The following is a 56,033-nucleotide window of genomic DNA, read 5'->3' as shown; positions in this document are numbered from 1 at the left end:
TCGCCGGGCCACAACACCGCGCCCCGCGCGAACGCGCCGGCACCGGACTCGGCCCGGGGCAGCGCCCGATAGTCCTGTGGGCCGGCGACGGTGACCACGCTCATCCGGGTCTCGATCTCCCGGATCGTCGGCTCGAACAGGTGGTGGTAGAGCGGGTTGGGCAGCAGTCCGGACGGCGGGTAGTTGGAGGTGCAGACCAGGACCACTCCCCGGGTGTGCAGTTCCCGCAGCAGCCGGGTGACCAGCATCGCGTCGCCCGGGTCGTGCACGTGGAACTCGTCGAAGCAGACCAGGTCGACGTCGCCCACGAGTTCGGACACCGCCGCGTCCACAGCGCTGTGCTCGTGGCCGTGGTTGTCCCGGTGCCGCCGGACCGCCTCGTGCAACTGCCGGAAGAAGGCGTGGAAGTGCACCCGGGTCCGCCGGTCGGCGGGGCCGGCGACGGCGGCGAAGAAGGTGTCGAGCAGCCAGGTCTTGCCCCGCCCGACCGGCCCCCACAGGTACAACCCCGGCGGCGTCCGGCGGTGGAACAGCCCGTGCGCCCGGCCCCGGCCCAGCGCCAGGCCGAGTTCGGCCAGGCGGTCGGCGGCCTGCCGCTGGGCCGGATCGAGGATGTACCCGCGCGCCCGGGCGGCCTCGTCGAAACGGCTCCGGATCGTCTCGACCGTCGTTCGCATGATCGAGATCCTAGGGCCGGCACCAAATGTCGCCTCAGTCCACCGGCGAATCGTCGGATCGGACCGGAACGGCGTGGTACTCGACTTCGACATAGAACTGCCCGTTGGGCCTCTTCAGCCGCCGCACGGTGCGGTGTCCGGCGGCGCCCAACTCACGCAGCGCCTTCTGCACCCGGTACGGCCCCTCGGGCATCACGTCGGCCACGTCCTTGCCGGTGAACTTGATCCCCTCCGGCACGGCCAACATGCACGCAAGCACCCGACGGGCAAGCGGGCTGAGTCCACTGTCCGCGTCGTCGGACACGGCGCCCCACCCCCATGGCTCAGTCGACGATCGAAGCGGTGTCGAGAACGAAGCCGAAGGGATCCGGCATCGCATCGTCGTCGGTTTCCACACCATGTGTGTGCACGGCTTCAACGGACATCACACCCGTTCCTCCTCTCCCCGAGGCAACTCCTTCAGCCTAGTTTCGGGGTCGGGGGCACAGTAGACCTTCTCGGGCCATTCACCCGTTCGGGCAGATGTGCTCTCGTCTAGGGTCGCGGTATGCGTGTACAGCTGCGTCAGATCGTCGTGGATGCCCGGGAGCCGCGGGTTTTGGTCCGGTTCTGGGCCGGGTTGCTCGGTGGGGAAGCGGTGGATCGGGAGCGGGGTTGGTCGCATGTCGAGCCGGCCGGCTCGGCGCGGATGGCGTTCCAGCCGGTGCCGGAGGACAAGGCCGGGAAGAACCGGTTGCATCTGGACCTGACGGTGGCCGACATCGACGCGGCCGTGGCGCTCGCGGTCTCGCTCGGGGCCACACCGGTGGGCGAGACGGTCACCGACGAGCAGGGGTCGTTCCGGGTCATGCGCGATCCCGAGGGCAACGAGTTCTGCTTCGTCGACTGAGGTGGGGCGGCGCACGTGAAAAGGCGACGGATCGGCTCGGACCGGGAGGCGGCGGGACACAGTCGCCGCTCCGGGTGAGCCGATCCGTCGCCGGTCGGGGTCGGGTCCGCTCAGGCGGCGGTCACCACGGCCTCGCGGGCCAGTACCCGCTCGTCCATCTTCGGGCCGCCCTTGCGCGCGAAGATCACCAGGCGCATGAAGGCGAACCGGCCGATGCCCGCCAGGCCGGAGGCGGACAGGTACACCGACTGCTCGAGCAGCACCCCGGCGTGCGGCCGGATCGTGTGCAGCAGCAGCATCGCGGCGGTGGTGAACAGGTAGCAGACCAGCACGGTCAGCGCCGCCTTGACGTGGTCGCTCCTTCCGGGCTTGTCCTGCCCGAAGGTGAAGCGGCTGTGCAACTCGGTGGCGATCAGGGTGGAGCCCACGGTCACCAGCGCGTTGGCGGCGGCGAACGGCAGGTGGCCCGAGAGCAGGACCAGCGTCGCGCTGCTCGCGAGGCCGACCCCGCCGCCGAAGACGACGAAGCGCACGAAGGAGGCGATCACTCCGGGGGTCCGGGTGGGGGCGGCGGCGGTGCTCGTGGTGTCCATGTCGAAGAGCATCCGCCGCACCGCCGGCAGCCCTCGCACAATCCGCTGACCGCCCCTGTCGGCGGCTGTCAGCCGGTGCCGGCGGCCGGTTTCGGGGCTCGCAGGCCGGTCTACCACGGGGGCGTTTCGGCCGGCGCCGAAGCGTGGCGCGGCTAGTGTGCCGGGTCTCGGGTCGTTCGCCGGCGGGCCCGGTCCGGTCCGTGGGCCGAGGGTCGCCGGTCGCAAGCGGAGGTGGCGTGGGATGGGTGGCGGGACGCGGGTTCACGTGACTCCGACGGGCGCGCGGGCCGTGGCCGCGCGGTTTCGGGAGGTCAACGGGGAGCACCCGATGACGCCGGCCGACGACGCGTACGTGAATCGGCAGTTCGTCGAGCTGACCGAGTTGTGCGCGGCGACCGGGCGGGATCCGGAACGGGTGCGCCGACTCGTGCTGGACCGGTGCCTGCCGCTGCCCTCCTACCTGCGCTCGGACGGGGCCGAGATGGTGCCGGCCGACCTGTTCGCGCTCGCCGACGCGGCCGGCGGCCCGGACCGGCTCCGGGCCTGGTTCGTCGAGCACTGGGCCGATCCGGTCGAGGGCGAGGAGGAGTGGGCCGGCTACCTCAGCGGGCAGTACGTCTGCCTGCGCTCCGTCTCCCCCACCACGATCCGGCGCAAGAGCGAACTGATGGCAACGATCGACGCCGCCCTGGCCGCTCCCGCACCGGACGATCCGGCCTGGCGCGCCGCACTCCACCGGTCGATCGACGACCTGGACGCCCTGGAGCCGGACTTCACCGCCTACGACCGCCTCCGCTTCGGCGGCCCGGTCTCCCGCGACACCCACATCACCGCACCCCGCGCCCGCCACCCCCGCACCCCCTGATCGGGGCATACACCCAGCGGCCTCAAGGCCCCGGCCGCACCGCCCGCAGCGCGTCGACCAGTCCGTGTCCGTGGAACGAGTCGATCTCCCCCGACGCGGTACACGACCCCGCACACGGCAGCCGAGTCGCGGTGGCGGCCAGCCGGGCCGCGATCGTGTCCGGGCCCCACTCCGGGTGCTCGGACACGATCAGCGCGGCCACCCCGCTCACCGCGGGCGCCGCCATCGAGGTGCCCTCCTTCCGGGCCCACCCGCCGTCGCGCGCGGTGGACAACACGCCCTCGCCGCCGGCCGCGCCGTTCCCGCCGGGCCCGGCCAGATCCACCACGCCCAGGCCGGTGTTGGAGTAGCCGGCCCGCCGACCGTCCGCGCCGACCGCCGCGACCGTGACCACGCCCGGGAGTTCGGCGGGCGCCATCCGACACGCGTCGGTCACCGGGCGCGGCGGGACCGGCCGGCTCGCCGCGTCGTTCGGGCTGTACGGGTCCACCGTCTTGTGCGCGAGGTCGTAGTCGTCGTTGCCCGCCGCAGCGATCGACAACACGCCACGCTCGGCCGCGTACGCCGCCGCCCGACGGATGCCCTCGTACGCCACCGCCTGGTCCTCGTCGTCCGGACACATCAGCCACCACGGGTCGTTGTAGTAGCTGTGGTTGGCGATCCGCAGCCCCCGCACGGCGTGCTCGGCCAGCCACACGAACCCGCATACGCTCGCCTCGGCGTGGAACATCGTGTCCGCGTCGCCGACCCGCACCGCCGCGATCCGCACCCTCGGCGCCACCCCGACCACGCCGGAGCCGTTGCGCGCCGCCGCGATCGTGCCCGCCACGTGCGTCCCGTGGTCGGAGCGCGGTGCCCGCCACGCCGCACCCTCCCGGATCGGCCGGCCCGTCGAACAGTCCACCGACAACTCCGCGTCGAAGTTCGGCGCCAGGTCGGGATGCCGCTCGTCCACCCCGGAGTCGACCACCGCGACCGCCACATCGGGGCTGCCCTCGGTGATCCGCTGCGCCTCGTACGCGTGCACCATGGCCAGGTTCCACTGCGCGGCCTCCGCCGGATCCTCGACCGCGCCGCCACCGCGCGCGGCCGGCCCACCGTGCGCCGCGATCGGCGCCGTCCGGGTGGCCCCCACCCGCGCCACGCCCGGCCGCTCGCGCACCGCCGCCGCGAAGCCCGGCCCGCCGTGCGCGACGACCACCCCGATCCGCCCGTACGCCCCGACCACCGTGCCGCCCGCCCGCCGCACCGCCGACTCCACGAGCACCGTCCCGGCCGGCCCCGGCTCGCGGGTCAGCACCAGGTAGGAGTAGGTCTCCGCGGGTGCCTCGACCGACCTCCTCGGCGCCGCCGACACCGCCCGCGTGGGCACCGTCCCGAGCAGCACGACGCCGGCCGCCGACACCATCGCGATCGCCACACGCATCCTCATGACGGCCCACATGCACATGTACCGCCCGAACCAACCCGGCATTCACCCGGACGAGTTGCCCACCCGCCGGCACCGAACCGGCACCGAACGCCGACGGGCGCCGCGCGAGCCGGTCCCCCGGCCCACCCGACGCCCGCCGGCGCGGCGCCCCGTCTCACGTGGTGATGTCGCGCTCGTTCAGTCGAGCCCACGCCGCCGCGCCGAAGACCGCCGCATACGCCGCCTGCATCCCGAGGTTGCGCAGGATCTCGCCGGTCGGGATCGGATTGCGCAGCAGGTCCCCGAAGCTCATCCACGCGTCGGTGAACAACCACGGGTGCAGACCCGACAGCTGCGGGATCCCGGTCAGGATCGCGGTCACGATCACCACGCCGACCGTGGTCGCCATCGCCGCCACCGGCACCGTGGTCAGCGTCGACACGAACAGCCCGATCGCGGCCAGGCCGACCAACGAGGCGGCCACGCACAGCGCGATCAACACCGCCCGCCACGACGCCTCGACCATCGAGATCGAATCCCCGGTCAGCAGCGGCACATCGCCCATCGGGAACAGCGCCGCGCCGACCGCCAGCGCGGACAGCGCGATGGTGAGCGTCGCGGCCAGACAGAACGTCAGCACGCCGGCGAACTTCACCAGGAGCAGCCGGGTCCGCCCGGCCGGCGCGACCAGCAGGTAGCGCAGCGTCCCGCCGTGCGCCTCCCCCGCGATCGAGTCGCCCGCGACCACGCCGACGGTCATCGGCAGGAAGAACGGCAACGCGGCGGCCAGCGATGCGAAGACCAGGAACAGCCCGTTGCCGGTGACCTGGTTCACGAAGTCCATCGTCCCGCCGTCGCCGCCGCCGCGCGAGGAACCCCCGTCGTGGAAGTAGCGCAACGCGACCCCGAGCAGCACCGGAACCAGGGCCAGGAAGCCCAGCATCGCGGCCGTCCGCGGCCGCAGGAACACCAACCGCAGTTCGCTGCGCATCAGTCCGCGCAGCCGCGGCAGCCGTTCGGCACCGAACGACCCGGTATCCGCCGTCGAGTGCCCGAACGCGGGCGACAGGACACCCGTCTTGGGCAGTGCGTCAGTCGGTGACATCGAAGCCTTCCCCGGTCAGGGCGACGAACGCGTCCTCCAGGGACGGCCGCGCGAGGGTGAACGATCGGACCCGGATGTCGGCGCGCACCAGCGCCGCGCAGATCTCGTCCGGCTCCAGCGTGGGCGGGTCGGCCTCCACCCCGTCGTCGGTGGTGACCACGTCGGTCGCGCCGAGCCGCCGCAACACCACGACCGCCGCCTCCGCGTCGGGAGTCGTGACGAGCAGGCGGGCCCGGGTGCCGGCGCGCAACGATTCGACGGTGCCCTGGGTGATCAGCCGCCCGTGGCTCATCACCGCGACGTCCGTGCACACCTGCTCGATCTCGTCCAGCAGATGCGAGGACAGGAACACCGTGGTGCCGTCCGCGGCCAACCCGCGGATCAGCGTGCGGATCTCGCGCATCCCCTGCGGGTCAAGGCCGTTGGTCGGCTCGTCCAGGACCAGCAGGTCGCGCGGGCGCAGCAGCGCGGAGGCGATGCCGAGCCGCTGCTTCATGCCGAGCGAGTACGCCCGCGCCTTGCGGCCGGCCACCGCGGTCAGGCCGACCTTCGCCAACGCCGCGTCCACTCGGGCGTCGCGGGTCCGGGGGTCGGACGTGGGGTCGGCGGCGTCCAGCCGGTCCAGGTTCTGCCGACCGGTCAGGAAGCCGTAGTGGGCCGGGCCCTCGATCAGCGCGCCGACCCGGGGCAGGACCTGCCCGACGGCCGCCGGCATGGGGCCGTCGAGCAGGGTGACGGTGCCGCCGGTGGGCCGGATCAGCCCGAGCAACATCCGGATGGTGGTGGTCTTGCCGGATCCGTTGGGCCCGAGGAACCCGAAGACGGAGCCGGCCGGAACGGTCAGGTCGAGGCCGTCCACGGCGAGCCGGTCCCGGCCGTAGCGCTTGGACAGCCCCTCGGTACGGATCGCCGCGGTTCCGACCGCCGTGGACGCGGTCATCGCTGTGCCGCGATCCGCTGGAGCGTGTCCGCGTCGACCGCGCCGGCGAAGACCCGGCCCGAGTCGGTGGTCAACACGTTCAGCAACCGGGTGTTGATCAGCGTCCCACCCGGCACCGGCTTGCCCAGCTTGCCGAGCAACCCGGTGACATCCTTGCCGTCCTTGCCGTCCTTGCCGTCCTGGCCCTTGGCCCCGGCGGGCAGTTCGACCACGGTGGTCCACCCCTCACCCAGCAGACCGGGGGCGGGCCGCTCGCCGTTCGGCGCCGGCGGTGCGGTGGGCTTCCCGGGCGCCGCCTCGTGCGCGGGGGCCTCGGTGACCCGGGCGCCGGCCGGCGGCTTGAAGTCGAACGTCCCGGCGGCCGGCCTGTCGTAGGAGACCTCCTCGAAACCGATGTCGACGGCCGGCTTGCCGCCCTTGACGGTGTCCACGGTGACCCGCAGCGGCACCCCGGTCCTCGCGTCCACGAACACCGTCGCGGCGGCGATCAGGCTGCCCTGCGCCTTGGGCGCGAAGCGCAGCTTGTACACATCGTGCCCGGCAACCCGGGCGGTGCCGTCGACCCGGACGTCGGTGCTCGGGCCGACCAGGTCGAGCAGTTGGCGGGCCGCGTCCTGCGGGGTGGTCGGCACCAGCGACGCCACATCGGGGCGCGTCGCGTCGATCGTGGCGTGCGTCACGGCGTGCGCGCGGCTGTCGTAGGTCCACACGTCGCGGCCGTTGTGCACGACGTTGTACTCGGACAGATCGGCCATGATGCCGATCCGCTGCCGGTCCGGGCCGTCCAGGGCCACCTGGAGCTTGTTGGTGCCCGAGAGCAGCGCCTGCGGGCCGCCGCCGCCCTTCCCCGGGAGGGTCGGCAGGCCCAGGTCGGTGTCGATGCGGACGGTGCCGGTCAGCGCGTCGGCCCGCGCCGCGGCGACCTTGGCGACGAGTTGTTCGGCGGTGACGTCGGGCAGTCCCGGTCGCCCGTCGTCGGCGAACGCGGCCGGTCCGATGGTGACCGCGCCGACGGCGGCGGCGGCGATCGCGGCCGGCACGGCGAAGCGCCACGGCACGGATCGGCGGGTGGTGCTGGTCATGACAGGTGCCCCCTGATGCGAGTGTCCAGTGCGACACATCAAGAGGACCATCGGAGTCACCCACCCGGCGTCGCCCGTACGTCACCGGAAAACGTCACCCTCGGGGTGCCCCGCACCCGAAAGCCTGGGACTTCAAGCTGACCCACGGGAACCCGCACTACTCCCGGGGGAGCAGTCGAGGAGTAATCCGCAGCGATACACCGAACTAGGCGCTGCGCTCCACCACAAGCTCGCACAACGACGACAGGGCCCGCTTCGCGCTGCAATCCGGCAGCGGCGCCAAGACCTCCCGAGCCGCCTCGGCATAACGCCGAGTGTCCTCACGGGCCTTCGCGAGCGCCGGGTGCGCGCGCAGCAGCGCCAGTGCCTCCGCGTGCTCGTCGTCGTCCGTGATCGGGCCGTCGAGCAGTTCGAGCAGGTGCCGGTCGGCCGCCGGGGACGAGCCGGCCACCCCCGCACGCAGGTGCAACACCGGCAGCGTCGGCACCCCTTCGCGCAGATCGGTGCCCGGGGTCTTGCCCGACTCGGTCGCCTCGCTGGCGATGTCGAGCACGTCGTCGGCCAGTTGGAAGGCCACGCCGAAACGCTCGCCGTAGCGGGTCAGGATGTCCACCACGTGCTCGTCGGCGCCCGCGAACATCGCGCCGAACTGCCCCGAGGCGGCGATCAGCGAGCCGGTCTTGTCCGCCATCACCGACAGGTAGTGCTCGACCGGGTCGTCGCCCATCGCCGGGCCGACCGTCTCGCGGATCTGGCCGGTCACCAGTCGGGCGAACGCGCGGGCCTGGATCCGCACCGCCTCGTTGCCCAGGTCGGCGACGATCTCCGAGGCCCGGGCGAACAGGAAGTCGCCGGTCAGGATCGCCACCGAGTTGTCCCACCGGGAGTTCGCGCTGGGCGCCCCGCGCCGCAGCGGGGCCTCGTCCATCACGTCGTCGTGGTACAGCGTGGCCAGGTGCGTCAGTTCGCACACCACCGCCGCCGGCACCACGCCCGGGGCCTGCCAGTCGCCGAATTGGGCGGCGAGCAGCACCAGCAGGGGCCGGAACCGCTTGCCGCCCGCCTCGACGAGGTGTCGCGAGGTCTGCGTCAGGTAGGGGAACTCGCTCTTGGTGGCCGCCAAGAGCTCCTGCTCCACGGCGGCCATCCCCGCCCTGATGTCGGCGTCGAGAGTTTCGTCCGTGACGCTCAGCCCGAAGGGCCCCACGATCGCCATGACGGTTCTCTCCTGTCGATCACGCAGAGTCTCTGCGTCGTGCTCAATGGACGAACAAGGCTGCCTTGTCCGCGAGGTCCAGTACCGGCTGCGGGAGGATGCCAAGGACCACGGTAACGGCTACCCCGAGCGCGATGGCAGCGGTGGTCATCACGCTCGGTACGACGACCGTCGGACCGTCCGCCTTGGGCTCCGAGAAGAACATCAGCACGATGACCCGCACGTAGAAGAACGCGGCGATCGCGCTGCACAGCACACCGACCACCACGAGGCTGCCCGCACCGCCGCGCGCCGCCGCCTGGAAGACCGCGAACTTTCCGGCGAAACCGCTGGTCAGCGGGATTCCGGCAAAGGCCAGCAGGAACAGTGCGAACACTCCTGCGACCAGCGGGGAACGCCTGCCCAGACCCGCCCAGTGGGACAGATGGGTCGCCTCGCCGCGGGCGTCCCGTACCAGGGTGACCACCGCGAACGCACCCAGAGTGACGAATCCGTAGGCCACAAGGTAGAACATCGTGGACGACACGCCCGCGTCGTTCATCGCGATCATTCCGGTCAGAATGAAACCCGCGTGGGCGATCGACGAGTAGGCGAGCAGCCGCTTCACGTCGGTCTGGGTGATCGCGATGACCGCGCCCGCGACCATGGTCGCGATCGCGACGCCGATCATCACCGGCCGCCAGTCCCAGCGCATGCCCGGCAGCGCGACGTAGAAGAAGCGCATCATCGCGCCGAACGCGGCCACCTTGGTGGCCGCCGCCATGAACCCGGTGATCGGGGTCGGCGCGCCCTGGTACACATCCGGCGTCCAGGAGTGGAACGGCACCGCGCCGACCTTGAACAGCAGGCCGACCGCCACCATCGCGAGCCCGATCAGCAACAGCGCGTCGTTGTCCATCGCGCCGGCCGAGGCCACCCCGATCTTGTCCAGCGAGACGCTGCCCGAGTAGCCGTAGAGCATGGCCACGCCGAACAGGAAGAACGCCGAGGAGAACGCGCCGAGCAGGAAGTACTTGAGCGCGGCCTCCTGGGAGAGCAGCCGGTTGCGCCGGGCCAGCCCGCACAGCAGGTAGAGCGGCAGGGACAGGATCTCCAGCGCGACGAACATCATCAGCAGGTCGTTCGCCGCCGGGAAGAGCAGCATGCCCACCAGCGAGAACATGGCCAGCGGGTAGACCTCGGTCTGCGTCCACCCGGCCGCCGCGGCGTCCTTCTCCTGCTGCGAGCCGGGCGCGGCCGCCGCCTGCGGGGCGAACGCGTCGCCGCCGGCCGGTTCCAGTTTGCGCTCGCCGATCAGCAACACCGAGGCGATGCCGATCAGGAGTAGCGTGCCCTGGAGGAACAGCGAGGGGCCGTCGACGGCGATCGCGCCCATCGCGGTGATGCTGCCCCGGTGGTCGTCGGGCAGGTCCCGGGCCAGCCACACGATCGCGCCGAACGCGGCGATCATGCCGACCAGGGCCACGGTGAGCTGGGCGCGGTAGCGGGCCGGTCGGGGCAGGAACGCCTCGATCAGCACGCCGACCACGGCCACGCCCGCGATGATCAGGACCGGCGAGAGCTTGCCGTACTCGATGGTGGGCGCGTCCACCTTCGTCACGGCGAGCGTTGCCGTTGCGGCGGTGCTCATGCTCACTTGGAGCCTCCAGTGGTGTGCGCCTCGGTGCCCGCGGCCTGTTCGATGGGCTTGGTGGGCGCCGGGTCCTTCTGCTCCACCCGGCTGAGCGTGTGGTCCACGGCCGGATTCACCGCGTCGAGCACCGGCTTCGGGTAGACGCCGAGCACGAGCAGGAACGCGATCAGCGGTACCACGACCGCCAGTTCGCGCGGCACCAGGTCGCGAAGCTTCTCGTTCCCGGGCCGGACCGGACCGGTCATCGTGCGTTGGTACAGGACGAGCACGTACAGGGCGGCGAGCACGATGCCGGTGGTGGCGAAGATCGCGGCCACCTTGTACTTCGTGAACGCGCCCACCAACACCAGGAACTCGCTGACGAACGGGGCGAGTCCCGGCATGGAAAGGGTCGCGAGTCCGGCCACCAGGAACGTACCCGCGAGGATGGGGGCGACCTTTTGCACGCCGCCGAAGTCGGCGATCGTCTTGCTGCCGCGGCGCGAGATCAGGAAGCCCGCGATCAGCAGCAGGGCCGCGGTGGAGAAGCCGTGGTTGACCATGTACAGCGTCGCGCCCGACTGACCCTGGCTGGTCATCACGAAGATGCCCAGGATGATGAAGCCGAAGTGCGAGATGGACGTGTACGCGATCAGCCGCTTGATGTCGGTCTGGCCGACCGCGAGCAGCGCGCCGTAGATGATCCCGATCACCGCGAGGGTGATCACCACCGGGGCGAAGTACTTCGACGCGTTCGGGAAGATCTCCAGGCAGAACCGGAGCATCGCGAACGTGCCGACCTTGTCCACCATCGCGGTGACCAGGACCGCGACACCGGGGGTGGCCTCGGTCATGGTGTCCGGCAGCCAGGTGTGGAACGGCCACAGCGGGGCCTTGATCGCGAACGCGAACATGAAGCCCAGGAACAGCGCCTTCTCCGCGGTCGGATCGATGTCCAGCTGACCGGTGGCGACCGCCTGCGAGATCTTCACGAAGTCGAAGGTGCCGTGCCCGTCGACGCCGATGCCCTGGTTGGCGGTGGCCACGTACAGGCCCACCACCGCGGCCAGCATGACCAGGCCGCCGAGCAGGTTGTACAGCAGGAACTTGACCGCCGCGTAGGAGCGTTGCGCGCCGCCGAAGCCGCCGATCAGGAAGTACATCGGGATCAGCATGGCTTCGAAGAAGACGTAGAACATGAACACGTCGGTGGCCGCGAAGGACACCACGACCATCGCCTCGACCAGCAGCATCAACGCGAAGAACGCGTGCGTGCTGCGCGGCGCGGGCCGGCCCGTGCCCGCCGAGCCGTCGGCGCCCACCGGCGCCTCGTCCGCGTCGTGCCACGAGGCCAGGATCAGCAGCGGCATCAGCACCGCGGTGAGCAGGATCAGCACCAGGCCGATCCCGTCCACGCCCAGCGACCAGCGCACCCCGAACGAGGAGATCCAGCTGTAGCTCTCGGTGATCTGGAAACGTCCGCCGTCGTTGTCGAACTTGGTCGCCACCACCACGGCGACGGCCAGCGTGAGCAGGCTGAACAGCAGCGCCACGTTCTTGGCGAGCCTGCGTTTGCCGGCCGGTACGGCGGCGACGCACAGGCCGCCGACGAACGGCAGCGCCGCGAGCGTCGTCAGCCAGGGAAAGTGGCCGTTCATCGAAGTCCCTCCGCCTGGACGCCTACCGTGTGGGCGATCCGAATTCGGGTCGGCATCGTCGTCATCACGCCATCCGAGCCATCAGCGTGCAGGCCACGACCAGCAGCGTGCCGCCGAACATGGACAGCGCGTACGTGCGGACGAACCCGGTCTGTACCCGGCGCACCCGCGCCGAGGTGCCGCCGACGAAGGCCGCGAGGCCGCCGACGAATCCGTCCACGCCCTTGTTGTCGAACCACACGAGCAGGCGGGTCAGATACTGCCCGGGCCGCATGACCAGGCCCTCGTTGATCGCGTCCTGGTACAGGTCGCGGCGGGCCGCCACGGTGACCGGGCTCGCCGCCGGCGCCACCGAGGGCACCTCGCGGCGGGCGTACTGGAGGTAGGCGACCGCCGTGCCGAGGGCGACCATCGCGATCGCCATGCCGGTCACCGCCCACTCGCTCATCGGCAGGTCGCCGTGCGAGAACCCGGTGACGGGGGTCAGCCACTTCACGAACGAGTCGTTCAGCGCGAACAGGCCGCCGGCGAACACCGATCCGAAGGCGAGCAGGATCATCGGACCGGTCATCGAGACCGGCGACTCGTGCGGGTGCGGCTCGTGCCAGTCGGCCGGCGCGCCCGCGGGCGCCTCCTTCCAGCGTTCCTTGCCGAAGAAGGTCATCAGCATCACGCGCGTCATGTAGTACGCGGTGAGCCCGGCCGCCAGCAGGGTGACCGCGCCCAGGATCCAGCCGGAGGTGCCGCCCTTGGCGAACGCCGCCTCGATGATCTTGTCCTTGGAGAAGAACCCGGACAGCAGCGGGAATCCGATGATCGCCAGATAGCCCAGGCCGAAGGTGACGAAGGTGATCGGCATGTACTTGCGCAGGCCGCCGTAGCGGCGCATGTCCACCTCGTCGTTCATGCCGTGCATGACCGAGCCCGCGCCGAGGAACAGCCCGGCCTTGAAGAAGCCGTGCGTGACCAGGTGCATGATCGCGAACGCGTAGCCGATCGGTCCCAGACCGGCGGCCAGGATCATGTAGCCGATCTGGCTCATCGTGGAGGCGGCCAGCGCCTTCTTGATGTCGTCCTTGGCGCAACCCACGATCGCCCCGAACAGCACGGTGATCGCGCCGACGATGGTGACCGCGAGCTGGGCGTCGGGCGAGGCGTTGAAGATCTCCGCCGAGCGGGTGATCAGGTACACGCCGGCGGTGACCATGGTCGCCGCGTGGATCAGCGCGGAGACCGGGGTCGGACCCTCCATCGCGTCGCCGAGCCAGGCCTGGAGCGGGAATTGCGCCGACTTGCCGCAGGCGGCGAGCAGCAGCATCAGGCCGATCGCGGTCATCGTGCCGTCGCTCGCGGTCGCGCTGCCGCCGAGCACGTCCGCGAAGGAGAAGGTGCCGAACGTGGTGAACATCAGGAAGATCGCCACGGCCAGACCGAAGTCGCCGACGCGGTTCATGATGAACGCCTTCTTGGCGGCGGTCGCGGCGCTCGGCTTGTGCTGCCAGAACCCGATCAGCAGGTAGGAGGCAAGCCCGACGCCCTCCCAACCGACGTACAGCAGCAGGTAGTTGTTCGCCAGCACCAGCAGCAGCATCGCCGCGACGAACAGGTTCAGGTAGGCGAAGAAGCGCCGACGGTTCTCGTCGTGCGCCATGTAGCCGATCGAGTAGATGTGGATCAGCGAGCCCACACCGGTGATCAGCAGCACGAACACCATGGACAACTGGTCCAGGTGCAGACCGATGTCGGCCTGGAACTCGTTGACCGGCGCCCAGGTCCACAGGTGCTGGTCCACCGAGCGGCCGGTGCCGGACTTGTCGAGCATGGTCACGAACATCACTACGCCGACCACGAACGACCCGAGGGCGAGCGCGGTGGCGAGGATGTGTCCGAAGGGGTTGGTCCGCTTGCCGCCGACCAGCAGCAACACCGCGCCGAGCAACGGCAGTCCGACGACCAGCCACAGCGCCGAGAAGGCGCCGGAGGCGGCCGTGGAGTGCAGCCCGCCGCCGCCCTCGTTGGCGAGCAGGGCGCCGGAGGCCAGGGAGGAGGTTTCGATCACCGGTTCCGACCTACCACTTCATGAGGCTGGCGTCGTCGACCGAGGCCGAACGGCGGCTGCGGAAGATGGCGATGATGATGGACAGTCCGACCACGACCTCGCAGGCGGCGACGACCATCGTGAAGAACGCGATGATCTGGCCGTCGAGGTTGTCGTGCATGCGGCCGAATGTCACGAACGCGAGGTTGCAGGCGTTCAGCATCAGTTCGACGCACATGAACACGACGATCGCGTTGCGCCGGAGCAGCACCCCGGCCGCGCCGATGGTGAACAACAGCGCGGACAGATACAGGTAGTTCACCGGGTTCACGAGCGACCCTCCTTCGAACCGGCGCCGGCGCCGACCTCGTCGCCCGAGCCCGGGTCGGGGTCCTCGTGCTCCTGGCGGGCGGTGGGCACCGGCGCGGACGCGGGTGCGTCCGACTCGTCCGGCCATGCCTCATCGTCATCGTCGGCGCCCGCGCTCTCCAACGCGGCCACGCTGTGCACCGCCTCGGCGCTGACGTCGCGGATCTGACCGCGCGCCCGCAGTGTGCCGTTGATCGACAACTCCGAGACGCTGCCGTCGGGGAGCAGCGCGGGTACGTCCACCGCGTTGTGCCGGGCGTACACCCCGGGCGTGGGCAGCGGGGCGACCTGCTTGTTGTCCCGCACCCGCTCCTCGGACAACTCGCGCTGCGTCTTGCGCGGCACCAGGCGCTCGCGGTGCGCGAGCACCATCGCGCCGACCGCCGCGGTGATCAGCAGCGCGCTGGTCATCTCGAAGGCCCAGATGTACTTGGTGAAGATCTGGTGTGCCAGGCCCTGCACGTTGCCCTGGGAGACCGCGCGCAGCGCCTCGTCGTCGGTCTCCGCCGGGTATACCGGGCGGCTGCCCGCCGACTTGGTCGCCAGCGCGGTGAAGTGGGTGATCGAGGCGTTGGCGATGGCCGCCGTCAGCAGGATGCCGAAGCCCAGGCCGAGCCCGGCGGCGGCGATCCGCTGACCCTTGAGGGTCTCCTTGAGCGAGTCCACCGAGGAGACGCCGACCAGCATCAGCACGAACAGGAACAACATCATGATCGCGCCGGTGTAGACCACGATCTGCACGATGCCCAGGAACACCGCGCCCTGGGCCAGGTAGAAGATCGCCAGGCACATCATCGTGGTGACCAGCGCGAGCGCGCTGTGCACCGCCTTCTTCATGAAGACGGTCGCCAGAGCGCCGATCAGCGCGACGGCCGCGAGCACCCAGAACTGCAGCGCCTCGCCGGTGGAGGTCTTGGTGACCTCGGCCGCGAAGTCCATTCCGGGGCTCATCGGCCCGCCTCCGTCCCCTGCGCGCCCGCCTCGGCCGGCTCCCCGGGCCGCCCCTGGGTCACCGTGCCGGGTGCGGCTCCGGTGATCTTGCCCAGGTAGTAGTCGGTGTCGGTGGTGCCCGGGTACATCTCGTGCGGCGCGGGAACCATGCCCTCGTACAGCGGCGCGAGCAGCTGTTCCTTGGTGAAGATCAGGCTCGCCCGGCTGGTGTCGGCCAGCTCGAACTCGTTGGTCATGGTGAGCGCCCGGGTCGGGCAGGCCTCGATGCACAGACCGCAGAAGATGCAGCGCAGGTAGTTGATCTGGTAGTTGCGGCCGTACCGCTCACCGGGCGAGAAACGTTCCTCGTCGGTGTTGTCGGCACCCTCCACGAAGATCGCGTCGGCGGGACACGCCCACGCGCACAGTTCGCAGCCGATGCACTTCTCCAGGCCGTCGGCATACCGGTTGAGCTGGTGCCGGCCGTGGAATCGCGGTGCGGTGACCTTCTTCTCGTACGGGTAGTACTCGGTGTTCGCCTTCTTGAACATCGTCGCGAAGGTGACACCGAACCCCGCGACCGGTCCGAGGAACTTGGGCACGGGTCTATGCCTCTCCTTCAGTGCGGTCGGCCGGGAGCTCCGCCGCCGGCGCGCCGACCGGCTCCGGTCTGCGCACGTTGCGGCGCGGCACCGGCGGGAGTTGCTGGCCCGGCATGGGCGGTACGGGGAACCCGCCCGCCATCGGGTCGAACGTTTCGGGGCCGGCGGCCTTCGCAGCGGCCTCCTCGGCCTCCGCGTCCTTGTTCGGGGTGACCGCGTCCCACAGGATCGACAGCAGGAGCAGCGCGACCACGCCGCCCGCGACCCACAACACGATCCGGGACTGCTCGTAGCCCTCGTTCTTGAGCGCGCGCACGGTGGCGACCAGCATCAGCCACACCAGCGAGAGCGGGATCAGCACCTTCCAGCCGATCTTCATGAACTGGTCGTAGCGGAACCGGGGCAGCGTGCCGCGCAGCCAGATGAAGACGAAAATGAACGCCTGGACCTTGAGGAAGTACCACAGGAACGGCCACCAGCCGGAGTTGGCGCCGTCCCACACCGCGGTGATCGGCCAGGGGGCCAGGTAGCCGCCGAGGAACAGGGTGGTCGCCAGCGAGCTGACCACGACCATGTTCACGTACTCGGCGAGGAAGAACAGCGCGAACTTCAGCGACGAGTATTCGGTGTGGAAGCCGCCGACCAGCTCGCCCTCGGCCTCGGGCAGGTCGAACGGTGCCCGGTTGGTCTCGCCGATCATCGCGACCACGTAGATGATGAACGAGACCGGCAGCAAAATCGCGTACCAGGTGTCCTGCTGCGCGGCGACGATCTCCGAGGTGGACATCGAGCCGGAGTAGAGGAACACCGCCGCGAAGGACAGGCCCATCGCGATCTCGTAGGAGATCATCTGGGCCGAGCTGCGCAGCCCGCCGAGCAGCGGGTAGGTCGAGCCGGAGGACCAGCCCGCGAGCACGATGCCGTAGATGCCCACGGACGCGACCGCGAGGATGTAGAGGACCGCGACCGGCAGGTCGGTCAGTTGCAGGTGCGTGCGGTGCCCGAAGATGGAGACCTCGGGGCCGAAGGGGATCACCGCGAACGCCATGAACGCCGGGACCATCGCCACGATCGGGGCGATGATGTAGACGGCCTTGTCGGCGCCCTTGACGGTGATGTCCTCCTTGAGCGCGAGCTTCACGCCGTCCGCGAGGGACTGGAGCAGGCCCTGCGGGCCGGTGTACTTGGGCCCGATGCGCATCTGCATCCAGGCCACGACCTTGCGTTCCCACCAGATCGCGAACAGCGTCATGACGACGCAGAACGCGAAGATGAGCACCGCCTTGAGCAGGATCAGCCACCAGACGTCGGTACCGAACCCGACCGCGGCGAGCTGCATGCCGCTGTCCGTCACCGCTCCTCCTCATGAACGTGTGCGGTCCGACCGTTGAGGCCGGTGTTGTCGGGCGGGCCCTGCGCGGACGCGAGGTCGAGCACCGCCGGGCGGATCCGGACCACCTCGCCGGGGGCGACCCGCAGTGCGCGACGCACCGGGGAGCCGGGCGAGTTCGCGGGCAGGAACACCACGCGCTCGGTCATGTCGGTGATGCGCAGCGGCAACGTGACCTCCCCGTGCAACGAGGTCACGGTGACGCCGCCGCCGTCCTCGGCGCCGATCTCGGCGGCCGTGGACGCGCAGAGCCGGACCACCGGCGCGCGCCGGGTGCCCGCCAGATGGGGTTCGCCGTCCTGGCCGCGCCCCTCGTCCAGGAGCAGGCGCCAGGAGGCGAGTACGGCCTCGCCCGCGCCGGGGCGCGGGAGTTCGCGGGCGCGGCCCTCGGGGGCCGGGCCGCGCTCGCCGGTCCACCGGCCGAGGCGGCGCAGCTCGCGCCGGGCGGCGGTGAGCGAGGGCAGCTCGATCGGGGTGCCCTCGCACTGTTCGGCCATCGCCTCGGCGATCGCGTCCAGCACCCGCAGGTCGGACATGACCGCGGCCAGGTCGCCGCCGAGTTGGTCCTTCTTCAGGACGGTGGCGAACGGGCGTTCGCGGCCCTCCCAGTCGACGAAGGTGCCGGGCTTCTCGGCGGCGGCGGCGACGGGGAAGACCACGTCGGCGCGTTCGGTGACCGCGCTGTGCCGCAGTTCGAGGCTGACCACGAAGCGGGCCGCGTCCAGGGCGGCCAGCGCGGCGGTCGGGTCGGGCAGGTCGTCCACCTCGACGCCGCCGACCACGAGGGCGGCCAAGCGCTGTTCGCGGACGGCGGTCAGGATCGCGGTGGTGTCCAGACCGTAGCCGGCGGGCAGGGCGGCGACCCCCCAGACGGCGGCCACCTCGGCGCGGGCCTCGGGGTGCTCGACCGGCCGGCCGCCCGGCAGCAGGTTGTACAGCGCGCCCGCGTCCGCCGCGCCGCGCTCGCCCGCGCGCCGGGGCACCCAGGCGAGTCGGGCGCCGGTGCGCGCGGCCAGCGCGCTCGCCGCGGCGAGGGCGCCCGGCACGCCGGCGAGGCGTTCGCCGAGCAGCACCACCGCGCCCGGCTTGCGCAACACCTCGGCCGCGCCGCGGGCCAGTTCGCCGGCGACCTCAGGGTCGGCGAGGGCGGAAAGCCATTCGGTCTCGGTGCCGGGGGCGGCCCGCAGCAACGTGCCGCCCATCCGGGTCAGCCCGGAGGAGGCGAACGGCGCGACGCCGTACACCTTCAGGCCCTTGCGGGAGGCCTTGCGCAGCCGCAGGAAGACGATCGGCGACTCGTCCTCGGGTTCGAAGCCGACCAGGAGTACGCCGGGGGCCTTCTCCAGGTCGGCGTAGGTGACCCCGAGCCCGGTGCCGGCCACCCGCTGGGCCAGGAACTCGGCCTCCTCGGCGGAGTGTTCGCGGGCGCGGAAGTCGATGTCGTTGCTGTCGAGCGCGACCCGGGCGAACTTGCCGTACGCGTAGGCGTCTTCGAGGGTTGCCCGGCCGCCGACCAGGACCCCGGCGCTGCCCCGCGCGGCGGCCAGCCCGCGCGCGGCCACGCCCAGTGCCTCGGACCAGGACGCGGGAACCAGTTCGCCACTCTCCTCGTCCCGGATCAGTGGGGAGGTGAGCCGGTCCTGACGGGTGGCGTAGCGGAACGCGAAGCGGCCCTTGTCGCAGTTCCATTCCTCGTTGACCTCGGGCTCGTCGCCCGCGAGTCGGCGCAGCACCTTGCCCCGGCGGTGGTCGGCGCGCAGCGAGCACCCGGACGCGCAGTGCTCGCACGTGGTCGGCGAGGACACCAGGTCGAACGGCCGGGCGCGGAAACGGTACGCGGCCGAGGTGAGGGCGCCGACCGGGCAGATCTGGATGGTGTTGCCGGAGAAGTAGGACTCGAAGGGTTGCTTCTCGTAGATGCCGACCTGCTGGAGCGCGCCGCGTTCGATCAGCGCGATGAACGGGTCGCCCGCGACCTGCTCGGAGAAGCGGGTACAGCGGGCGCAGAGCACACAGCGCTCGCGGTCGAGCAGCACCTCGGAGGAGATCCGCAGCGGCTTGGGGAAGGTGCGCTTGACCTCGGTGAAGCGGGAGGTCGCCCGGCCGGCGCCCATCGCCTGGTTCTGGAGCGGGCATTCGCCGCCCTTGTCGCAGACGGGGCAGTCCAGGGGGTGGTTGATCAGCAGCAGCTCCATCACCCCGTCCTGCGACTTCTTCGCGACCGGGGAGGTGAGCTGGGTGCGGACGACCATGCCGTCGGTGACGGTGGTGGTGCAGGACGCGAGCGGTTTGCGCTGGCCCTCGACGTCGACCAGGCACTGCCGGCAGGCGCCGACCGGGTCGAGCAGCGGGTGGTCGCAGAACCTGGGGATCTGGATGCCGATCAGCTCGGCGGCCCGGATCACCAGGGTGCCCTTGGGCACCGAGACGTCGATCCCGTCCACCGAGATGGTGACGAGGTCCTCCGGCTTGGGGGCCGGCGGCCCACCCGCGGGGGTGTTGGTCGTGACTGTCATGTCAGCTGTGCGCTCCTGCCCCGGTGGAAGCGGGGGCCGTCGTCGCCCACGCGGTGGATGCCGCGGTGTCGAACGGACAGCCGCCGTGCTCGAAGTGCGCGAGGTATTCGTCGCGGAAGTACTTGAGCGAGGACTGGATCGGGCTCGCCGCGCCGTCGCCGAGGGCGCAGAAGGACTTGCCGAGGATGTTGTCGGCGACGTCGAGCAACGTCTCCAGGTCCTCCTCGGTGCCCTCGCCGTGCTCCAGGCGGGTGAGCAGTTGGGTGAGCCAGTAGGTGCCCTCGCGGCACGGGGTGCACTTGCCGCAGGACTCGTGCTCGTAGAACTCGGTCCAGCGCAGCACCGCGCGCACCACGCACACGGTCTCGTCGAAGATCTGCAGCGCCTTGGTGCCGAGCATGGACCCGGCCGCGCCGACGCCCTCGTAGTCGAGCGGCACGTCCAGGTGCTCGTCGGTGAACATCGGCGTGGACGAGCCGCCGGGCGTCCAGAACTTGATCCGGTGTCCGGCTCGCACCCCGCCCGCCAGGTCCAGGAGTTGGCGCAGCGTGACACCGAGCGGGGCCTCGTACTGGCCGGGCCGGGTGACGTGTCCGGACAGCGAGTACAGCGTGAACCCGGGCGACTTCTCCGAGCCCATCGAGCGGAACCACTCGACGCCCTTGTTCAGGATCGGCGGCACCGAGGCGATCGACTCGACGTTGTTCACGCAGGTGGGCGACGCGTACAGGCCGGCCACGGCGGGGAACGGCGGGCGCAGTCGGGGCTGGCCCCGGCGGCCCTCCAGCGAGTCGAGCAGCGCGGTCTCCTCGCCGCAGATGTACGCGCCGGCGCCCGCGTGCACGGTGAGTTCGAGGTCGAAGCCCGAGCCGAGCACGTTCTTGCCGAGATAGCCGGCCGCGTACGCCTCGCGGACCGCGGCGTGCAGCCGGCGAAGCACCGGGACGACCTCGCCGCGGACGTAGATGAAGGCGTGCCCGGAGCGGATCGCGTAGGACGCGATGATCACGCCCTCGATCAGCACGTGCGGGTTGGCGTACATGAGCGGGATGTCCTTGCAGGTTCCCGGCTCGGATTCGTCCGCGTTGACCACGAGGTAGTGCGGCTTGCCGTCGTTTTGCGGGATGAAGCCCCACTTCATGCCGGTGGGGAAGCCCGCGCCGCCGCGACCGCGCAAACCGGAGTCCTTGACGGTCTGGATCACCTCGTCGGGGTGCATGGCCAGCGCCTTGCGCAGGCCCTCGTAGCCGCCGCCGCGCCGGTAGGTGTCCAGCGTCCACGGCCGGTGCTCGTCCCAGTTCGCGGAGAGCACGGGGGTGAGGAGGGAGGTCTCGGTCACGGCGCCTGGTCCCCGTCCTGGTCGGGCGCGTTCCCGGCGGGAGGCGCGGGGTGGGCCGGGTCGGACTCGGCGGTGCGCGCCGGGGCGTCGTGCGAACTCGGGGCGGGCGGTGTCTCGTTCGCGCCGCCCTGGGTCGCGCTGCGGGAGCCGGGCACGGTCGCGGTCGTGGATCGGGGCGCGTCGTCGGTGTGCGTGCCGTTGGCGATCCGCAGGCCCACCAGGCTGGCCGCGCCGCCGGCGCCGCCCTCGTCCACCGCGCCGGGGCGCTCGTCGGGGAAGCCGGCCAGGATCCGCGAGGTGTCGCGGAAGGTGCACAGTCGGGCGCCGCGGGTGGGTACCGCGTCCTTGCCGGCGCGCAGGTCGTCGACGAGTTCCCTGGCCGACTGCGGGGTCGCGTCGTCGAAGAACTCCCAGTTGACCATCACCACGGGCGCGTAGTCGCAGGCCGCGTTGCACTCGATGTGCTCCAGGGTGACCACGCCGTCGGCGGTGGTCTCCTTGTTGCCGATGCCGAGGTGGTCCTTCAGGCTCGCGAAGATCTCGTCGCCGCCCATCACCGCGCACAGCGTGTTGGTACACACGCCGACGTGGAAGTCGCCGCCCTGGCGCCGCCGGTACATCGTGTAGAAGGTGGCGACGGCGGAGACCTCGGCGGTGGTCAGGCCGAGGATGTCGGCGCAGAACTCGATGCCGGTGCCGGTGACGTAGCCCTCTTCGGCCTGCACCAGGTGCAGCAGCGGCAGCAGCGCCGAACGGGACTGCGGGTAGCGGCCGATCACCTCCTTCGCGTCCACCTCCAGACGCGCACGCACCTCGGGCGGGTACGGCGGAGCCGGCTTCGCCGGGGGCATCGGCATGCCCAGGTCCGTACTCATCGGTCGACACCTCCCATGACGGGGTCGATCCCCGCCACTGCCACGATCACGTCCGCCACCTGGCCGCCCTCGCACATCGCGGCCATGGCCTGCAGGTTGTTGAAGGAGGGGTCGCGGAAGTGCACGCGGTAGGGGCGGGTGCCGCCGTCGCTGACCGCGTGGACCCCCAGTTCGCCCCGGGGTGATTCGATCGCGCTGTAGACCTGGCCGGGCGGCACCCGGAAGCCCTCGGTCACCAGCTTGAAGTGGTGGATGAGGGATTCCATCGAGGTGCCCATGATGTTCTTGATGTGCGCCGGCGAGTTGCCCAACCCGTCGGTGCCCAGGGCCAGTTGCGCGGGCCAGGCGATCTTCTTGTCGGCCACCATCACCGGTCCGGGGGCCAGCCGGTCCAGGCACTGCTCGACGATCCGCAGCGACTGCTTCATCTCCTCGATGCGGATCAGGTATCGGCCCCAGGAGTCGCAGGAGTCGGCGGTGGCGACGTCGAACTCGTAGTTCTCGTAGCCGCAGTACGGCTGCGTCTTGCGCAGGTCGTGCGGCAGGCCGGTGGAGCGCAGCACCGGGCCGGTCAGCCCGAGGGCCATGCAGCCGGCCAGGTCGAGGTAGCCGATGCCCTGGGTGCGGCCCTTGAAGATGGCGTTGTCGTTGAGCAGCAGTTCGTACTCGTGGATCCGGCCGGGGAGGATGTTGACGAGCTCGCGGATCTTGTCCACGGCGCCGGGCGGCAGGTCCTGGGCCAGGCCGCCGGGGCGGATGTAGGCGTGGTTCATCCGGAGCCCGGTGATCATCTCGAAGACGTCGAGGATCAGTTCGCGGTCGCGGAACCCGAAGGTCATCACGGTGAGCGCGCCGATCTCCATGCCGCCGGTGGCCAGGCAGACCATGTGCGAGGAGATGCGGTTGAGCTCCATCAGCAGGACCCGGATCACCTGCGCGCGTTCGGGCACCTGGTCGGTGATGCCGAGCAGCTTCTCCACCGCGAGGCAGTAGGCCGTCTCGTTGTGCAGCGGCATCAGGTAGTCCATGCGCGTCACGAAGGTGACGCCCTGGGTCCAGGTGCGGAACTCCAGGTTCTTCTCGATCCCGGTGTGCAGGTAGCCGATCCCGCAGCGGGCCTCGGTGACGCTTTCCCCGTCGATCTCCAGGATCAGCCGCAACACGCCGTGTGTGGACGGGTGTTGCGGGCCCATGTTGACGACGATGCGCTCTTCGGCGTCCGCCGCGGCCTGGACCACTTCGTCCCAGTCGGAGCCGGTGACCGTGTAGACCCGGCCCTCGGTGGTCTCCCGCGCGTATGCGGCGGATGGGGGTGTCGTTGTCTGATCGGACATCAGTTGTACGACCTCCGCTGGTCGGGCGGCGGGATCTGGGCGCCCTTGTACTCGACGGGCACGCCGCCGAGCGGGTAGTCCTTCCGCTGCGGGTGGCCGGGCCAGTCGTCCGGCATGAGGATGCGCGTGAGCGCGGGGTGGCCGTCGAAGATCAGGCCGAAGAAGTCGTAGGTCTCGCGCTCGTGCCAGTCGAGCGCGGGATACACGCTCACCAGGGACGGTACGTGCGGGTCCGCGTCGGGGGCCGAGACCTCCAGCCGCAGCGCCCGATTGTGGGTGATCGAGCGCAGGTGGTAGACCGCGTGCAGCTCGCGGCCGGCCTCCTGGGGGTAGTGGGTGCCGGACACGCCGGTGCACAGCTCGAAGCGCAGCGCCGGGTCGTTGCGCAGGGTCAGCGCGACCCGGGGCAACGACTCGCGGCGCACGTGGAAGGTGATCTCGCCGCGGTCGACCACGACCTTCTCGATCGCCTGGTCGAACTCGATGCCGGCCTCCGCGAGGGCGCCGGAGAGTTCGTCGGCGACGAGATCGAACTCGCCCTCGCCGTCCGCGGTGCCGCGCGGGCCGCCGTAGGGGCGGGCGGCGGGGCCGGGAAAGGCGACGGTACGGACGAGCTTGCCGTAGCCGGAGGTGTCGCCGGAGCCGGCGGCGCCGAACATGCCGCGCCGGACCTCGACGGTCTCGCCGATGGGCTCGCCGTGGGTGTCGCGGGGGGTGGGGAGCTGGGCCTTCTCCTCGGGGGTGCTCATCGGGCGGCCCCGTCCTGGGTGTGGTTCGCGGGGGTGTGACCGGTGTGGTTGTGACCGGCGTGCGCGTGACCGGTGTGCGCGTGGCTCGCGGGCGCCTGGCTCTCGGGCGCGTGGCCGACCGGGATGCCGGGGTCGAGCTCGTGGGCGCCGCGGCGGGCGCTCGCGGGGAGCATCTCGATGGTGGGCAGCGCCTTCATGGCGGCCTGTTCGGCGGCGCGGGCGGCCTTCTCGCGGTTGACGCCCAGCGGCATCGCCTGGATCTCCTCGCGGAGCTTGATGATCGCGTCCATCAGCATCTCGGGCCGGGGCGGACAGCCGGGAAGGTAGATGTCCACCGGCACCACGTGGTCGACGCCCTGGACGATCGCGTAGTTGTTGAACATGCCGCCCGACGAGGCACAAACGCCCATCGACAACACCCACTTGGGGTTGGGCATCTGGTCGTAGATCTGCCGCAGGACCGGCGCCATCTTCTGGCTGACCCGCCCGGCGACGATCATCAGGTCGGCCTGGCGCGGCGAGGCCCGGAAGACCTCCATGCCGAAGCGGGCCAGGTCGTAGCGGCCGGCGCCGGTCGCCATCATCTCGATCGCGCAGCACGCGAGTCCGAACGTGGCCGGCCAGAACGATCCCTTGCGGAAGTAGCCGGCCAGCCCTTCCACGGTGCTCAACAGGAAGCCGCTGGGCAGCTTCTCCTCGATACCCACGCGGATGCCCTCTCTCCGTCAGTCGTTGGGGGAAGCCTGGGCTTGGCTGATCGGGCCCTCGGTGTGTGTACGTGCCATGTCGTCGCTCAGTCCCACTCCAGGCCGCCGCGCCGCCAGAGGTAGGCGTAGGCGACGAAGACCGCGGCCACGAACAGGACCATCTCGACGAGACCGAACATCCCCAGCGAGTCGAAGTAGACGGCCCACGGGTAGAGGAAGACGATCTCGATGTCGAAGACGATGAAGAGCATCGCCGTCAGGTAGTACTTGACCGGGAATCGCCCGCCGCCGACCGGCTGCGGGGTCGGCTCGATGCCACATTCGTAGGCCTCGAGCTTGGCCCGGTTGTAGCGCTTGGGCCCGGTGAGCGCCCCCATCACGAGGGAGACCAGTCCGAAGGCCAGGGCAATGCCCCCGAGCACGAGGATCGGCGCGTACAGGTTCACCGCGCTCCCATCTCCCTTCTCAGTCCCCCGAAGCCACGCATGTGACCGGGTTCACAAGCTGCCGGAACGGCGCCCATCCTAGGCCCCTTCCGATGTGATCTGCGACACGGGTAGAGAATGATCATGGTGTGATCTTCACCACCTGATGATCGATCAGAAACGGTTGCGTGCAGGCAAAAATCACACAGGGTGAGAAATAGGGGAGCCTAAACGGTTCGCCACTCACAGACGATGTTGATCATGGGAATCGCCTATACCACCCGTTCACAAGCTCATCAAATTTGGCTGATGATGATCGGTTGTGATAATCGATCCGCCTGGTTGGCGCCCCACGGTCACCGAGCGCAACCGGGGGAGGTGGCACGAAGACGACACCGAACGCCGTCGCGGCGGGTTCGTGAACCAACGGACACAGGTTCGCTGCGGTCGGGATGGGGGTCTTGACGGGGGCGGAGGGCGGAGGTCCGGGCGGGTTGGGTCGGTTGGGTCGGTTGGGTCGGTTGGGTCGGTTGGGTCGGTCGGGTCGGTCGGGTCGGTCGGGTCGGTCGGGTCGGTCGGGTCGGTCGGGTCGGTCGGGTCGGTCGGGTCGGTCGGGTCGGTTGGGTCGGTTGGGTCGGTCGGGTCGGTCGGGTCGGTCGAGTCGGGTTGAGTTCGCCGGGGAGCTCCCCGAGTGGGTTGGGTGTTTCCGGCGAGCCTCGCGCTTCAGCTGCGGAGCGCCGGTGCGGGGCTGGTCCGGGTCGTGGGGTGGGCCGCCGGGCGGTGCGGGGCTTCGGGGTGCGGGCTTGCGTCGGGGCGGGGCCCCGGTCGGGGTGAAAAGCGACCTGCGGCGGGTGGCAGAGAAGGGGGTCGGGTCGGGTTCCGCCGGGCTTGCGTTTCCGGGTGGGTCGGGTTTGTCTCGGCGTGCGTTGCGCTCGGGGTCGCGGGCGGCGGGGTGGGGGCTCGGGTTGGGTTCGCCGGGTGTGCGCTCCCGGGTGGGTCGGGTGGGGCGTTTCGAGGTGCGGTGGGCGTGTGTGGGGGCGGGAGTTCACGGAACCGGACGGCGTGGGGTGTCGTGGCCTCGGTGTGCGAGAAAACCGCAGGTCAGTGCGAAGCGGGAGCGTTCGAGGTGTCTCGGGATCCGGTTTCGCCCCTCACCGGGCACTCTCGGTCTCCCGGACGGCCTCCGCGAGGTCTCAGCACCCGAAGTCGGCTGCCATCGAGCGGTTTCAGTCTCTGCGGCGGTGTCGAGGGGGCCGGAGCGCACGAAACCGGCACCCGACGCCCGACCTTCCTCCCCGCCACCACGAAACCGCAGGTCACCGAAGCTCGAAGCCCGCAACCACCCATCGCGATTCGGTTTCGAACTCCAACTCCGCCGCAAATGCCCCCAAAGCACCCCAACCTACCCGGAAACGCAAGCCCGGCGGAACCCAACCCGACCCCCTCCTCTGCCACCCGCCGCAGGTCGCCTTTCACCCCGACCCGGGCCCCCACCCCGACACAGGCCCACACCCGAAGCCCACACCGGCAGCGGCCCACCCCACGACCCGGACCAGCCCCGCACCGGCCGCCCGCAACCCCGAGCGCCACGCACGCCGCAAACTCCCGGCCATCTCGCAAAGCCACCCGGCGAACCGGACCCCGACCAGACCATCCCCCGGTGTCGTCGCCGACGTGCCAGGAGTGGTGTGGCAACTGCCGTGTCAGCTACCGAAGGTGGAGCGCAGGCGCATCGGCCGGGTATGACCGCGCTATCTGTGTGTGGGCGCTGCGGCCCAAACCGGGCCGAGCGGGCCGAGCGGGCCGGGCCGACCCCGCCCCGGCTCGGAGCTGGCCGACCGCCCCGTCCGTCCGGCACCGGCACCGGCACCGGCACCGGCACCGGCACCGGCAAAGCGCACTCCGCCCAGCCCTCACCTCGCCCTCAGGCCCTCGGGTCCCAAAGCCCGCCCGCTTCGCCCCGTGCCAAGTGGTCGGCGTAGATGCCGACCTTCCAGGTGATCACGGAGCGGCAGTCCTCCAGCGCGCGGATCTGGGCGTCCACGCGCCGGCGGTGGGTGTCGAGCAGGTGTAGGCGTTCCGCCTCGTTGCCCGGGCCCTGGCGGACCAGTTCGGCGAAGCGTTCGAGCTCGGCCAGTGGCATGCCGGATTCGCGGAGCTTGACGCAGATCTGGAGCCAGTCGATGTCGAACGAGGTGTAGCGCCGTCTGCCGCCCGGCGTGCGCAGGACCGGGCCGACCAGCAGGCCCTCGCGCTCGTAGAAGCGCAGGGCGTGCACGCTCAGGCCGGTGCGTTCGGCCACCTCGCCGATGCCGAACGACTGCGTGGTCGGCTCGGTGGTCATGCCGTGCCTCGCTCTCGGACTTGATCTAGACCTCACTCTAGATCGTAGCGTCGGCAACATGACGATCACCGCTCAGCAACCCCTCGGCTCACCCTTCTCCGCCGCCACCCGCGCCTCGGACATCGTGGCCGACCGCGACCTGTCCGGCATCACCGCCGTGGTGACCGGGGGCTACTCCGGTCTGGGCCTGGAGACCGCCCGGACGCTTGCGGCGGCCGGGGCCAGGGTCATCGTTCCGGCCCGTCGTCCCGATGTGGCCCAGGCCGCGCTTCAGGGGGTATCGGGCTGCGAGGTCGTCGCCATGGACCTGACCGACCTGGACAGCGTGCGGTCCGCCGCCGCGTGGATCGGCGAATCCGTCGATCGGCTCGACCTGCTGATGGCCACCGCCGGGGTCATGGCCACCCCGGAGCGACGCGTCGGGCCCGGCTGGGAAGGGCAGTTCGCGGCCAACCACCTCGGGCACTTCGCCCTCGCGTGCGAGCTGTATCCCCTCCTGGTCGCCGCCGACGGCGCTCGTGTCGTGGTCAACAGCTCCGCCGGACACACCCTGACCGGCATCCGGCGGCACGACCCGCACTTCCGCACCGGCTACGACAAGTGGTTGGCCTACGGTCAGTCCAAGACCGCCAACGCGCTGTTCGCCGTGCACCTCGACGCGCTCGGGCGCGACGACGGCGTCCGAGCGTTCGCGCTGCATCCGGGCAAGATCATCACCGGTCTGCAACGCGAGATGGCGTTGCAGGAGCAGATCGACCGGGGCTGGGTGGACGAGCACGGCAAGGTGATCGGGGCCGGCTTCAAGACCGCCTCCCAGGGCGCCGCCACCGGAGTGTGGGCCGCGACATCCGCGCTGCTCGACGGACGGGGCGGGCTCTACCTCGAAGACTGCGACATCGCCCGCGTCTCCGCTCCCGACGAGCCGATGGACGACGGCGGCGTGCGCGCCTACGCCATCGACCCCGACGAGGCCGCGCGCCTCTGGGACCTCTCCATCGCCGCGACCGGCGCCCCGCCGATCACCCGATGACGTCGCCCACGCCGCCGGCGAGCGAGGACCGCCCGGGTGGCGGACCTCGTGGAGATCGTGGTTCGCGCGCAGCAGGTTGGCGCCCACGAAGGCGATCTCCGCCCACCGGGGTCCGATCGCCACCCGGCCCCAGTCGACGACGGAGAGCCGGCCGTCCGGGCGGATGAGCATGTGGCCCGCAATCAGGTCGGTGTGCAGCAGGCGGTTGCCGCACAGCGCGCTCGCCCGGGGCTGACGGCGTCGCTCGACGGGGCATCGGTTCGGCAGGGGTGGGGAGTCGGCTGAGCGCGGGGGGCGGCCTGCGGGTTGCGGGTTGCGGGTTGCGGGTTGCGCCCAAGGTTGGGCGTGGCCTCGGGCAGTGCTACTCACGTCGCCGCTGAGTATCCACGCTCATGCCCGGGCACCGTGTCCCTCCCTAGCGTCGTCCCCATGCACGAAACGACAAACGCGAACGCTCCCCGTAAGCCCGGCCGTAGCGCCGTCAGCCTCTACGTGATCGCCGTCGTCTGCGCGATGGTCGTCATGGCCCTGGTCGACGTCGCCGCGCTCCTGAGCAATGCCCTCGGCGGCGAGAACTGCGGCCAGTCCTGCCCCGCCGACCCGACCGCCCGCGACGACCACCTGGTCCTGTGGGCCAAGCCGAGCGGTGTCGTGGCCCTGGTCAGCATGTTCCTGACCGCGAGCCTGCCTCCCCGCTACCGGTGGCCCGTCGGGCTCCTCTTCCTGGGCGGCGCGTTCGTGCTCCAGGCCGTGGCCCTCACGTCCTGACGACAAGGGCCGGCCGCCCGAGACTCACGCGCACAGCCGGTCCAGCGCCGTCCTGCTCGCCTCGTCCGCCGCCCGGAAGATCAGCAGGCGCTGACTCGGGTCCTGCAACGGCACCAGCACCTCGAAGTGCATCGTGAGCGTGCCGGCCTCGGGGTGGCGCAGCACCTTGTGCCCGCGGCCGTTGATCCCGATGTCCCGTTCGGCCCACAAGCGCGCGAACTCATCGTCCCCCGCGCGCAATTCCGCGATGAGGGCGGTCAACGCGCGGTCCTCCGGATGTGCGGCCCACGCCGCGCGCAGGTGGGCGACCCCCTCGCGCACCACCCGGTCCCGGTCGACGTACAACTCCCGTACCACCGGATGCATCAGGCACAACCACATCGCATTGCGCCGCGCCGGCGGGAGGGCGGCGAAATCGATCAGCAGCCTGGTCGCCTCCCGATTCCAGGCCAGGACGTCGTAGCGGTGGTTCATCAGCATGGCCGGCAGCGGCGACAGGTCGGCGACCAACCCTGCCAACAACGGCGCGGCGCCCCTCGCCGGCTCGTCGGCCGTGTCGGGGCGTCGGCGGGCCAGGTCGAAGAGGTAGGCCCGTTCGACCGGGGCCAGCCGCAGTGCCCTGGCCAGTGCCTCCACCACGTCGGCCGAGGGCCGCGTGCCGCGACCCTGTTCCAGCCGTACGACGTAGTCCACGCTGACCCCGGCCAGTTCGGCGACCTCCTCGCGGCGCAGCCCGGGGGTCCGTCGGGGCCGCCGACGCGCCGGCAGGCCGAGGTCGTGCGGGTCCAACCGTTCCCGCCTGGCGCGCAGGAACGCGGCCAACTCCTGTGTCGTGTCCACGGTGTGGGTGGTCGTCATGTCCGTGCCGGTCGTCATGTCCGCGCCAACAACCAGCATGGGATCGACGTTCCCAGGATGCCCTCTCCCTTACCCCCTGTTCGCGGCGGTCACAGGCTGATCCCGGCAACGGATCACTCCCGGTTCACGCCCGGATCACGCTCACAGGAGGACACGATGACAAGGACACTCACCCTCGACACCTACCGGCTGATGGGTCGCTCCGGACTGCGAGTCTCACCCCTGGCGCTGGGCGCGGCGACCTTCGGTACCGATTGGGGCTGGGGATCCGAGCGGGACGAGTCACGCCGGCTGTTCGACACCTACGTCGAGCGCGGCGGCAACTTCATCGACACCGCCGACACCTACACCGACGGCAGTTCCCACCGCCTGCTGGGCGAATTCATCCGCGACAGGCGGGATGGCCTGGTACTGGCGACGAAGTACTCGACGCTCCGCCGCCCCGGCGACCCGAACGCCAACGGCGCACACCGGAAGAACCTGTTCGCGTCCGTGGAAACCAGCCTGCGAGAGCTGAACACCGACTACATCGATCTGCTCTACCTGCACGTGTGGGATTTCCGTACGCCGGTCGACGAGATCCTGCGCGGCCTGGACGATCTGGTCCGCCAGGGCAAGGTCCTCTACGTGGGCATCTCCAATGCCCCGGCCTGGCAGGTGTCGCGCATGCAGGCGATCGCCGACCTGCGCGGCTGGTCGCCACTGGTCGCGTTGCAGATCGAATTCAACCTGATCGAGCGCACGGGGGAACGTGACCTGATCCCCATGGCACGCGAGATGGGGCTGGGGGTGGTCCCGTATTCACCGCTGGCCGGCGGGGTGCTCACCGGCAAGTACGGCCGCGACGACCTGACCGCGTCGCCGACCGCCGTCGGCGACGGCACCCGCCGGAACCTCGCCCTGGGCACGCTCACCGAACGCAACCTCGCCATCGCCGACGTCGTGAAGGAGGTCGCCACCGAGCTGGACCGCACACCCGCCCAGGTCGCCCTGGCCTGGACCCTGCGCCACCCGCACGTAACCGCACCGATCATCGGCGCCCGCACCGCCGCCCAACTGTCGGACAACCTGGGTGCCCTGGAGGTCGACTTCGCCGCCGCCCACCTGGCCCGCCTCGACGAGGTGGGCACGATCGCACTCGGCTTCCCGCACGACATACTCGCCGGCGACCACATCCGCACCGTGACCACCGGCGACCTGAGAATCGAAACCCGCCGCTGACACCCCGGCGAGCCCCGAGGGCGGCACGGGCCCGCATCGCCGTCCTCGGGGTGACCTCGGCCGACCCCCGAAGCGCGGTCGCACACCCTCCGTCAACTCATCGCCAACGCGAACCACACCCGCTTGCCGCCGGGAAGCGGCGTCACGCCGCATTCGTTGGCCAGGCTCGTCATCAGCGGGATGCCCCGCCCCGACTCCGCGTCCCAGGACGGGCGGCGTCGGCGCGGGGCCGCCGGGATGGCCGCCCCGCCGTCCTCGACGCCGACCACCAACTGCCCGCACGGCACGTCGTGCAGCAGTTCGACCCGGACCACGGTGCCATCCGGCGTATGCCGGACCGCGTTGGACACCAGCTCGCTCGCCAGCAGCTTCGTGGTCTGCGCCGTGTCGGCCGAGGCGCCCGCCCCGATCGCGCACTCGTGGACGAAGTTGCGCACGTGTCGCACCAATTCGGCCGTACCGACACAGCGGAGTTCGGCGACGGGGGCCAACATGTGATGACCGGCCCGATCGGCCGGCGCGTGAATCCGGGTGGCAGGCATGTCTTCTCCCCAATCCGATGTTGACCGCCGCTGGGACACCCGTTCTCACCGGGAAGAAAGAAGAAAGCGGCCCACACCGAGCATCGCCGCGCCGCATAAATGCAACCAAGTACTTCGACATAAATAACTCTTTCGGGTGACGCCGACCAAATCCGGTCGCGTTCCATTCAGACCCGGAGCACAATCCCGGACGAAGCCACCCCGGGAGGACCCAGATGCGCAGCTACGCAAGACGCCGATTGGGTACGGAACTGCGGCTGCTCCGCACGGCGTCGGGCCTGTCCGGCGAGGAGGTGGCCGATTCGTGTGGCTGGGATCAATCCAAGATCAGCCGCATCGAGACCGCGAAGGTCGCGGTGTCCCGGCACGATCTGCATCGCCTCTGCGGCATATACGGGGTGTGCGCGACCGACGTCGAACGCCTCGAAGCGCTCCTGATCGAGACGCGCGGGCCGCGCTGGTGGGTTGCCTACTCGGACGTCCTCGACGCCGCCTACGAGGAACTGATCGCGCTGGAGTCGCAGGCCACGGAGATCCGGGCCGCCAACGCCGGGATGATCCTGGGCCTGCTCCAGACCCGCGACTACGCGGCGGCCGTGATCGGCTCCGGGCCGATGATCCCCGACCCCGAACGGGCCGACGCGCTCGTGGAGATCCGGATGCGGCGCCAGCGTGTGCTCACCGGGCAGAATCCGGCCAGGTTCCGCTCCGTGCTCGCCGACGGCGCCCTGCAATGCGAGATCGGCGGTCGCGGCGTACTCACCCGCCAACTCGCCCATCTCCTCGAACTCGGTGAATTGCCCAACATCGACATCCACGTGATACCGACGAGTTCCACCGCGAATGCCTACAACGGCGGCCTGACCATGTTCGATTTCTCCGGCCCGCACGCGCCCAGCGTGCTGTTCGTCGAATACCACGGCGGCATGCTGATCAAGGAGGAGGATCGCGACCTGCGCCGCTATCGCCGCCACCTCGACTACCTGTTCGCCAACGCCCTCTCCACCGACGAGTCCAGAACCCTCATCTCGGCAAGGATGCGATCCCTGTGAACGACACCCCGAAAGCCCCCGCCGCCCCCGTCGCCCCCGACGCGTGGCGCAAGTCCACCCACTCGGGACACCAGGGCGACTGCGTGGAAGTGGCCCCGCGCACCGCCCACCTCACGATCCGCGACAGCAAGCGCCCGACGCACGCCCACCTGCGTCTGCCCCACCACGCCTGGCCCGAGTTTCTGGCCGCGCTGCGACACGGGTGACCCGGCCCGCCGCCGCCGGCGGCGATCGACCGCGCCGAAAATCGGGATGAGCCGTCGACCCACCCGGGCTAGGGTGGTCGGCATGTTCGCCGCCGCATTCACGAGGACTCGCCGCCACTAGCGGCGGGCCGAGGCTTTTTCTCTTCCGGTTCCGCCGCACTTCGGGTCCCTGCCGGTGCGGCCGTTTCGGGCTGCCCGGCTCCGAACTGCCTTGCGGAGCCTTCTCGTGCCCTACCCCACTCATGGCGGACGCCATGAGCTCGGTCAGAACTTCCTCGTCGATCCCGCGGTGATCGACCTCTTCACGGATCTGGTCGGGCGTACGTCCGGACCGGTCGTGGAGATCGGGCCCGGTGACGGTGCCCTCACCCTCCCGCTGAGCCGCACCGGCCGACCGCTCACCGCGGTCGAGCTCGATCCGCGGCGCGCCCGGCGGCTGGCCCGCCGGGTGCCCGGGCACGTCCGGATCGTGGCGGGCGACGTGTTGCGGTACCGGTTTCCCGATCGGCCCTTCACCGTGGCGGGCAACCTGCCCTTCCACCTGACGACTTCGGTGTTGCGGCGGCTGCTCGACACCGGGCATTGGCAATCCGCGGTGCTGCTGGTGCAGTGGGAGGTGGCCCGGCGCCGGGCGGGTGTGGGCGGGGCCTCGATGCTGACGGCGGCCTGGTGGCCGTGGTTCGACTTCGAGGTGCACGCGCGCGTCCCGGCTCGGGCGTTTCGGCCGATGCCGTCGGTGGACGGCGGGCTGTTGTCGATGACGCGCCGGAGTACGCCGCTGGTCGTCGGGGCACGGGAGCCGTACCAGGAGTTCGTCCGCCACGTGTTCACCGGGCCGGGGCGCGGACTGCGCGAAATCCTGGATCGCACGGGCCGGTTGCCCGGTGCCGAGGTGCGCGACTGGCTCGTCGCGGCCCGGCTCTCCCCCCTCGCGCTGCCCAAGGATGTGACGGCGGGTCAGTGGGCCTCGCTGTGGCGGGCGATCGAGCGGGGAGAACGCGCGAACCACGGCGGTGTCCGCGCCGGCCGACCGCGCCCCGGGCGCTATCGGTCCCGGCGGTGACGTGAGCGGCGGCCCGCGCTCAAGCCCGCGCGATCGGCTCCTGGAGTTCGGTCACCCACTGCCTCGGGTCCGGTGGGCACTCCAGGTTGACCTCGCGCGGATAGCCGAGGGAGCGGTGGCCGTTGGCGTCGATCCAGCGGGCCAGGGCCTGTACGCCGGTCATCACGTCGTCCATCGAGCCCCGATGCACGAAGGTGGCGGCCTGCTCGATCGGCGGCAGGTCCACGATCGCGAAGTCGTGTTCGGGGCGCGGGTCGGCCGCGACCGTGATGCCGGCGTTGATGACGATCGTGTCGTCCCGGTCGGGCGAGACCTCGTAGTAGGCGATGCCCGGCCCGGTCGGCGCCACCCCGGCGGCGGCCATCCGGCGGCACAGTTCGTCGTACAGCGGCCCGATGATCGGCCCGATGTCACGCGGTCCGTCGGCGTCGACCGGGGTGGTCGCGGTCAGTACGGCCACCCGGACCCCGGGGACGCGCTTGAGCACGACGTCGTCGTCGGCCATCCGGCCCTCCGCCTCGATGGTGCGGAGCCTCGCCTCGACCTGGGCCAACCGCCGGCCGTCCGCCGCCACCGCCGCGGCGAGCTCGGCCCGGCGCAGCCGCAACATGCCGCGCAGCTCGCCGGCGCTCACCTGCTCGTCCAGGATGCTCCGGACCTGCTGGAGGGTGAAACCGAGGTCCTTCAGCGCGATCACCCGGTTGAGCCGGGCGAGTTGCTCGGCGCGATAGAAGCGGTAGCCGCTGACCGGGTCGACCCGGTCGGGGCGCAGCAGGCCGATGGCGTCGTAGTGCCGCAACATGCGGACGGACACGTTGCCGTGCCGGGCGAAGTCTCCGATGGTGAACATGACGCCTCCCAGTGCACGGCCTCACACGGTGTCAGGGTCAAGCCGCCGGGCCCGCAGCCCGCGCCGCCCTCACTCCACCGGCCCCGCCACGTCCCATCCCGGTGCCTGTACGTGGACGTGCAGGCTGCCCGGCGCCACCTCCTCGCCGCAGCCCCGACACATCAGTGCGGGGTCGAGCGCGTGATCCCCGTGCCGGAAGTCCACCGGCGGCTCGTCGGTCAGCCACCGGTCGCCCCAGGCCGCGAGGGTCTGCAGCACCGGCGCGAGGTCGCGACCCCGGGCGGTCAGGTGGTACTCGAAGCGCGGCGGCCGGTCCTGGTAGCGCCGCCGCTCCAGGACCCCGGCCGCCTCCAGGGTGCGCAGCCGGGTGGTCAGGATGTCCCGAGGTGCCCCGGTGTTGCGCGCGATCGCGTCGAAGCGGTGGTTGCCGAAGCCCATTTCGCGGATGGCCAGCAGCGCCCACTTCTCGCCGACCACGCCGAGTGTCGAAGCGACCGAGCAGGGCCGGCCGACCGGCGCCCGAGCGGCGCGGGACGGCGCGGAAGCACCCGCCGCCTCGGGCACCCGACCGGAGTCGGCGGAGGAGGCGTTCGAGGAGCCAGAAGACCCAGAGGAACCAGAAAACCCAGAGGACCCGGAGGAACCAAAGGAGCCGGAGGACCCGGAGGACCCGGAGGAATCAGCGTTGACGACCACGCCCACAAGGTTGCCATCCCCAACTCACTGACGCTACGTTGACGAGGAAGCAAGTTGGATTTTCCAACCCACACGGTCGAAAGGCGGCTGCCATGAGTAACGAGGCGTACCTCGTCGACGCCATCCGAACTCCCGTGGGCAAGCGCGGCGGGGGCCTGGCCAAGGCACATCCCGCCGACCTGGGCGCGCACATCCTGCGCAGCCTCGTCGACGGCACCGGCATCGACCCGGCCGCCGTCGACGACGTGATCTTCGGCTGTCTCGACGTGATCGGCCCGCAGGCCGGCAACATCGCCCGCACGTCGTGGCTCTCCGCGGGCCTGCCGACGAGCGTCCCGGGCACCACCATCGACCGCCAGTGCGGCTCCTCGCAGCAGGCGGTGCACTTCGCCGCCCAGGCCGTGCTCAGCGGCACCGCCGACGTGGTGATCGCCGGCGGCGTGCAGAACATGAGCGCCGTACCGCTGTCCGCCTCGCTGCGGGCCGGCCGCGAGTACGGCTTCGCGACCCCGTACGAGGGCGCGCGAGGCTGGCACGAGCGCTACGGCGACCAGGAGATCAGCCAGTTCCGCGCGGCCGAACTGATCGCCGAGCGCTGGGGCCTGACCCGCGAGGACATGGAGGCGTTCGCCGTCACCTCGCACGAACGCGCGCTGCGGGCCCGGCGCGAGGGCCACTTCACCAACGAGATCGTCCCCTACGGCGAGGTCATCCACGACGAGGGCCCGCGCGAGCCGGACCTCGCCAAGATCCGCTCACTGCCGACGCTGCGCCCCGGCGGCCGGATCACCGCCGCGCTGGCCAGTCAGGTCTCCGACGGTGCCTCGGCCGCCCTGGTGGTCTCCGAACGTGCCCTGCGGGTACACGGGTTGCGCCCCCGGGCCCGGATCCACCACCTCACCGTGCTCGGCGACGACCCGGTACTGATGCTCACCGGCCCGATCCCGGCCACCGCCCGTGCCCTGGAGCGCACCGGGCTGAGCCTGGACGACATCGACCGGGTCGAGATCAACGAGGCGTTCGCATCGGTGGTACTCGCCTGGCAGCGGGCCACCGGCGCGGATCCGGAGCGGGTCAACGTCAACGGCGGCGCCATCGCGCTGGGCCATCCACTCGGCGCGAGCGGCACCAAGCTCCTGGCCACGCTGCTCAACGAACTGGAGCGGATCGACGGCCGCTACGGCCTCCAGACCATGTGCGAGGGCGGCGGCATGGCCAACGTGACCATCATCGAGCGGCTGACCTGAGCCACCGCCCGCTCCCGGCGGTCAGTCGTGGCCGTGGTCGCCGGACTGGGCGAGGGAGCGGGTCACGCCGGCCTCCAGCTCGGTACGGGCGGCCTCGTCGGCGGCGCCGGAGCGGTCGAAGGCCGCCAGTGCGCCGCGCCACAACTCGGCGGCCTCCCGGTAGGCGAAGTGGATCTCCGCGTCCAGCGCGGCCAGGCGGGCGTAGTGGGCGGCCTTCGTCGCCGTCGCGCGCGAGGCGGAGGCCAGGTAGTGGTGCGCCAGCGCGGAGACGTCCCGGGGCCGTACCGCCTCGATCGCCTCGGCCGTGCGCGCGTGCATCCGGGCCCGGCGCAGCTGGGACAGGTCCTCGTACAGGGTGTCCCGCACCAGCGCGTGGGTGAACCGCAGTTGGCCCGCGTCGGGCTCCACGAGCAGTCCGGTCAGCAGCGCCGACTCGACCGCGTCGAGCACCGTGTCCTCGTCCGTGCCGCTCTGCGCGAGCAGGACGTCGACGTCGATGTCCCGGCCGAGCACACACGCCTGCTTGAGCACCTCCTGCGCGGCCTTGGGCAAGCCGGCCACATGCCGGCGGATCACGTCCCGAACCCCGACCGGCACCTCGGACACCGCCGCGTGCGCGCCCTCCGCGGCCAGCACCCGGGCCGTCTCCAGGACGTAGAACGGGTTGCCCGCGGTGCGGTCCACGATGGCCCGTACGGTGTCCTCGTCGATCGCCGCCGAGACCGCGCCGCGGACCAGGTCGCCCACCGCCTCCGGGGCCAGGCCGGTGAGTTCGACACGTTCCGGACCGCAGCGCGCCAGCCGGGCCAGTGCGTCGGCGAGCAGGTCGCCCACCTCGTTGTGCCGATAGGTGACCACGAGCAACACCCGACCGGTCGCGTCCCGGTCGGTGGCCAGGTGGCACAGCAGCGCCAGCGTCTCCTCGTCGGCGCGGTGCACGTCGTCCAGCACCAGCAGCCACGGCGTCTCCGCGGTGGCCCGGGCCAGATAGCGCACCACCGCCTGGTGCAACATGAGCTTGGCCGCCGCCTGATCGCCCACCGGGCTGTACGAGTCGGCGAGCAGCGGCGCCAACACGCGCGCGGTGTCCTCGTCCGGCGGGCTCACCGCGGCCAGGGTGCGCAACATCTGGGTCCACGGCCACCCGGCCGGCGCGCCGCCCGATTCGGGGCAGCGCCCCCACGCCGCCCGCCACCCCTCGGCGGCCAGCAACTCCCGGACATGCTCGGTCAACGCGGTCTTGCCCTCGCCCGGATCACCGCTGACCAGCGCCACCGCGAGCCGCCCGTCGGCGCGCTTCGCCGCGTTCAGCAGGTCGGCCGTCTCGTCGGCCCTACCGATCAACGTGGTCGTGCGCGCCACGAACCCGTCCTCCCCCAGCTCGTCGGAAACCCGTACCGGCTCCGCGACTTCCCGATGCGCGGCGGGCACCTCGGACACGGCGGACGCGGCGGCCGGCGTCGGCACCGCCGCCGGCGCGTCCAACTCGGCGGAGTGGGCCAGGATGTCCGCCTCCAGGCGCTGCAACCGCGCCCCGGGCTCGACCCCCAACTCCTCGCGCAGCGCCGCCCGTACCCGGCGCAACACCGCGAGCGCGTCGCCTTGGCGGGCACACCGGTACAGCGCCAGCGCCAACAACCGCCAACTCTCCTCCCGCAGCGGGTGCGCCGCCGCGTGTGCCTCCAAGCCGGGCACGATCCCGGACGCCTGCCCGATGGCGAGACCGGCCTCGGCCCGACGCTCCACCGCGACCAGACGCAACTCCTCCAGCCGGGCCGCCTCGGGCCGGGCCCACGGCTCGTCGGCGAACTGCGCGTACGCGGGCCCGCGCCACAGGTCGAGCGCCGCGGTCAACTCGCGTAGCGCGTCCTGTGCCGCCCCCGCCGCGAGGAGGCCGCCGGCCCGGTGCACCAGGGCCTCGAACCGCCACGCGTCGACCTCGTCCGTACCGACCCGGAACGCGTATCCCGGCGGCGCGGTGACCAGCACCGTCGACGGGGTGCGCGGCGCGCGGTCGGGTTCGAGCGCACGGCGCAGGTGCGACACGAAGGTCTGCACGGACCCGAGCGCGCGATGCGGCGACTCGCCGTGCCACAGGTCCTCGATCAGCCGGTCGACCGGTACGACGTGCCCGCGCGCCAGGACGAGCCGAGCGAGAACGGCCCGATGGCGTGGGCCGCGCAGGTCGGCCCGCCGGTCACCGTCCCACGCTTCGAGCGCTCCCAGAACACGAAACGTCAGCATGGTTAAGAGACCTTACTGATGCGTCATGAGCAGCCGAGCGGCGGCCGGGGCTGAAGTCATCCGGCTGTTGTCCCACACCCGGATCAACATCGACTCGACGCCCGATGAACACGCTTGCCGGGCTCATGTCGGCGGCATGCCGGGCGCATGGCGCCCCGATGCCGACGCCGATGCCCCGTCCCCCGCTCGGCGTTCGTCGGACACCGGGCGATCCCGGCGTCCGACGAACGAGCTTGGACCAACCTCCCGGCCCCTTCAACTCCCGGACTCACCACGCGGGTTGCCCGGGACCTGCGCCTCGCCCTCGGGGCGCGTCGCGGGTGCACCCGGGGACGCGGCCGGGGGTTGCTGCTGCTGCGCGGTACCGGGAGCCGTGCCCGGGGCGCTACCGGGAGCAGCCCCCGGCGCGGTGCCCGGCGGCGTACTCGGCACCGTGGCGGGCGGGTTGCCCGGCAGCCCCGCCGACGGCGGCGTACTCGCCGGCGGCACCTGGCCCGGCCGGACCGGGATCGCGATCGTGAACGGGGCCGTGCCCTCCACGATCCGGCACCCCCGCCCGTCCAGGTTCGGCTCGACCCGGGGCTGGGGGAAGGGCAGTGCCTCCCGGTTCGGCACCATCGGACGGCCGTCGGGCGTGCACGCGTAGTTCGAGAGCCCGCTGTACAAACCGAGTTGCCTACCGTTCTGGTCGAACAGCAGAACGTCCTTGAGTGGCCTTCCCTGTGCGTCGAACGGGTAGATGTTCTGCAGCGGCCTACCGTCCAACGTGCCCATCAGCCTGCTGCTGTCCAACGGGCGGCCGTCCGAACTGTCGTAGTACATAGGGTGATTCGATCCGGCGTACTCCACCCGCACGGTTTCGCCCGGCTCGAACTGTCCCCCGCTCACCATGCCGATCCCGAGCCCGACCACCATCGCGTTGAGCGGCACCGCCAGCCAGACCAGTCGGCGGTCGTTTCCCGAGCGCGCGCCCAGCCACAACGACCCGGCCAGGGCCAGGATGCCGACCGCCACCGGCCACCACACCCCGCCCACGATCACCCAGGCGAGCAGGGACACGACCAGCGCCCGCACCACCCACCAGGCGGACCGCAGACCGGCCAGGAACCGCACCGGCTCGGCGAAGCGCCCGGTGCGCAAGGACTCCCCGAGGGCCCTCGCGCGGCGGGTGACCGACAGTGCGGCGACCTCCGGCAGGCCGCGCTCGCGCCCGCGCAGCCACAGCGCATTCACCGCCTCCACAACCAGTGCGAGCACGCACGGAAAGATCCACCAGCGCTCCTGCGCGTCCCGGTGCGAGCCCAGTGCGATACCCGTCACGAACGCCGATCCGAGCGCCAACAGCAGTCCCAGTAGCAGGAGTTCGACCTTGCCGACGCCGCGCAACCGACCGCCGTCGCCGGTCGGCGTCAGCGGCGGATACCCGGCCGCCGCGCGCAGTTCGGCGGCGTACTCGTGCGGGGTGCCGAGTCGGGTGCGGAGCGCGTCGGAGGTCACCGCGCCGTCGAGCTCGGCGACCACCTCGCTCAGGTTGACCTCGACGTCGTCCAGGATCTCCTCCGCCTCGACGGCGGGCAGATCGGCCAGAATGCGGGCCACCTCGACGCGGTAGTCAGCGGCGACGGGGTGCAGTGCGGTGTCCTTCATCGGGTCTCCCCCACCAGTTCCGACATCGTCCGGGCGAACGAGTTCCACGTGTCGGTGGACTCCCGGAACCGCTGCCGGCCGGGCTCGTTCAGGGCGTAGTACTTGCGGTTCGGGCCTTCGTCGCTCGCCACCACGTAGGACGTGAGGAGTCCGGCGTTGTACAGCCGCCGCAGCGTGCCGTAGACCGACGCGTCGCCGACGTCGTCGAGACCGGCCTTGCGCAGCCGGCGCAGCACGTCGTAGCCGTAGCCGTCCTCTTCACGCAGCACGGCGAGTACCGCGAGGTCCAGCACTCCCTTGAGCAGCTGACTCGGATCCATGACACCTCCAGCTCTTATGCGTTGCACGGTACCACGCAATGCACAGTAGTGGACGGGACCGATCCCGGCCGTCGCACAACAGATCGGCTCGACTTCGCGTTTGTAGAGGCAGAGGCCTTCGGCGGGACCCGATCGAGGAGACGTGCACGATGCGGTTCGAGGAGTTCGCGGCGGCGCGGCTGCCGGCCCTGTTGCGCTATGCCGCGTTGTTGTGCGGGGACCGGGAGTTGGCCCGCGACCTCGTCCAGGAGGCGCTGACCAAGGCGTTCGTGCGGTGGAAACGCATCGGCGGCCTGGATCGGCCCGACGCCTACGTCCGCACCATCGTCACCAACGAGTTCCTGTCCCTGCGCCGACGACGGGCGGTGCGCACGGTGGCGCTGACCCAGGACGCGCTCGACCACTTCGAGGCGGGCGGCGTGCCCGACCCCGCCGGCGACGTGGACACCGGCGAGGACCTGTGGCGCCGGCTGGGCCGACTGCCCCGTCGGCAGCGCGCCGTCCTGGTCCTGCGCTACTACGAGGGCCTCACCGACGACGAGATCGCCGAGACCCTGGACTGCCGGGCCGGCACCGTCCGGGGCTACGCGTCCCGAGCCCTGGCCACGCTGCGCGTGGAGATGGCCGTCGAAACGACCCGCATCCCGTCGATTCCGCAGGGAGAACCGGCATGACCGACATCCGAGACCTCAAGGCGGCGCTGGCCCGGCACGAACACCTGGCCCCACCGCCCGACGGCCTGATCGAGGGGGCATACCTCGGCGCCCGACGCGTGCGTCGACGACGGTTGACCGCGAGCGGGCTGGCCGTGGTCACGGTGATCGCGCTCGGCGCGGTCGGCCCCGGGCTCCTCGACCGCCTCGACGACGACGGGCCGGGCCGGGTGGCCGCCCCCGCGGCGACCAAGCCGCCGGCCGCCCCCGTGGCCAAGCCGCCGGCCGTGACCATCGACGTCGACCGGAGCGACGGCTTCTTCCCCCTGGAGCAGGGCTTCTCCGGGACCACCGCGCTGGCCACCATCCGCACGAACAACGTCACCCGCACCGGCGCCGGCGGCGATGTCGGCGTCTACGCACCGGCGGACGTCGACACGGCGGCGATCGAGGCGGGCGAGGCGGTCACCGTGCAGGGACACCCGGCCCGCTATGTCGAGAACTACCTGATCGATCCGGCCGCCTACCATCAGGGCCCGGAGAACATCACCGCGCCCAAACCGGGCGGCCCCGACGAGAACGGGAAGATCGGGTTCCTGCAGCCGAAGGACACGCGAGCGCCGGTGGTCGCGTGGCGCGATGCCTCCGGATCCTGGGTGATCGTCTCCGGCACGAACAAACGCACCGAGCTGCTGCGGGTGGCCGACGCGGTCCGACTCCGGCCCACCGGCGTCACCACCCCCTACCGCCTCAACTACGTGCCGGACACGCTCCGGCTCGACTACGGCGGCTCGTCGACCTACACGCCGAGCGAGTCCAACTCGGTCCTCGTCTTCGGCGCCGCCGCGAATCCCGTGCTGAAGCGGAGCGACCTGCTGGGCCTGACCGAGGTGGGCGCGCTGCGCATCCAACTCATGGCATCGGACAGCGGCCGGCTGGACATCGTCTCCGAGACCGGCCCGCCTACGGTGCTCGGGGGATACGACACCTGGTACTTCACCAAGCCGGGCGCGGGCCTGAATCCGCCGAAGGGAGGCGCGATCCTCGTCGCCAAGGTGAACGAATGCGAGACGCTGATCACCGTCCAGGACAACAACCTCGTGCCGTATCCGGTATTGCGGAAGATGTTCGAGACGGCGAGCTTCACCACCTGCGCCGCGCCGGACACGTGGGTCGCCCCGCTGTCCTGACCACACCCCGTCGGTAGACCGAACTCCCGTGCCCGTCACGGGAGTTCGGCCCATGCCCGGACTCAGCCGGCCGCCGCCACCCACGCGTCCAGCTCGGCGATGTACGCGTCCTTGACGTCCTCCGGCAACCACGCGATGGCGAACGCGTTGTATTCGAACCGGGCCACCTCCGCCTCGGTAAGGCCGAGGTCCGCCTGGGTGCGCTCCAGGTTCTCCTGTACGTACGCGTCCATGTAGGCGGGGTCGTCGGAGTTGATCGTGACCAGGATGCCCTCGTCCAGCATGCGCCGGATCTCCGCGCCCTTGATCCCGTCCACCACGAAGGAGTTCGACACCGGACACACCGTCAGTCCGAGGCCGCGCTCCTTGATCGCGGCGACCAGCTTCGGGTCCTCCAGCGCGTTCGACCCGTGGTCGATGCGGTCCACGCCGATGTCCTCGATGGCCTGCCGGATGTGCTCGACGCTGTTCTCCTGGTCGACGTCGCAGTGCATCGTCAACCGGTAGCCCTCGGCCCGTGCCCGCGCGTAGACGGCGGCGAACTTGGCCGGCGGGTTGCCGCGCTCGTCCGAATCCAGCCCGATCCCCACGATCCACTCGCGGTACGCCAGCGACTGCACGAGCGTGGCCATCGCGTACTCGGCCTGGAAGTCGCGCAGGAAGCACATGATCAGCTGGGCCCGAATGCCCAGTTCGCGCCGCGCGTCCCCGATCGCCCGGGTGAGCCCGCGCACCACCACGTCGAACGGCACACCCCGGCCGGTGTGCGCCTGGGGGTCGAAGAACATCTCCACATAACGCACGTTCTGCGAGGCGGCCTTGCGCAGGTAGGCCATCGCCAGGTCGTAGAAGTCCGGCTCGTGCAGCAGGACCCGCATGCCGTCGTAGTAGACGGTCAGGAAGGAGGCGAGACTGTCGAACCGGTACGTCGCCCGCATCTCCTCGACCGAGGCGTACGGCAACTCGATCCCGTTGCGCTCGGCGAGCGCGAACTTCAACTCGGGCTCCAACGTCCCCTCGATGTGCAGATGCAACTCGCACTTCGGCAGCCCGCCGATGAAGTCCCGCATGTCACGCATGAACCGACCCTCCGACTCGAACACCCACTCGCCCGACAAACGCCAACCGTATGCCCAGGGGCGGCCCGGACCCCGCACCCGGCCCGCCGCGTCGCCGGAACCCGACCGCCGCTCTCTTGCATGGCCGATTCCACCTGCCCCTTCACGGAACGACCCGACCGGACGCACACTGTAAGTAGTCAAGTCATGACACACCGAAGGAAGTCCATGGACGAGCAACCCGAAGACGGGCCGGAGCCCGACGGACGGACCTTTTGGACCGTGGTCGACGGCGAACGGATCGAGACGCCGGCCACGATCGCGAGCATCCGCGAAGCCCTTCCGGCCGATCAGCGCGACGAGTTCACCAGGGTGGTCGAGGACACGCCCGCGCGGGACATGCTCCTGATCATGAACCGCTGGTCGCGCCGAACGCGACCGGAAATCGACGAGGCCACCGAGCGCGAGCACGACCGCGTGGAGGCGATCACCAGGGAGGCGGGCGACCGCGTCATCATGGGGGAGGATCCGAGTGTCGTACAGGCTGAGGTACTCGCACGACTGCGAGACGGTACGTAGCCAACTCACGACGTCGCAGCGCGGCGACCTGGACAGGGGCATGGCCCGCGTATGTCTGGACCCGTACGGGTGCGGCTCATCGCAGACCTGGCACAAAGACCGGCGAGAGGTGACGTGCGGATCGGTGGTGGTCGGATACCAGGTATCGAATGACGTCCTCTTGGTCACCGTGGTCCGCATCTACGGAACCTGAGCACGCGCGAGGCGGCCCTGTACTCGCGACACACGAGGGAATCGGGGCTCACACGGCCCGGGGTCAGCGGCGGTAGCAGCCGTAGACGCGTGGGGCTCGGGCGCCGGGAGGGATCGGGAACGGGACGGATTTGGCGGGTGGCGCTCCGTCGGTCGGGTACCAGATGGCGTCGTCCGGCTCCACGGCGGCGATGTCGGCGGTCCACGCGGGGCGGGCCGGGTCGAAGGGCTGGACGCGCACCCGGGCGGTGGCCGCGTCGATGTGCTCGATCACGCCGGGCGGGTGGGTCGGTCGCAGACGGGCGTCCCGGTGCTTGACCTTTTGGCCGATCTCGGCGACGTCGGGCATGGCGGGGAGCCCCTTTCATGGGCGGGGTGGATGGGGAACGCATCGCTTCGTGGCCGACCGGCGCGGGGAGCGCTCCGCGCCGGTCGGCTTCGCCCGGCCGCCTCGGGAGGCGTCGGGTGACGGGGCCGCACCGCCGGCCAGGCCAGTGGGGGCGGTGCGGCCGATCAGGGGGTGGGCGGTCGGCTGGGGTGCGTGTCGTCGGGCGGCATGCGCCACATGATCGACGCGTCGCGGAACAGGTGTTGCGCCTTGGTTCGACACGGCTCGTCCACGAGGGGTTGGGCCGCCACGATCCGGCCGGGCCGAGCCGCCTCCGGCTTCGCCGGCTCGGGCTTGGTGGGCATGGGCGAACCGGCTTCGTCGTCCACCACTTCGAGGTGCGCGAGCGGAATTGTGTAGGTCGTCTGGGAGTTGGCGGTGAGCGCCACGACGTAGCCGCCGGCCACGCGGTAAAGCGTTCCCACATACCGACTCCGGGCATCCCGCACCCGCACCTCGCCGCCCGCCATCCGAAGCCGCAACTCGGCTTCGGTGAGCGGTTGTTGTCTCGTCACGGTCATGGGCACGCCTCTTGCCTTTCGTTGCCGTCAGTCGTTTTTCGGCCACTCCCTGACAGCATCGGCCGGCGTCCCTAACCTTTGGAGTGACCTCCCGTTGCGAGCTCAATTGGAACAAATCGGGGGAACATAAGTGCGATTCCAGGAACATCCAAGCAACCCGACCGAGGGGTCGCCTCGGCAGCGCCTGGCTGCGCAAATCAGGGAACATCGTTCACGAGCAGGGCTGTCGGTGACGGAACTGGCCGACATCGTGGGCTACAGCAAGTCGTCCATGTCGAGATTCGAGACGGGCAACAGCCCTGTGCCCGAAGAACTGTGCCCCAAGCTCGACGCGGCGTTCGGCACAAATGGCCTGTTCACCTCGCTGTTCGAGATGCTACGCAATGTGCGTTTCCCTGATCAGTACTTGGAGTACATGGGTCTGGAGCGCAGAGCCGAAGCGTTGCGTGAGTGGGCAGGCTTCCGGATTCCCGGTCTTCTGCAAACCCCGGAATACGCGCGAACGGTCTTTCGGGAAGCCCACCGAGGAGCAACCGACGAAGCGATCGAGGCCCTGGTGGATGCTCGAATCGGCAGGCGCGCGATATTCGACCGATCTCCACGCCCACACTTCGCGGTGATCCTCGACGAATCGGTCCTACGACGATGGGTTGGTGGACCGGCTGTGATGGCTGCTCAACTTGTCGCACTCCTGCCGATGATGGACAACGGCCACGGCACTCTTCAGGTCTTGCCGTTCCGCCGCGGCGAACAGAGCCTGAGCGACGCGACGCAGATCGTCATCGAGCTGCAAGACAGTACGTCGCTCATCTACGTGGAAGGCAACGCCAGCGGTCAGATCCTTGAGGATCCGGACGCCGTACTTGCACGACGCCGGGCCTACGATCGGGTGAGCGCCTACGCCCTGTCCCCCAGGGAGTCGGCCATTCTGATTCGTGCGGTGATCAAGGAGTACGAGGAATGACAACCCCCGACCTGCACACCGTTGCTTGGCGCAAGTCGAGTCACAGCAATGATGACGGAGGTGCCTGCGTCGAGGTGGTCGACAATCTCCCGGGGATCGTCCCCGTCCGCGACTCCAAGGACCCCGGCGTCGGCCACCTGATCATCGGCGCGGCCTCGTGGACCGCGCTCACCGCCTCGTTGCGCGCCTGAGTGCAACGGTGAGCCCCGCCCGCCCGACCTCGGGCCGGCGGGGCCTCGCCCAGCTACGCGGCCGGGGCGATCCGGGCCATGCCGTTGATGATGCGGTCCATCGCGTCGCCGCCCCTGGGGTCGGTCAGGTTGGCCAACATCTTCAGCACGAACTTCATCAGCATCGGGTGCGGCAAACCGTGCTTGGTGGCGAAGTTCATCACCCTCGGGTCGCCGATCAGCTTCACGAAGACCCGGCCGAGCGTGTAGTAGCCGCCGTAGGTCTGCTTGAGGATGCGCGGGTAGTCGTGCAGCGCGCGCTCGCGGCCCTCGGGGGTGAGGCGGGCCACCGCCTGGGTGATCACCTGGGCCGCGATCTCGCCGGACTCCATCGCGTACGCGATGCCCTCGCCGTTGAACGGGTTGACCATCCCGCCCGCGTCGCCGACCAGCAACAGGCCCTTGGTGTAGTGCGGTTGGCGGTTGAAGCCCATCGGCAGCGCCGCGCCGCGGATCGGGCCCTGCTGGTTCTCGTCGGTGTAGCCCCAGTCCTCGGGCATGCCCGAGACCCAGCCCTTGAGCAGGTCGCGGTAGTCGATGTCCTTGAACGCCGCCGAGGTGTTGAGCAGGCCCAGGCCCACGTTCGAGGTGCCGTCGCCCATGCCGAACACCCAGCCGTAGCCGGGCAGCAGCTTCTCCTGGCCGTCGCGGCGGTCCCACAATTCCAGCCACGACTCCAGGTAGTCGTCGTCGCTGCGCGGGGAGGTGAAGTAGGTGCGGACCGCGACGCCCATCGGGCGGTCCTCGCGCCGGTGCAGGCCCATCGCGAGGGAGAGCCGGGTCGAGTTGCCGTCGGCGGCGACCACGATCGGCGCGCGGAAGACGGTCTCCTCCTTCGAGCCGTTCATCCGCGCGTTGACCCCGACGATGCGGCCGGTGCGCTCGTCCAGGATCGGGCCGGTGACGTTGGCGCGCTCGTACAGCTTCGCGCCCGCGGCCGCCGCCTGGCGGGCCAGGATCTCGTCGAAGTCGGCCCGCTTGCGGACCAGCCCGTGCGCCGGGAAGCTGGCCAGGTCCGGCCAGTCCAGTTCGAGCCGCATGCCGCCGCCGAGGATGCGCAGGCCCTTGTTGGGCAGCCACCCGGCCTCGACCGAGGTGTCCACGCCCATCGCGATCAACTGCTTGACCGCGCGCGGGGTGAGCCCGTCGCCGCAGACCTTCTCCCGCGGGAACGCGGTCTTCTCCAGCAGGATCACGCTCACGCCGGACTTGGCCAGGTGATACGCCGTGGTCGATCCGGCCGGACCGGCCCCGACCACGATGACGTCGGCCTCATGCGTCGAGTCGGCGCGCTTGGTGGTTGTGACGGGCGCTGCGTCGGTCACGGACGACTCCCCTGGAAGTCTCTGCGGCAGTGCCGAAACCGGGACGGTTCCGGCCGGACAAGTCTATGAGCAGCGGGCCGGGGACCGGCCCGTGGTCATCCGGTGGCGGGTCGAAAGCCCCGGTGCAGCGCGACCACGCCGCCGGTGAGGTTGCGCCACGCCGCCCGCTCCCAGCCGGCCCGGCGCACGATCGCGGCCAGTCCGGCCTGGTCGGGCCAGGCGCGGATGGACTCGGCCAGATAGACGTACGCGTCCGGGTTGCTGCTCACGGCGGTGGCCACCGACGGCAGCGCGCGCATCAGGTACTCCACGTAGACCGTCTCGAACGCGGGCCACGTGGGCCGGCTGAACTCGCAGACCACCAGGCGCCCGCCCGGCCGGGTCACCCGCAACATCTCGCGCAGCGCACCCTCTGTGTCGTTGACGTTGCGCAGCCCGAAGGAGATGGTCACCGCGTCGAACGTGGCGTCCCGGAACGGCAGCCGGGTCGCGTCGCCCGCGGTGAACGGCAGTTCGGGGTGGCGGCGCTTGCCCTCGCGCAGCATGCCCACGGAGAAGTCGCACGGGACCACGTCCGCGCCCGCGTCCCGGAAGGGCAGCGAGGAGGTGCCGGTGCCGGCCGCCAAGTCGAGTACGCGCTCACCCGGGCGCGCGTCCACGGCCCGCGCGACGGCTTTGCGCCAGGACCGGTCCTGGCCCATCGACAGCACGGTGTTGGTCAGGTCGTAGCGCGCCGCGACCGCGTCGAACATCGACGCGACTTCACGCGGTTGTTTGTCCAGGGAGGCTCGGGTCACCCGGCCATCATCTCGCGGCCGGGGCCGTGCCCGGGTCAGGGGGCGGGCAACGCACCGGGCGGGTCGCGTGGAGCGTGCGACCCGCCCGGTGGACTCGTGTCGGCGTGCGGCGTTCAGCGACGCGCGGCACGGCCACCGGCACGGCGCCGGCCGACCTTGACCCCGCCGCCGAGCCGGCCGATGCGCACGCCGACACCGACGCCGCCGCCGCGACCGCGACCGGTGCGGCGGCGCCTGCGGTGCGGGGTCACGGCATGGACGAGGGACCGGATTCGCGTACCAACGGACATGGTGTGCCTCCTCGTTCCGCACGGGCGGCGCCCGCGTCGGAAGTGGTCGGGAAACCCTGTCTTGTCGACCGGGCGCCTGCCCCGGGTTCGGCCGGTCATGCCTGATCGCGCCCCGAACGATCCCGCGCCGCCGCTCGGGCCGCCGTCAGCGGCGGTGCACGAGCCGGCCGCCGAGCACGGTGGCCACGCACGAGCCGGTGCCGTGGGCGAGCAGGGCCGCGTACGGGTCGCCCTCCGTCGGCACGTCGAACACCGCGAGGTCGGCGAGGCCGCCCGGGCGCAGCGTGCCCGCCCCGTCCAGGCCGCCCATCGCCGCCGCGCCGCCGACCGTGACCGCCTCGACCAGGCGCCGGTCCAGGTCGTCCGCGCGGTATCCCTGGCGCACCGCGACCTCGCGGGCCGCCGCCGCCTCCTCCCACATGTCCAGGGACGGCGAGGAGGCCAGCGAGTCGGTGCCCAGAGCCAGCGGCGAGCCCTCACGCAGGTAGTCCGCCACCGGCGCCTCGCCCGCCGCCAGGATCGCGTTGGAGCGCACGCACAGGGCGACGGCCGTACCGTGCCCGCGCAGCAGCGCCCGGTCCTGTGCCCCCAAGTGCACGCCGTGCGCGACGTGCACATCCGGCCCGAGCCCGGCGAAGCCGTCCAGGTAGGTCGCGGGGCTGCCGCCGCTGCCGCCGTCGAGCAGCTCCAGGGCCATCCCCGTCGCGCGGTTCGCCTCCGCGAACCGGCCGGTGCCGTGCCGGACGAACTCCACCTCGTGCGAGGTCTCCGCAAGGTGCGGGTGCAGCCGCAGTCCGCGCTCGCGGGCGATCTTCACGCACTCCGCGAACACGGCCGTCCCGACCGTGAAGGGGGTGTGCGGCGACACGCCCAACGTGCGCCCGCCGCTCGCCCCGCGCAGTGTGTCGAGGAATGCCTCGCGGCGCCCGCCCGCCCACATCGCGTCGTCCGCGATCACCTCGACATAGCTGATCCCGCGCAGGCCCGACCGGCCCACCGGCACCAGTACGCACGGATCGGTGACCACATCCGCCGCCGCCGTGGTCCCCGAGCGCAACATGTGGTGCACCCCGCGGCGGGCACTCTCCTGCCACATCACCTCGGAGAAGTCGGCCCGCCGCTCGATCAGCACCCGGATCCAGTCCGGGAACGCCAGCCCGGACAACGCGAGATCGCCGAAGTCGGTGTACTGGAGGTGCGCGTGCGCGTTCACCAGCCCCGGGGTGAGCACTCCGCGCCAGACCCGCTCCCGCGCCCCCTCCGCGACCAACTCGGCCCGCGGCCCCACCGCGACGACGCGCTCGTCCTCCACGAGCACGGCACCGTCGCGAATGGGCTCCGCGTCGACCATCGACAGGACAACGGGCGCAACATGCAACGTCAACGACATGCGCCCATCCTGCCAAGCCGGGTTCAGCGCGCGTCGACCACCTTCAGCTGTGTGCGAGGCGGCTCGGGGCGGGCGGTGCCGCCGGGGATGGCGGTGGAGGACAGGTGGGAGATCACCTTGTCGTCGACCGGGTCGTTCGCCGGGTCGTCGTGCACGATCAGGTGGTTGTACGTGGTGTCGCGCTGCGCGGGGACACGCCCGGCGGCGCGGATCAGGTGCAGCAGCTCCATCCGGTTCGAGCGGTGCTTGGCGCCGGCGGAGGAGACCACGTTCTCCTCCAGCATGACCGAGCCCAGGTCGTCCGCGCCGTAGTGCAGGGTCAGCTGGCCGGCCTCCTTGCCCGTGGTCAGCCACGAGCCCTGGATGTGCGCGACGTTGTGCAGGAACAGCCGGGCGACCGCGATCAGGCGCAGGTATTCGAGCAGGGTGGCCTGGGTGCGTCCCTTCAGGTGATTGTTCTCCGGCTGGTAGGTGTACGGGATGAAGGCCCGGAAGCCGCCGGTGCGGTCCTGCACGTCGCGGATCATCCGCAGGTGCTCGATCCGCTCGGCGTTGGTCTCGCCGGTGCCCATCAGCATCGTCGAGGTGGACTCGACGCCCAGGCCGTGCGCGGTCTCCATGATCTCCAGCCAGCGCTCGCCCGACTCCTTGAGCGGGGCGATCGCGGTGCGCGGGCGCTCCGGGAGCAGTTCGGCGCCGGCGCCCGCGAACGAGTCGAGCCCCGCCGCGTGGATCCGCGAGATGGCCTCCTCGATGCCCACCCCGGACACCTTGGCCATGTGCGCGACCTCGGACGCGCCGAGCGAGTGGATCACCAGCTGCGGGAACTCGGCCTTGATCGCTGCGAACGAGCGCTCGTAGTACTCGACGCCGAAGTCGGGGTGGTGCCCGCCCTGGAACATGATCTGGGTGCCGCCGAGTTCGACCGTCTCCGCGCACCGGCGCAGGATGTCGTCGATCTCCCGGACCCAGCCCTTCTCGCTCTTGGGCGGGGCGTAGAAGGCACAGAACTTGCACGCGGTGACGCACACGTTCGTGTAGTTGATGTTGCGCTCGATGATGTACGTCGCGATGTCGACGGTGTCCGCGTAGCGCTTGCGGCGGGCGGCGTCGGCGGCTCGACCCAGCGCGTGCAGCGGCGCGTGGACGTACAGCGCGAGTGCCTCTTCGGGCGTGATCCGCCCACCGTCGGCGGCCCGGTCCAGGACCGGCTGGAGATCGCTGATCACGGGGAAGCCTCCGCATGGAACGAATACGAGTGGAACGACTGCGACTCGCGAACGAGCCTATCCGGCGCGCTCACGAAGCCTGCGGGGCGTCGAGCAGCCGCACCCGGACGTCCGCCGGATACCCGGTGTCGTGCGAGGTACGGCGGGCGAACTCGGCGAGCCCGGCCAGGTGGCGCGCGCCCAGCGAGTAGTCGAGCGCTTCGGTGTAGTAGCGCTCCAGCGTGGCCGCGTCGAACGCCTCCCACCGGGCCACGTGCTCGCAGACCTTGTCCACCTCGCGCATGCACAGGTCGCGCGACTCCAGGAAGGCCCGGTGCACCTCGCGCACCTCGGCGGGATGCGCGGCCAGGAAGTCGCGGCGCGCGGCCCACACCGCGAATACGAACGGCAGCCCGGTCCACTGCTTCCACTCCTCGGCCAGGTCGTAGACCTTCAGGCCCAGGCGCGGCGCGTCGTAGAGCGTCGCGCGCAACGCGACGTCGCCGATCACCACGGCGGCGTCCGCCTCCTGCATCATCAGGCCCAGGTCGGGCGCCGAGGTGAAGAACTTCGGCCGTACGCCGTACCTCTCCTCCAGGAGCAGCCGGGCCAGCCGGACCCCCGTGCGGCTCTGCGAGCCCAGCGCGACCCGGGAGCCGTCCAGTTCCTCGATCGGCACCTGGCTGATCAGCATGACCGACATCACGGGCCCGTCGGCGGCCACCGCGATGTCCGGGAGCACCACGAGGTCGTCCGCGTGCCGCAGGTATTCGACGACGCTGATCGGCGCGATGTCGAGGTCGCCGCGCACCAAGGCGTCGTTGAGGTTGTCCGGAGTGTCCTTGGTGAGCTCCAGATCCACCAGCGTGCCCGTGCGGGCCAGGCCCCAGTAGATGGGCAGGCAGTTCAGGTACTGGATATGGCCCACCCGGGGTCGCCGGCGGCCGGCTTGCGGTGCGTTGTCCACACTGTCCATCCCCGCAGGCTATGCCCGGCTCCGCGGATCACCGGTATCGACCCGGTCGGGACCCGCGGTGTCACCGAACAGGCACAAGAGCGGACATGCGGCAGTGGCAGCGGGAAGCGAGTGAGACCCTTCCGGAACCGGGCCGAACCGCACGGCGGTCCGCCGACTACGACGGAGGAAGCGCGATGCACTCGTCCCCGGGCTCGTATCCGGGCCAGGGTGGCGGCTACCCGCCCCCGCCCCCGCCCTACGCGGCCACACCGGCGCCACCGCCGTACGACCCGGGTGGTGCGTACCGCCCCGGCGGCCCGGGCGCGCCCGGCGGCCACGGCGCGCCGCCGCGACCGCAACCCGCCCGACCCGCGTTCGGCGCACTGCGCGGCACCGTCGCCGGGATCAGCCTGGTGCTGGCCGTGCTGTTGTCGATCCCGGCCCTGTCGGCGCTGTGGTTGCGCTGGGAGGTGGTCTCCGACCAGGGGTTCACCGACAACGCGGTCGAGCTGATCGACGAGTCGGCGATCCGCAGCGAGGTCGCGCGGCTGATGACCGACGAGGTGATGCGGCAACTGCCGCCCGGGGTCCGCAATCAGGTGCCGCGCCAAGTGGTGCAGACGGCGGTGACCGAGGAGATCGCCAAGCCGACGTTCAAGGCGGTCTGGAAGGACGGCGTCTCCACGGCGCACGACGTGGTGTTGTCCTCGCTCCTGGGCCGGGACAGCAAGAACGTCCAGACCAAGGGCGACGACGTCGTGGTCAACCTCAAGAGCCCGCTGGACGCGATCGTGGGCCAGTTGAACAAGGCCGGGATCCCGGTCTCCAAGGCGGGTCTGCCGACCACCATCGCGATCGACCTCGCGCAACTGCCGCACGCCTCCGACGCGAAGCAGGGTCGGGACGCGCTCCGGGCGGTGGACGACGCGGGTCGGTGGTTGCCGATCCTGACCCTCGTACTTCTTGTGATCGGCCTGGCGGTCGCGGTCAACCGGTTCCGCGCGCTGGTGATGACCGGCGTCGGGTTGTTCGTCACCAGCGGCCTGCTGCTGATCCTGGTCGCCACCGCGAGCGGTCCGGTCGCCGACGAGCTGGCCGCCCGCAACACGCTGAACCGGGACGGCATCGAGGCCGTCTACGGCGTGTTCACCGACTCGCTGAACACGATGTCGTGGTCGGTGTTCGCGGCCTCGGTCGTGATGGTCATGGTGGGCGCCGTCGGGCTGAGCATGCGCGGTCGGCGGCGCTGACCGCGCCGCGTCGAGGCGGCGAGGGCGGGACCGGGGCGATCCCCGGCCCGCCCTCGCCGCGTTTCCGGCTCAGGCCAGGTTGCGTGTGGAGCCCTCGTCGTCGTCCTGTTCGATGTGGATGTCGTCCACGGAGATGTCCACCTCGACCACCTCCAGGCCGGTCATCCGCTCGATCGACTCGATCACGTGGTCGCGCACCGCCGCGGCGACCTCGGCGATCGGCGCGCCGTATTCGACGACCAGGCTCAGGTCGACCGCACACTGCTTCTCGCCGACCTCGACACTGACCCCGCGCGCGACGTCGGGACGACCGCCCGGGACCGCCTTGCGCATCGCGGCGAAGGCCCGGGAGACTCCGCTGCCCAGGGCGTACACCCCCGGGATCTCGCGCGCCGCAAGCCCGGCGACCTTCGCCACCACGCCGTCCGCGATCGAGGTACGGCCGCGGTCGGTGGCCAGCGCGGTCACCTCCGTCATGTGCGAGGCGCCGGAGGCTCCGGTCGACGGGCGCGCGACGCGCTCCGGGCTCGTGCTGCTCTGGGTCGCCGGGCGGGCGGGTGCGTCTGCCATGACTGGAACCTCGTCTTTCGCCGCGTTCGTGAGAGGTGGGGGCTCCCCTCACACAGGTGTGACCCCTTCCCGGTCGGTTCCTCACGCAATCCGGGCGAATTAATCCGATCGGCCGTTCGTCGTTCCTGTCGAGCGACAGGAACATGTTTCATTTCACTCCCGGCCAACCGTTCAGGAGGCTTGCTCCCGCATCGGGAACCGCCTGTGATGGGACCCCTGCATCCCGGCCAAGGAGGAAACACTGTGGAGCGGTTCCAGGATCGGCGCATCATCGTCACCGGCGGCGGCTCGGGCATCGGCCAGGCCACGGTGCTGCGGCTGCTGAGCGAGGCGGGTTCCGTGCACGCGGTCGACGTCAACGCCGACGGGCTGGACAAGACCCGCGCGATGGCGGCGGAGAAGGGCCTCGACGCCAGGCTGACCACCGGCGTGCTGGACGTGTCGGACGAGGCCGCGGTCGGCACCGGCGTGGCCGAGACCGTCGAGCGGTTCGGCGGTCTGGACGTGCTGGTCAACGCCGCGGGCATCCTGCGGGCGGGGCACACCCACACCTTCCCGCTGGACAAGTGGAACCAGATCATCACGATCAACCTGACCGGCACGTTCCTGATGACCCGCGCCGCGCTGCCCGCGCTGCTCGAAACCGGCAACGGTGTGGTGATCAACTTCAGCTCGACCTCGGCGAGCTTCGCGCACCCCTACATGGCGGCCTACGCGGCCAGCAAGGGCGCGATCGACGCGTTCACCCACGCGATCGCCCTGGAGTACAGCCGCCAGGGGCTGCGCGCGGTCAACGTCGCGCCCGGCAGCATCTCCAGCGGCATCGTCGACGACACCCCGAACCAGGTTCCGGAGGACGCCGACTGGGAGCTGTTCGGCAAGCTGATGCCGATCATCGGCGACGGCATGGCCCACCCGGACGTGATCGCCGGCATGATCGCCGCGCTCGCCTCCGACGACGGCAAGTTCGTCACCGGCACGTCGCTGCGCATCGACGGCGGCACGCACGCCTGAGCGGGACTCGGTCCCGGGTGCCGCGCGGGTCGACGCGACCCGCGCG

General features: G+C 70.9%; 54 protein-coding genes and 2 pseudogenes (1 of these 56 running past the window's edge). 16 read left to right on the top strand and 40 right to left on the bottom strand.

The genetic code is table 11. The features are described 5' to 3' along the window. On the bottom strand, positions 1–677 hold the 5' portion of the coding sequence (gene zapE, locus ACWGR4_RS16365) for a cell division protein ZapE (RefSeq protein WP_380005539.1). 400 nt of this gene lie to the left of the window's left edge; 677 of the gene's 1,077 nt are visible here — the first part of the coding sequence; it begins with the start codon at positions 675–677; its stop codon lies beyond the left edge, outside the window. A gap of 34 nt (positions 678–711) precedes the next feature. Continuing rightward, positions 712–981, bottom strand: a complete 270-nt coding sequence (locus tag ACWGR4_RS16360; RefSeq protein ID WP_126636215.1) for a hypothetical protein — start codon at positions 979–981, stop codon at positions 712–714. A gap of 243 nt (positions 982–1,224) precedes the next feature. Here ACWGR4_RS16360 and ACWGR4_RS16355 point away from each other — a divergent pair, with 243 nt between their 5' ends. Beyond that, on the top strand, positions 1,225–1,566 hold the full coding sequence (locus ACWGR4_RS16355; protein WP_380005543.1) for a VOC family protein: 342 nt from the start codon (positions 1,225–1,227) through the stop codon (positions 1,564–1,566). A 110-nt stretch (positions 1,567–1,676) separates the two neighbouring features. Here the strand turns inward: ACWGR4_RS16355 and ACWGR4_RS16350 are convergent, their stop codons facing one another. Then, complete coding sequence (locus ACWGR4_RS16350; protein ID WP_452129948.1) at positions 1,677–2,159, bottom strand: GtrA family protein; 483 nt, start codon at positions 2,157–2,159, stop codon at positions 1,677–1,679. Between the two features lie 328 nt (positions 2,160–2,487). On the opposite strand from ACWGR4_RS16350, the gene ACWGR4_RS16345 reads away from it, so the two are divergent. Beyond that, a complete protein-coding gene (locus ACWGR4_RS16345) occupies positions 2,488–3,024 on the top strand; it encodes a DUF6058 family natural product biosynthesis protein (protein ID WP_452129947.1) in 537 nt (178 codons plus the stop codon). A gap of 22 nt (positions 3,025–3,046) precedes the next feature. Here the strand turns inward: ACWGR4_RS16345 and ACWGR4_RS16340 are convergent, their stop codons facing one another. The 20 genes and pseudogenes from ACWGR4_RS16340 to ACWGR4_RS16245 all read right to left on the bottom strand — a co-directional run bounded on the left by ACWGR4_RS16340 (position 3,047) and on the right by ACWGR4_RS16245 (position 27,666). Continuing rightward, positions 3,047–4,456, bottom strand: coding sequence for a S8 family serine peptidase (locus ACWGR4_RS16340; protein WP_452129946.1), 1,410 nt, complete (start codon positions 4,454–4,456; stop codon positions 3,047–3,049). Positions 4,457–4,610: 154 nt separating this feature from the next. Continuing rightward, complete coding sequence (locus ACWGR4_RS16335) at positions 4,611–5,540, bottom strand: ABC transporter permease (protein WP_380005551.1); 930 nt, start codon at positions 5,538–5,540, stop codon at positions 4,611–4,613. Then, complete coding sequence (locus ACWGR4_RS16330; protein WP_380005553.1) at positions 5,527–6,480, bottom strand: ABC transporter ATP-binding protein; 954 nt, start codon at positions 6,478–6,480, stop codon at positions 5,527–5,529. The genes ACWGR4_RS16335 and ACWGR4_RS16330 overlap by 14 nt, the downstream gene beginning before the upstream one ends. Further along, positions 6,477–7,562, bottom strand: coding sequence for a LolA family protein (locus ACWGR4_RS16325; RefSeq protein ID WP_452129945.1), 1,086 nt, complete (start codon positions 7,560–7,562; stop codon positions 6,477–6,479). Before ACWGR4_RS16325 ends, ACWGR4_RS16330 begins: the two co-directional genes overlap by 4 nt. Before the next feature lie 205 nt (positions 7,563–7,767). After that, positions 7,768–8,778 carry a polyprenyl synthetase family protein gene (locus ACWGR4_RS16320; RefSeq protein WP_380005557.1) on the bottom strand — a complete coding sequence of 337 codons (1,011 nt, stop codon included), beginning with the start codon at positions 8,776–8,778 and terminating at the stop codon, positions 7,768–7,770. A gap of 43 nt (positions 8,779–8,821) precedes the next feature. Next, positions 8,822–10,408 (bottom strand): NADH-quinone oxidoreductase subunit NuoN, encoded by a 1,587-nt coding sequence (gene nuoN, locus ACWGR4_RS16315; protein WP_078975801.1) that lies wholly within the window; start codon positions 10,406–10,408, stop codon positions 8,822–8,824. A gap of 2 nt (positions 10,409–10,410) precedes the next feature. Continuing rightward, on the bottom strand, positions 10,411–12,048 hold the full coding sequence (locus tag ACWGR4_RS16310; RefSeq protein ID WP_452129944.1) for an NADH-quinone oxidoreductase subunit M: 1,638 nt from the start codon (positions 12,046–12,048) through the stop codon (positions 10,411–10,413). Between the two features lie 64 nt (positions 12,049–12,112). Then, positions 12,113–14,011, bottom strand: coding sequence for an NADH-quinone oxidoreductase subunit L (gene nuoL, locus ACWGR4_RS16305; RefSeq protein ID WP_452129950.1), 1,899 nt, complete (start codon positions 14,009–14,011; stop codon positions 12,113–12,115). 106 nt (positions 14,012–14,117) lie between these two features. Further along, positions 14,118–14,417, bottom strand: a complete 300-nt coding sequence (nuoK, locus tag ACWGR4_RS16300; RefSeq protein WP_020549317.1) for an NADH-quinone oxidoreductase subunit NuoK — start codon at positions 14,415–14,417, stop codon at positions 14,118–14,120. Next, positions 14,414–15,406 (bottom strand): NADH-quinone oxidoreductase subunit J, encoded by a 993-nt coding sequence (locus ACWGR4_RS16295; RefSeq protein WP_380005561.1) that lies wholly within the window; start codon positions 15,404–15,406, stop codon positions 14,414–14,416. Before ACWGR4_RS16295 ends, nuoK begins: the two co-directional genes overlap by 4 nt. After that, entirely contained in the window at positions 15,403–15,987 is a 585-nt protein-coding gene (gene nuoI, locus ACWGR4_RS16290; protein WP_380005563.1) for an NADH-quinone oxidoreductase subunit NuoI, read from the bottom strand. Before nuoI ends, ACWGR4_RS16295 begins: the two co-directional genes overlap by 4 nt. A gap of 4 nt (positions 15,988–15,991) precedes the next feature. Beyond that, a complete protein-coding gene (gene nuoH / locus ACWGR4_RS16285; protein WP_380005602.1) occupies positions 15,992–17,326 on the bottom strand; it encodes an NADH-quinone oxidoreductase subunit NuoH in 1,335 nt (444 codons plus the stop codon). Positions 17,327–17,337: 11 nt separating this feature from the next. Then, complete coding sequence (locus ACWGR4_RS16280; protein WP_452129943.1) at positions 17,338–19,893, bottom strand: NADH-quinone oxidoreductase subunit G; 2,556 nt, start codon at positions 19,891–19,893, stop codon at positions 17,338–17,340. A gap of 1 nt (position 19,894) precedes the next feature. Further along, entirely contained in the window at positions 19,895–21,232 is a 1,338-nt protein-coding gene (gene nuoF, locus ACWGR4_RS16275; protein WP_380005567.1) for an NADH-quinone oxidoreductase subunit NuoF, read from the bottom strand. Further along, positions 21,229–22,107: an NADH-quinone oxidoreductase subunit NuoE gene (gene nuoE, locus ACWGR4_RS16270; RefSeq protein WP_380005569.1), complete on the bottom strand. Its 879-nt coding sequence runs from the start codon at positions 22,105–22,107 to the stop codon at positions 21,229–21,231. Before nuoE ends, nuoF begins: the two co-directional genes overlap by 4 nt. Further along, positions 22,104–23,441, bottom strand: a complete 1,338-nt coding sequence (locus ACWGR4_RS16265) for an NADH-quinone oxidoreductase subunit D (protein WP_380005571.1) — start codon at positions 23,439–23,441, stop codon at positions 22,104–22,106. The genes nuoE and ACWGR4_RS16265 overlap by 4 nt, the downstream gene beginning before the upstream one ends. Beyond that, positions 23,441–24,190 carry an NADH-quinone oxidoreductase subunit C gene (locus tag ACWGR4_RS16260; protein WP_380005573.1) on the bottom strand — a complete coding sequence of 250 codons (750 nt, stop codon included), beginning with the start codon at positions 24,188–24,190 and terminating at the stop codon, positions 23,441–23,443. Before ACWGR4_RS16260 ends, ACWGR4_RS16265 begins: the two co-directional genes overlap by 1 nt. 170 nt (positions 24,191–24,360) lie before the next feature. Next, a pseudogene (locus ACWGR4_RS16255) lies at positions 24,361–24,897 on the bottom strand (NuoB/complex I 20 kDa subunit family protein); the annotation flags it as partial. 86 nt (positions 24,898–24,983) lie between these two features. Next, on the bottom strand, positions 24,984–25,343 hold the full coding sequence (locus ACWGR4_RS16250; protein ID WP_360308554.1) for an NADH-quinone oxidoreductase subunit A: 360 nt from the start codon (positions 25,341–25,343) through the stop codon (positions 24,984–24,986). A 1,903-nt stretch (positions 25,344–27,246) separates the two neighbouring features. Next, positions 27,247–27,666 carry a MerR family transcriptional regulator gene (locus ACWGR4_RS16245; protein ID WP_380014298.1) on the bottom strand — a complete coding sequence of 140 codons (420 nt, stop codon included), beginning with the start codon at positions 27,664–27,666 and terminating at the stop codon, positions 27,247–27,249. A 58-nt stretch (positions 27,667–27,724) separates the two neighbouring features. Here ACWGR4_RS16245 and ACWGR4_RS16240 point away from each other — a divergent pair, with 58 nt between their 5' ends. Further along, positions 27,725–28,696: an SDR family NAD(P)-dependent oxidoreductase gene (locus ACWGR4_RS16240; RefSeq protein ID WP_452129942.1), complete on the top strand. Its 972-nt coding sequence runs from the start codon at positions 27,725–27,727 to the stop codon at positions 28,694–28,696. An 87-nt stretch (positions 28,697–28,783) separates the two neighbouring features. Here the strand turns inward: ACWGR4_RS16240 and ACWGR4_RS16235 are convergent. Further along, positions 28,784–29,065, bottom strand: a pseudogene (locus ACWGR4_RS16235) (phosphotransferase); the annotation flags it as partial. 60 nt (positions 29,066–29,125) lie between these two features. Here ACWGR4_RS16235 and ACWGR4_RS16230 point away from each other — a divergent pair. Next, complete coding sequence (locus ACWGR4_RS16230) at positions 29,126–29,464, top strand: hypothetical protein (protein ID WP_452129941.1); 339 nt, start codon at positions 29,126–29,128, stop codon at positions 29,462–29,464. Between the two features lie 24 nt (positions 29,465–29,488). Here ACWGR4_RS16230 and ACWGR4_RS16225 read toward each other — a convergent pair whose 3' ends face one another. Next, positions 29,489–30,361 carry a helix-turn-helix transcriptional regulator gene (locus tag ACWGR4_RS16225; protein ID WP_452129940.1) on the bottom strand — a complete coding sequence of 291 codons (873 nt, stop codon included), beginning with the start codon at positions 30,359–30,361 and terminating at the stop codon, positions 29,489–29,491. 117 nt (positions 30,362–30,478) lie between these two features. Between ACWGR4_RS16225 and ACWGR4_RS16220 the strand changes: the two genes are divergently transcribed. Continuing rightward, positions 30,479–31,543, top strand: coding sequence for an aldo/keto reductase (locus ACWGR4_RS16220; protein ID WP_452129939.1), 1,065 nt, complete (start codon positions 30,479–30,481; stop codon positions 31,541–31,543). A gap of 92 nt (positions 31,544–31,635) precedes the next feature. On the opposite strand, the gene ACWGR4_RS16215 is transcribed toward ACWGR4_RS16220, so the two are convergent. Continuing rightward, positions 31,636–32,085, bottom strand: coding sequence for an ATP-binding protein (locus ACWGR4_RS16215; protein WP_126636239.1), 450 nt, complete (start codon positions 32,083–32,085; stop codon positions 31,636–31,638). A 215-nt stretch (positions 32,086–32,300) separates the two neighbouring features. Here ACWGR4_RS16215 and ACWGR4_RS16210 point away from each other — a divergent pair, with 215 nt between their 5' ends. From ACWGR4_RS16210 to erm, 3 genes are all read left to right on the top strand, one after another. After that, positions 32,301–33,137 (top strand): helix-turn-helix domain-containing protein, encoded by an 837-nt coding sequence (locus ACWGR4_RS16210; RefSeq protein WP_380014259.1) that lies wholly within the window; start codon positions 32,301–32,303, stop codon positions 33,135–33,137. Next, positions 33,134–33,343, top strand: a complete 210-nt coding sequence (locus ACWGR4_RS16205; RefSeq protein WP_452129938.1) for a DUF397 domain-containing protein — start codon at positions 33,134–33,136, stop codon at positions 33,341–33,343. Before ACWGR4_RS16210 ends, ACWGR4_RS16205 begins: the two co-directional genes overlap by 4 nt. A 226-nt stretch (positions 33,344–33,569) precedes the next feature. Further along, a complete protein-coding gene (gene erm / locus ACWGR4_RS16200; protein ID WP_452129937.1) occupies positions 33,570–34,406 on the top strand; it encodes a 23S ribosomal RNA methyltransferase Erm in 837 nt (278 codons plus the stop codon). 19 nt (positions 34,407–34,425) lie between these two features. Here erm and ACWGR4_RS16195 read toward each other — a convergent pair whose 3' ends face one another. Continuing rightward, a complete protein-coding gene (locus ACWGR4_RS16195; protein ID WP_452129936.1) occupies positions 34,426–35,256 on the bottom strand; it encodes a MerR family transcriptional regulator in 831 nt (276 codons plus the stop codon). A gap of 69 nt (positions 35,257–35,325) precedes the next feature. Next, positions 35,326–35,733, bottom strand: a complete 408-nt coding sequence (locus tag ACWGR4_RS16190; RefSeq protein ID WP_380014247.1) for a winged helix-turn-helix transcriptional regulator — start codon at positions 35,731–35,733, stop codon at positions 35,326–35,328. A 311-nt stretch (positions 35,734–36,044) separates the two neighbouring features. Here ACWGR4_RS16190 and ACWGR4_RS16185 point away from each other — a divergent pair, with 311 nt between their 5' ends. Then, entirely contained in the window at positions 36,045–37,199 is a 1,155-nt protein-coding gene (locus ACWGR4_RS16185; RefSeq protein WP_452129935.1) for an acetyl-CoA C-acetyltransferase, read from the top strand. Positions 37,200–37,220: 21 nt separating this feature from the next. Here the strand turns inward: ACWGR4_RS16185 and ACWGR4_RS16180 are convergent, their stop codons facing one another. The 3 genes from ACWGR4_RS16180 to ACWGR4_RS16170 all read right to left on the bottom strand — a co-directional run bounded on the left by ACWGR4_RS16180 (position 37,221) and on the right by ACWGR4_RS16170 (position 41,410). After that, on the bottom strand, positions 37,221–39,443 hold the full coding sequence (locus ACWGR4_RS16180; protein WP_452129934.1) for a BTAD domain-containing putative transcriptional regulator: 2,223 nt from the start codon (positions 39,441–39,443) through the stop codon (positions 37,221–37,223). 255 nt (positions 39,444–39,698) lie between these two features. Further along, entirely contained in the window at positions 39,699–41,090 is a 1,392-nt protein-coding gene (locus ACWGR4_RS16175; RefSeq protein ID WP_452129933.1) for a hypothetical protein, read from the bottom strand. Next, positions 41,087–41,410, bottom strand: coding sequence for a PadR family transcriptional regulator (locus ACWGR4_RS16170; protein ID WP_078975830.1), 324 nt, complete (start codon positions 41,408–41,410; stop codon positions 41,087–41,089). The genes ACWGR4_RS16175 and ACWGR4_RS16170 overlap by 4 nt, the downstream gene beginning before the upstream one ends. A gap of 149 nt (positions 41,411–41,559) precedes the next feature. On the opposite strand from ACWGR4_RS16170, the gene ACWGR4_RS16165 reads away from it, so the two are divergent. Both ACWGR4_RS16165 and ACWGR4_RS16160 read left to right on the top strand, forming a co-directional pair. Next, on the top strand, positions 41,560–42,084 hold the full coding sequence (locus ACWGR4_RS16165) for a SigE family RNA polymerase sigma factor (RefSeq protein WP_380014235.1): 525 nt from the start codon (positions 41,560–41,562) through the stop codon (positions 42,082–42,084). After that, positions 42,081–43,253, top strand: coding sequence for a hypothetical protein (locus tag ACWGR4_RS16160; protein WP_452129932.1), 1,173 nt, complete (start codon positions 42,081–42,083; stop codon positions 43,251–43,253). The genes ACWGR4_RS16165 and ACWGR4_RS16160 overlap by 4 nt, the downstream gene beginning before the upstream one ends. A 62-nt stretch (positions 43,254–43,315) precedes the next feature. On the opposite strand, the gene add is transcribed toward ACWGR4_RS16160, so the two are convergent. Then, positions 43,316–44,332, bottom strand: a complete 1,017-nt coding sequence (add, locus tag ACWGR4_RS16155; protein WP_452129931.1) for an adenosine deaminase — start codon at positions 44,330–44,332, stop codon at positions 43,316–43,318. Positions 44,333–44,539: 207 nt separating this feature from the next. On the opposite strand from add, the gene ACWGR4_RS16150 reads away from it, so the two are divergent. After that, positions 44,540–44,890, top strand: coding sequence for a hypothetical protein (locus ACWGR4_RS16150; RefSeq protein ID WP_452129930.1), 351 nt, complete (start codon positions 44,540–44,542; stop codon positions 44,888–44,890). 256 nt (positions 44,891–45,146) lie between these two features. Here ACWGR4_RS16150 and ACWGR4_RS16145 read toward each other — a convergent pair whose 3' ends face one another. Beyond that, positions 45,147–45,431 carry a hypothetical protein gene (locus ACWGR4_RS16145; RefSeq protein ID WP_452129929.1) on the bottom strand — a complete coding sequence of 95 codons (285 nt, stop codon included), beginning with the start codon at positions 45,429–45,431 and terminating at the stop codon, positions 45,147–45,149. A 164-nt stretch (positions 45,432–45,595) separates the two neighbouring features. Then, entirely contained in the window at positions 45,596–45,991 is a 396-nt protein-coding gene (locus ACWGR4_RS16140) for a hypothetical protein (protein ID WP_452129928.1), read from the bottom strand. A 130-nt stretch (positions 45,992–46,121) separates the two neighbouring features. Between ACWGR4_RS16140 and ACWGR4_RS16135 the strand changes: the two genes are divergently transcribed. Both ACWGR4_RS16135 and ACWGR4_RS16130 read left to right on the top strand, forming a co-directional pair. Beyond that, the gene (locus ACWGR4_RS16135) at positions 46,122–46,955 is read left to right on the top strand and encodes a helix-turn-helix domain-containing protein (RefSeq protein ID WP_452129927.1); all 834 of its coding nucleotides are present in this window, start codon (positions 46,122–46,124) and stop codon (positions 46,953–46,955) included. After that, positions 46,952–47,146, top strand: coding sequence for a DUF397 domain-containing protein (locus ACWGR4_RS16130; protein ID WP_452129926.1), 195 nt, complete (start codon positions 46,952–46,954; stop codon positions 47,144–47,146). Before ACWGR4_RS16135 ends, ACWGR4_RS16130 begins: the two co-directional genes overlap by 4 nt. 53 nt (positions 47,147–47,199) lie before the next feature. On the opposite strand, the gene ACWGR4_RS16125 is transcribed toward ACWGR4_RS16130, so the two are convergent. The 5 genes from ACWGR4_RS16125 to ACWGR4_RS16105 all read right to left on the bottom strand — a co-directional run bounded on the left by ACWGR4_RS16125 (position 47,200) and on the right by ACWGR4_RS16105 (position 53,171). Further along, on the bottom strand, positions 47,200–48,510 hold the full coding sequence (locus tag ACWGR4_RS16125) for a geranylgeranyl reductase family protein (protein WP_380014205.1): 1,311 nt from the start codon (positions 48,508–48,510) through the stop codon (positions 47,200–47,202). A 95-nt stretch (positions 48,511–48,605) separates the two neighbouring features. Continuing rightward, complete coding sequence (locus tag ACWGR4_RS16120; RefSeq protein WP_380014202.1) at positions 48,606–49,307, bottom strand: demethylmenaquinone methyltransferase; 702 nt, start codon at positions 49,305–49,307, stop codon at positions 48,606–48,608. A 435-nt stretch (positions 49,308–49,742) separates the two neighbouring features. Continuing rightward, positions 49,743–50,987 (bottom strand): amidohydrolase family protein, encoded by a 1,245-nt coding sequence (locus ACWGR4_RS16115; protein WP_452129925.1) that lies wholly within the window; start codon positions 50,985–50,987, stop codon positions 49,743–49,745. A 23-nt stretch (positions 50,988–51,010) separates the two neighbouring features. Then, complete coding sequence (mqnC, locus tag ACWGR4_RS16110) at positions 51,011–52,216, bottom strand: cyclic dehypoxanthinyl futalosine synthase (protein WP_380014196.1); 1,206 nt, start codon at positions 52,214–52,216, stop codon at positions 51,011–51,013. A gap of 70 nt (positions 52,217–52,286) precedes the next feature. Continuing rightward, entirely contained in the window at positions 52,287–53,171 is an 885-nt protein-coding gene (locus ACWGR4_RS16105) for a menaquinone biosynthetic enzyme MqnA/MqnD family protein (protein WP_380014193.1), read from the bottom strand. A 176-nt stretch (positions 53,172–53,347) separates the two neighbouring features. Between ACWGR4_RS16105 and ACWGR4_RS16100 the strand changes: the two genes are divergently transcribed. Then, the gene (locus tag ACWGR4_RS16100; protein ID WP_380014190.1) at positions 53,348–54,403 is read left to right on the top strand and encodes a hypothetical protein; all 1,056 of its coding nucleotides are present in this window, start codon (positions 53,348–53,350) and stop codon (positions 54,401–54,403) included. A 69-nt stretch (positions 54,404–54,472) separates the two neighbouring features. On the opposite strand, the gene ACWGR4_RS16095 is transcribed toward ACWGR4_RS16100, so the two are convergent. Next, entirely contained in the window at positions 54,473–54,973 is a 501-nt protein-coding gene (locus ACWGR4_RS16095) for an Asp23/Gls24 family envelope stress response protein (protein ID WP_380014187.1), read from the bottom strand. Between the two features lie 243 nt (positions 54,974–55,216). Here ACWGR4_RS16095 and ACWGR4_RS16090 point away from each other — a divergent pair, with 243 nt between their 5' ends. Then, positions 55,217–55,987, top strand: a complete 771-nt coding sequence (locus tag ACWGR4_RS16090) for an SDR family NAD(P)-dependent oxidoreductase (protein WP_078975844.1) — start codon at positions 55,217–55,219, stop codon at positions 55,985–55,987. Positions 55,988–56,033: the final 46 nt, after the last annotated feature.

Source organism: Embleya sp. NPDC055664 (assembly GCF_053618075.1).
The sequence above is the reverse complement of the archived record's forward strand: the minus strand, read 5'-3'. Positions and strand labels throughout refer to the sequence as shown.

Coding starts and splice junctions, on each gene's coding strand:
- ACWGR4_RS16170 (WP_078975830.1), bottom strand. CDS start 41,410: ATGGATCCGAGTCAGCTGCTCAAGGGAGTGCTGGACCTCGCGGTACTC.
- ACWGR4_RS16225 (WP_452129940.1), bottom strand. CDS start 30,361: ATGCTGGTTGTTGGCGCGGACATGACGACCGGCACGGACATGACGACC.
- ACWGR4_RS16210 (WP_380014259.1), top strand. CDS start 32,301: ATGCGCAGCTACGCAAGACGCCGATTGGGTACGGAACTGCGGCTGCTC.
- nuoN (WP_078975801.1), bottom strand. CDS start 10,408: ATGAGCACCGCCGCAACGGCAACGCTCGCCGTGACGAAGGTGGACGCG.
- ACWGR4_RS16355 (WP_380005543.1), top strand. CDS start 1,225: ATGCGTGTACAGCTGCGTCAGATCGTCGTGGATGCCCGGGAGCCGCGG.
- ACWGR4_RS16330 (WP_380005553.1), bottom strand. CDS start 6,480: ATGACCGCGTCCACGGCGGTCGGAACCGCGGCGATCCGTACCGAGGGG.
- ACWGR4_RS16230 (WP_452129941.1), top strand. CDS start 29,126: ATGCACGAAACGACAAACGCGAACGCTCCCCGTAAGCCCGGCCGTAGC.
- ACWGR4_RS16245 (WP_380014298.1), bottom strand. CDS start 27,666: ATGACCACCGAGCCGACCACGCAGTCGTTCGGCATCGGCGAGGTGGCC.
- ACWGR4_RS16175 (WP_452129933.1), bottom strand. CDS start 41,090: ATGAAGGACACCGCACTGCACCCCGTCGCCGCTGACTACCGCGTCGAG.
- ACWGR4_RS16180 (WP_452129934.1), bottom strand. CDS start 39,443: ATGCTGACGTTTCGTGTTCTGGGAGCGCTCGAAGCGTGGGACGGTGAC.
- ACWGR4_RS16215 (WP_126636239.1), bottom strand. CDS start 32,085: ATGCCTGCCACCCGGATTCACGCGCCGGCCGATCGGGCCGGTCATCAC.
- add (WP_452129931.1), bottom strand. CDS start 44,332: ATGCGTGACATGCGGGACTTCATCGGCGGGCTGCCGAAGTGCGAGTTG.
- ACWGR4_RS16280 (WP_452129943.1), bottom strand. CDS start 19,893: ATGACAGTCACGACCAACACCCCCGCGGGTGGGCCGCCGGCCCCCAAG.
- ACWGR4_RS16310 (WP_452129944.1), bottom strand. CDS start 12,048: ATGAACGGCCACTTTCCCTGGCTGACGACGCTCGCGGCGCTGCCGTTC.
- ACWGR4_RS16160 (WP_452129932.1), top strand. CDS start 42,081: ATGACCGACATCCGAGACCTCAAGGCGGCGCTGGCCCGGCACGAACAC.
- ACWGR4_RS16150 (WP_452129930.1), top strand. CDS start 44,540: ATGGACGAGCAACCCGAAGACGGGCCGGAGCCCGACGGACGGACCTTT.
- ACWGR4_RS16320 (WP_380005557.1), bottom strand. CDS start 8,778: ATGGCGATCGTGGGGCCCTTCGGGCTGAGCGTCACGGACGAAACTCTC.
- ACWGR4_RS16335 (WP_380005551.1), bottom strand. CDS start 5,540: ATGTCACCGACTGACGCACTGCCCAAGACGGGTGTCCTGTCGCCCGCG.
- ACWGR4_RS16105 (WP_380014193.1), bottom strand. CDS start 53,171: ATGGACAGTGTGGACAACGCACCGCAAGCCGGCCGCCGGCGACCCCGG.
- ACWGR4_RS16130 (WP_452129926.1), top strand. CDS start 46,952: ATGACAACCCCCGACCTGCACACCGTTGCTTGGCGCAAGTCGAGTCAC.
- ACWGR4_RS16350 (WP_452129948.1), bottom strand. CDS start 2,159: ATGGACACCACGAGCACCGCCGCCGCCCCCACCCGGACCCCCGGAGTG.
- ACWGR4_RS16165 (WP_380014235.1), top strand. CDS start 41,560: ATGCGGTTCGAGGAGTTCGCGGCGGCGCGGCTGCCGGCCCTGTTGCGC.
- ACWGR4_RS16095 (WP_380014187.1), bottom strand. CDS start 54,973: ATGGCAGACGCACCCGCCCGCCCGGCGACCCAGAGCAGCACGAGCCCG.
- ACWGR4_RS16240 (WP_452129942.1), top strand. CDS start 27,725: ATGACGATCACCGCTCAGCAACCCCTCGGCTCACCCTTCTCCGCCGCC.
- ACWGR4_RS16145 (WP_452129929.1), bottom strand. CDS start 45,431: ATGCCCGACGTCGCCGAGATCGGCCAAAAGGTCAAGCACCGGGACGCC.
- ACWGR4_RS16195 (WP_452129936.1), bottom strand. CDS start 35,256: ATGTTCACCATCGGAGACTTCGCCCGGCACGGCAACGTGTCCGTCCGC.
- ACWGR4_RS16220 (WP_452129939.1), top strand. CDS start 30,479: ATGACAAGGACACTCACCCTCGACACCTACCGGCTGATGGGTCGCTCC.
- ACWGR4_RS16140 (WP_452129928.1), bottom strand. CDS start 45,991: ATGACCGTGACGAGACAACAACCGCTCACCGAAGCCGAGTTGCGGCTT.
- nuoH (WP_380005602.1), bottom strand. CDS start 17,326: ATGCAGCTCGCCGCGGTCGGGTTCGGTACCGACGTCTGGTGGCTGATC.
- nuoE (WP_380005569.1), bottom strand. CDS start 22,107: ATGAGTACGGACCTGGGCATGCCGATGCCCCCGGCGAAGCCGGCTCCG.
- ACWGR4_RS16260 (WP_380005573.1), bottom strand. CDS start 24,190: ATGAGCACCCCCGAGGAGAAGGCCCAGCTCCCCACCCCCCGCGACACC.
- ACWGR4_RS16185 (WP_452129935.1), top strand. CDS start 36,045: ATGAGTAACGAGGCGTACCTCGTCGACGCCATCCGAACTCCCGTGGGC.
- ACWGR4_RS16345 (WP_452129947.1), top strand. CDS start 2,488: ATGACGCCGGCCGACGACGCGTACGTGAATCGGCAGTTCGTCGAGCTG.
- ACWGR4_RS16325 (WP_452129945.1), bottom strand. CDS start 7,562: ATGACCAGCACCACCCGCCGATCCGTGCCGTGGCGCTTCGCCGTGCCG.
- ACWGR4_RS16295 (WP_380005561.1), bottom strand. CDS start 15,406: ATGAGCCCCGGAATGGACTTCGCGGCCGAGGTCACCAAGACCTCCACC.
- ACWGR4_RS16100 (WP_380014190.1), top strand. CDS start 53,348: ATGCACTCGTCCCCGGGCTCGTATCCGGGCCAGGGTGGCGGCTACCCG.
- ACWGR4_RS16115 (WP_452129925.1), bottom strand. CDS start 50,987: ATGTCGTTGACGTTGCATGTTGCGCCCGTTGTCCTGTCGATGGTCGAC.
- ACWGR4_RS16265 (WP_380005571.1), bottom strand. CDS start 23,441: ATGTCCGATCAGACAACGACACCCCCATCCGCCGCATACGCGCGGGAG.
- ACWGR4_RS16340 (WP_452129946.1), bottom strand. CDS start 4,456: ATGAGGATGCGTGTGGCGATCGCGATGGTGTCGGCGGCCGGCGTCGTG.